Below are 54,458 nucleotides of genomic sequence, written 5' to 3' on the forward strand. Positions count from 1 at the left end.
GCCACAGCTGAACAAGGAGACGGAACGACTGAAAGATCACCTTGACAAAGATTAGCCCATACAAGCGAGCGAGCGGCTTCGCGGTGGTCATCGACAGTTCGCCGGTAAGGTTGGGTTGCCGACACCAACCTGATTCGAAGGAACCATCGATGACCGACGACATGATGAACCTGCGCGCGCTCGTGGAGAAGACTCCCGATTCCGATCTCTTGCGCGAGATGATTGGCTTTGCCGCCGAGCGGCTGATGGAGCTGGAGGTTGGCGCCGCCACCGGCGCCGCCTATGGCGAGAAGAACCCGTTGCGCACGGCCCAGCGCAACGGCTATCGCGAGCGCGACTGGGAGACGCGCGCCGGCACCGTCGAGCTGCGCATCCCCAAGCTCAGGAAGGGCTCCTATTTCCCCGGTTTCCTAGAACCGCGCCGCATGGCCGAGAAGGCGCTGACCGCCGTCATCCAAGAGGCCTACGTCCAGGGGATCTCGACCCGCTCGGTCGACGACCTGGTCAAGGCCATGGGCATGAGCGGCATCTCCAAAAGCCAGGTCAGCCGGCTGTGCGAAGAGATCGACGGCAAGGTCAAAGCGTTCCTTGAAAGACCCATCGAGGGCGACTGGCCATATCTGTGGATCGACGCCACCTACCTGAAGGTGCGCCGCGGCGGCCGCATCGTCTCGGTCGCCGTCATCATCGCTGTCGGCGTCAACGCGGACGGCCGGCGCGAGGTGCTGGGCATGGAGGTCGGCACGTCTGAGGCCGAGCCGATCTGGACGGAGTTCTTGCGCAAGCTGACCCGCCGCGGTCTGCGCGGCGTCAAGCTCGTCGTCTCCGATGCCCATGAAGGCATCAAGGCGGCCGTCACCAAGGTGCTGTGCGCGACATGGCAGAGGTGCCGCGTCCACTTCATGAGGAACGTGCTGGCCCATGCCGGCAAGAGCGGGCGCCGCGTCGTCTCCGCTTTCATCGCCACCGCCTTCGCCCAGGAAACGCCCGAGGCCGCAAGCACGCAATGGCGCGCCGTCGCCGACCAGATCCGGCCGAAGGTGCCGAAGCTGGCGACAATCATGGACGACGCCGAGCCCGACGTGCTTGCCTACATGACTTTCCCCAAGGAGCACCGCGCCAAGCTGCACTCGACCAACCCGATCGAGCGCCTCAACGGCGAGATCAAGCGGCGCACCGAGGTCATCGGCATCTTCCCAAATGATGACGCCATCGTCCGCCTGGTTGGCGCGATCTTGCTCGAACAGAACGACGAATGGGCCGTGCAGCGCGCCAGATACATGACGCTGGAAACCATCAGCCAAATGAGCGATGATCCGCTCATCAGCCTGCCAGCCGTGGCACGCTGATCAGCCCGGCCCTTGCCGGAGAGCGCGGCGACCAAGCCGTCAGCTACACCACTCCCTGGGACACGATCAACGCTAGCCGCATGCGGCCAGAATTCGCTGCGATAACAATTTGTAGCAATGCCCATCTTCATCTCGCCTGGCGCACCGGTAGGGCTTTGGAATCTTTGTGGCAAACAATGCGATCGGTACAGAGGCCGCGAGGATGTCCGCTTTTGGTGGAAGGTTCCGACTGTGCGAATGACTGGGACAAGGCGCAAACCGGACGTTCGCGATGCGTGCCGGACAGCTTGCTGCCCGTATACTGATTGAGTTTACCCGCGCGTTCCGGCGTTCTCAATTTTTTCCAGATAATCCGCCCACCACTGCATCATCTTGACGCGCTCTTCCCAGTGCTCCGCCCGGGCGTAGGCGCGCCGAACGCCGTTATTTTCAATATGAGCCAGCTGTCGCTCTACGGCGTCTGGATGCCACTTGCCGCATTCGTTCAACAGAGTTGATGCCGTTGCTCGGAAGCCATGGGCCGTTGCTTCATTCTTGCTGTAACCCATGCGACGCAGGGCGGCGTTGAGTGTATTGTCGGAAATCGGTCGGGAAGGCGATCGCACACTTGGAAACAGCAGCGTCCCGGCGCCGCACATTTTTTTAAGCTCGGCCAGGCTATTCAAAGCCTGCGTTGAAAGAGGAACGCGGTGCGGTCGTCGCATTTTCATTCGCTCTTCCGGGATAGTCCATACCGAACTTTCGAAGTCGAACTCCCCCCATTCGGCAGCGCGAAGCTCACCGGGGCGGGGAAACAGTAGCGCCATCAACCTCAGAGCCGCTCGGGTTGCGGGCTGTCCGTCGAATGTCTCGATCGCACGCAGCAAACCGCCCAATGCCTTCGGATCGGTAATGGCGGCACGCGGCGTGACCGTTGGCCTGATGAGCGCGCCCCTCAGCGCGGACGTTGGGTCAGTGTCGGTGCGTGCAGTGGCGATGGCGTATCGAAAGACGCTGCCAATGGTCGAGCGCAGCCGCCTGGCCGACTCGTATCGACCGCGCACCTCCACGCTACGAAGGGCAGCAAGGATAGTGGCCGCATCAATGTCCCGAATGCATTTGTGCCCACAGGTGGGATAGGCGAAGTCGAGTAGCCATTTGACCTTGGTGATAGTCCGGTCGGCACGTCCCTCTTTCTTCAGCTTGTCCACATATTCCTCGGCGATTGATCGAAAGCTGTCCTTTGCCGAACCGGCCTTTCGCAACTTGCGTTCCTGTGCGGGATCGATGCCAGTTAGAAGGAGACGTTTGGCGTCATCGCGCGCCTTGCGTGCTTCGGCGAGCGAAATAAGGGGATAGCTGCCCAACGCCAGAAGCTTCTGCTTGCCTTCAAATCGATAGGCGAGGCGCCATAGGCGGGATCCGGTGGGCTGCACCCAGAGCTGGAGCCCGCCACCGTCAGACAATTTCAATAGCTTGGAAGCAGGACGGGCATTTCGGCATTTCACGTCGGAAAGGGCCATTTGTGGGACACCTCCCTTTGGCTGTTTCGATACCATCAGGATGTCCAGTACCAACGGAAATACCAGCCCTCCGCCACGTTAGATCAAATACGCCGAGATTCGATGAAACGCGCTCAATCGCGCCATCCTTCCCAAAAAGATGAAGGATTTCAGTCTCTTGTGGAAACAGAAGCGTAGAAGCTTCGGCGAAAGGGAGTGTCGGGAGAAGAGGGGATGGTGCCCAGAGGCGGATTCGAACCACCGACACGCGGATTTTCAGTCCGCTGCTCTACCAACTGAGCTATCTGGGCCTGTTCCGGCACGCGGGCAGTTCTGCACGCCGGATTTCTTGAAAGCGCCGCAGGCGCCCCTTGAAAGCGGGTGGGTTATAGCACGGGAATCCGGCCTGTCCAGCGCTTAAGCGCTGATTTCAAGCGGGAAACCAGCAGTTGCTCGACGGGCGGATTCACGGGACGCGGTCGAGGCCCGCAGGCTGCTCTGAACAGCCTCATTTGGGAGGATCGTTGTCCGTTTCGTCCTCGTCGTCGCGGGCCGGAATGACATAGGCGCCCTTGAGCCAGCGGTTGAGGTCGATGTCCTTGCAGCGCACGGAGCAGAACGGGTAGGTCTCACGTGCCGACGGCTTGCCGCACTCGGGGCAGGGCCGCTTGGGGCGCAGCGGCGTGACCTTGTCGTCCGAGCTCATGGCCGCCCCGAACTCATGGCCGAGCTGACTGCCATTTGGCATGCACCTTGAAACCCTCGCCGGTCAGCAGCGCCACTGTCTCATAGAGCGGCAGGCCGACGACATTGGTGTAGGAGCCGACAAGCTTGACGACAAAGGCGCCGGCCAGCCCCTGGACGGCATAGCCGCCGGCCTTGCCGCGCCATTCTCCCGAGGCGACATAGGCGTCGATCTCGGCGCGCGGCAGCCGCTTGAAACGCACCCTGGTCTCGACCAGCCGCTGGCGCAGCTTGCCGCCCGGCGTGATCAGGCAGATGCCGGAATAGACCCGGTGCGAACGACCTGACAGCAGGCCGAGGCAATTGGCGACGTCGTCGAACGTTTCGGCCTTGGGCAGGACGCGCCGGCCGACGGCGACCACCGTGTCGGCGGCCAGCACGAAGCTCGGCACATAGTCGTCTTCCGCCTGCAGCGAGGCCAGCGCCTTCTCGGCCTTTTCCTTCGAAAGGCGCTTGGCCAGCGAGCGCGGATGCTCGGCGCGCAGCGGCGTCTCGTCGACACCGGCCGGCAGCACGCGGTCCAGCTCGATGCCGGCCTGCTGCAACAGTTCGATCCGGCGCGGCGAACCCGAGGCAAGCACGAGCTTCTGCAAAATGCTCATCGCGATCCCGGCCGAACTCTGACGATCTTACTTGAAACGGTAGGTGATGCGGCCCTTGGTCAGGTCGTAAGGTGTCATCTCGACCAGGACCTTGTCGCCGGTCAGCACGCGGATGCGGTTCTTGCGCATGCGGCCGGCCGTGTGGGCGATGATTTCGTGTTCGTTTTCGAGCTTCACCCTGAACATCGCGTTGGGCAACAATTCCGTGACGACACCCGGAAACTCGAGGACTTCTTCCTTCGGCATTCGATACCTTTGCTTGGATGGGATTCCCAGCGCGCCGGCCGGAATTTGCGCGGAACCTATATGATAATCGTGCGCTTGTGAACATGCTTAATCAGCGCGGTTTTTTGCCTTCCGGCGCCACAAAACGGCGGCCGATCCGCGCCTTCAGCCGTTCGCGCACCTCGCGATAGGCGGCCATGATCTGCTCGCGCGTGCCGCCGACGTCTGTCGGGTCCGGCATCGGCCAATATTCGACGTCGACGGCAAGCGAGCGGGTAAGCTCGAGCGCGGTGTGATGGGCTTCCGGCGATAGCGTGACGATCAGGTCGAAATAGTCGTCCTCGAGATCGTCCAGTGTCCTTGGGTGCCGTTCGCCCAGCGAAAGCCGGTCCTCGGCCAGCACGGCGTCGACGAACGGGTCGCGTTCGCCGCCGCGCACCCCGGCCGACGCCACGAAAGTTGTCGCCGGAAGCACCTGGCGCGCCAGCAGTTCGGCCATCGGCGAGCGCACCGCGTTCATGCCGCAGAAAAACAGGATCGAGCGGGGCAGAGGGGCTGGCAGCTCAGCCTCGCCAGTGCAGCACGCAGACCAGCGTGAACAGCCGGCGCGCCGTATCGAAATCGATGTCGATCTTGCCGGCCAGCCGGTCCATCAACGTCTGCGAGCCTTCATTGTGCAGCCCGCGCCGGCCCATATCGATCGCCTCGATCTGGCTGGGAGTCGAGGTGCGGATGGCGTCGTAATAGCTTTCGCAGATCATGTAGTAGTCCTTGACGATGCGCCTGAGCGGCGTCAGCGACAGGATATGGGTGACCACGGCAGCGCCGTCCTCACGCGTCACCGCGAAGACCAGGCGGGATTCGGCCAGCGACAGATTTAGCCGGTAGGGTCCGGCGCCGTCGTCATTGACCGGCTGGAAGCTGTTTTCCTCGATCAGGTCGAAGATCGCCACCGCCCGCTCATGCTCGACATCGGGCGTCGAACGGCCGATCGATTCGTCGAGTTCGACATCGATCAGCCTGGCACGGGTTCGATCGTAGTCCGCCATGTCAGTCTACATATTCAGCCGTATGGCGACGGAGCGTCCATGCGCGTCGAGGCCTTCCGCCTTGGCCAGCGCGATGGCCGCCGGCGCCAGCGCCCGCAATTGCTCCGGCCCGAGCTTCAGGATTGAGGTGCGCTTGACGAAATCGAGCACCGAAAGCCCGGACGAGAAGCGCGCCGAGCGCGCCGTCGGCAGCACATGGTTGGAGCCGCCGACATAGTCGCCGATGGCTTCCGGCGTGTGGCGGCCGAGAAAGACGGCACCCGCATTGCGCATCCGCGCCAGGAAGGCTTCTGGCTCGTCGATGGCAAGCTCGACATGTTCGGCCGCGATGCGGTCGACCAGCGGCGGTGCTGCCTCGATTCGCGGAACAAGGATGACGGCGCCGAAATCGCGCCAGCTCGCCGCCGCCGTCTCGGCGCGCGACAGGTTTTTCAACTGGCGTTCGACCGCCTGTTCGACCGCCGCGCCGAAGGCGGGATCGTCGGTGATCAGGATTGACTGCGCCGACACATCATGCTCGGCCTGGGCAAGCAGGTCGGCGGCGATCCAGTCCGGATCGTTGCTGCCGTCGGCAACGATAAGCACTTCCGAAGGCCCGGCGATCATGTCGATGCCGACCGTGCCGAACACCTGGCGCTTGGCCGCGGCAACATAGGCATTGCCGGGGCCGACGATCTTGGCGACCGGCTTTATCGTCTCGGTGCCATAGGCAAGTGCTGCGATCGCCTGCGCGCCGCCGACACGGTAGATTTCGGATATGCCGGTCAGATCCGCCGCCACCAGCACCAGCGGATTGATGATGCCGCCGGGCGCCGGCACCGCCATGACGATGCGCTCGACGCCGGCGACCTTGGCCGGTACGGCGCTCATCAGCACCGAGCTTGGATAGCTCGCCGTGCCGCCCGGCACATAGAGCCCGACCGCCTCGATCGCCGTCCAGCGCGAGCCGAGCTCGACGCCGATTGCGTCCGTATAGCGGTCGTCCTTTGGCCGCTGCCGCTCGTGGTGGGAGCGGATCCGATCACGGGCGAATTTAAGCGCCTCGATCGTCTGCGGGTCGGCCGCATCGTAGGCCTTGGCGATGTCGTCTTGCGACACGGCTATGCCGAGGTCTTTCAGATCGGCCTTTTCGAATTTCTGCGTATACTCGATGAGCGCCGCGTCGCCCTCGGCGCGCACCCGCGCGATGATCGCGCGCACCACGGCGTCGACGTCCGCCGAGACTTCGCGCTTGGTCAAAAGGAACGCGGCAAAACGCTGCTCGAAATCGGCATCGGACAGACGAAGGGTGATGGCCATCTTGTGCTGCTCAGGCTCTGTGGAACGGGCGTGACGTCGCTTCCCAGGCGCCGCCAATGTCAGCCAGCCGTGCCTCGATGCACTCGACATCGAGCATGATCGCGCCGCCGCCTGAAAAGATCAGCTCGACAATGCCGGCCGGCTTGTCGAGCGCGAGGAAGCTGATCGCCAGCAGCGACAGCACCTCATCCGGCGTGTCGCGGGCAATGCCGCTGGTCTTGGCGCCCAGCACCCGGTCGAAATGCAGCACGCTTTGCCGCCGCTCATTGTGCTGGCGGAACAGGCCCGGTTTCGCCTCCCAGACGAAGCGGTTCATCGTCACCACGAAGCGCTTGACCGCCGGCATGTATTCGAGATCGCCGACCTTCAGCACGGCGTCCTGGACATGGGCCGAGACGATGCTCAGATCCTGATCGTCGAGCGCGACAAGCTTGAGAAGGTTCATGCTGATTTCGCACCTGCGAAGGTTTACAATCGACTTTCTGTTAGGCGGTCTTGGCGATCCGTGCAACCGCGCCACGGATTCCGACCAAGGCAATCGCGCCAGGTGTGCGCTGCCCCTCATCGCCCTGCCGGGCACTTCGCCCCGTAAAGTGACGGGGAAAGGAACGCCTTGGCACAGGATTTCGCCACTCTCCAGCGTTGCAGAAAGGGAGCCAAGGTCGCGGCCAGCCCCCTTCTCCCCGTCACTATACGGGGAGAAGATGCCGGCAGGCAGATGAGGGGCGGCGCTGAGATCGATAATTGGTCTGAGGCCCTGGGTTCTGCCGATTCCCCTAACCCGAAATCCGTTCGATCACCGCGCCGCAGCCGGACAGCTTTTCTTCCAGCCGCTCAAAACCGCGGTCGAGATGATAGACCCGGTTGACCGTGGTCTCGCCCTCGGCCGCCAGGCCGGCGATGACCAGCGACACCGAAGCGCGAAGATCGGTCGCCATGACCGGCGCGCCCTTCAGCTTCGGCACGCCGTCGACGATCGCCGTCTGGCCGGACAGCGTTATGTGGGCGCCGAGCCGGGCAAGTTCCTGGACGTGCATGAAGCGGTTTTCGAAGATCGTCTCGGTGATGCGCGACTTGCCGTTGGCCATCGTCATCAGGCCCATGAACTGCGCCTGCAGGTCGGTCGGGAACGCCGGGAACGGCGCTGTCGTCACGTCGACCGGCGCAATGCCGGCGCCATTGCGCCTGACACGGATGCCGGAATTGGTCTGCGTGATCTCGGCGCCGGTCTGGGAAATCACGTCGAGCGCGGTCTGCAACAGGTCCGCCCGCGCACCTTCGAGCACGACATCGCCGCCGGTCATGGCGACGGCCATCGCATAGGTGCCGGTCTCGATGCGGTCGGGTATCACCCGGACGCGCGCGCCCGACAGCGCTTCGACGCCGTCGATGGTGATGGTCGCGGTGCCGGCGCCGGAAATCCTGGCGCCCATGGCGTTGAGGCATTCGGCGAGGTTGACGATCTCGGGCTCGCGGGCGGCGTTTTCAAGCACCGTCTCGCCCTTGGCCAGCGAAGCCGCCATCATTAGCACATGGGTGGCGCCGACCGATACTTTCGGGAAGACGTAGCGGTTGCCGACAAGACGGCCGTTCCTGGTCTTGGCGATGACATAGCCGGTGTCGACGTCGATATCGGCGCCCAGCACCTGAAGGCCTTCCAGGAAAAGGTCGACCGGGCGCGTGCCGATGGCGCAGCCGCCGGGCAGCGAAACCTTGGCCTCGCCCATGCGGGCGAGCAGCGGGCCGATCACCCAGAACGAGGCGCGCATCTTCGACACCAGCTCGTAGGGTGCCGTGGTGTCGACGATGTTGCGGGCGGAGAAAGTGATGGTGCGCGAATAGCCCTCCTGCTGCTTTTCGCGGCGGCCGTTGACCGAATAGTCGACGCCATGGTTGCCGAGGATGCGGATCAGCTGCTCGACATCGGCCAGGTGCGGCACGTTTTCCAGGGTCAGCGTGTCGTCTGTCAAAAGCGAGGCGATCATCAGCGGCAGCGCGGCGTTTTTCGCGCCGGAGATCGGAATGCTTCCGGCAAGCTTGTTGCCGCCGACAATTCTGATGCGATCCATGGAAGAGCGTCCCCTCGGCCGAAAGGCCGGTTTTCAATCGGTTGAGTCTGTTGTGGCCGGTCTAGACCATTGGCCGGCTTGGTTCAAGAAACAGGATTCCCGCGCCCTGGCCAGCCTGTTGATATAGGTCAATCCTTTTGCGTTTCCCCTAAAGCGCCGAGCCCGTCCGGCCGCTTGTCAGCGTCGCCGGTGCGCCGCTTGCCGGCGTCACCGGTGCGCCGCGAGCGCGACTGCGCCTTGCGCTTCTGCAGATTGGCGCGCAATTGCTCAGCAAGCCGGCTCTTGCGGTCGGCCTTTTTCGATGGGCTGTCCTTTTTCGAGGAACCGCCCTTGTCAGGTGGACCGCCCTTGTCCAGTGGAGTTGTCTTGTCGTTCATGGTTCCGTCCCGGCTGACGATTAGGGCGACGTGCGTCCGCTTGGACGCACAAAGTACGCTCTAACACTTTTGAATCTCCGCATCGTGCTTTCCGAAAACCGATTCCGATTTTCGGCCGCTGCGCCAGCCCGCTGTTCAGGGATAGCCAACATTGTGGCGCCGCCATGTCGGCAAAACCCGTCGGAGCGGGCTTTCACAGATGGCTTGCGCTTGGCCTTGCGCTTGCCGGTTCGATATGGCAGAAGCCCCGCCATCAGCGGCTGCGGTAGCTCAGTGGTAGAGCACTCCCTTGGTAAGGGAGAGGTCGAGAGTTCAATCCTCTCTCGCAGCACCAGCCGATCCCATTGAAATCGCTGAAGTGTTCTGCGACGAACCAGCCTGCAGCGACGGGAGCTGCCATTGCGCGCGGAAGGCGTAGACCGCGTGCTCGTGGCCCGACGACGATTTCAGGCTCTTCGTCCAAAAGCCCAATCAGCCAAACGATCGACCGAAACCACGCCGGCGCCCCGTGTCAATACGAGAAGAAGCAATGACGCCCACAGCAGGTGTTCGGCCCAATTCTCGGGGAAAACGAAGATCTGGATCACCGAAACGATGCCGAGCAGCATGAGCGCGCCGAGGCGCGAGAACAGCCCGAGAAAGAGCAGCACCGAGCCAGTGATCTCGGCGGTCGTCGCCAGGGGCGCCGCGATCGATGGATCAACGAACGGCAGATTGTATTCGTTGGCGAACAGCTGCAGCGTTACCGGCCAGGATGCGAGCTTCGTCTGAGCGGACTGCCAGAACACATGTGCGACTGCGATTCGGGAAGCGAGCTGAACCAGTGAAAGCGGAATGCGTTCGGGTAGTTTGATAATACGCCTGTAGAAGCCGACAAGGCCAGCCGGGGTGAACGAAGAATATTCTGGTATCGCAGTCATGACTGTCTCCATCAGTTTGCAAGGGGATGCGTCGGGATCTGGACATCAGTGACGAGCCCGTCGCCGAACAGACGCACGAGCGCGGACACGAGATCGAACGCCGGATCGAGAGCGAGGGCGCGGGTTGTGGCGTGTTCCAGGCCGAGGCCGTGCTTCAGGGAATGCCTAAACGCGAAATTCGCTCGATCAAGGAGAGCCAGGCGGACACTCTCACCGGCCCGCCACAACGCCGCGCGTTCGGGACGCCTTTCCCAGGCGCTGTGCTGGTCGACCGCCGTCTCCTGCTGATGGGCTGTCCATACGGACAGGATCGACCAGTGCGAAACGATCAGCCGCAGGGATGGCTGCAGCACGATATCGGGCGAAGGCCCCAGATCGGTGCCGTCATATTCCGAGAGGGGGCGGGGTGGATGCGAAGCCGCGTCGAGCGCTTCGGCAATGGCCCATTCGAGCCGCGCCGTTTCAGCCACGACCGGCATATCGGAAAGCGTGTCGATGGTTTTCAGGAAGCGTGGGAAGCCGGCGCCATAGCGCGCCAGCCGGGACTCCACCGGCGGATGGCGTCGAATGAACTCGCTCGCCACGAAACGAAAGAAGCGCTCGTCGACCAAGCGAACCGTGACGGGAAAGACCGCCATCAGCACTGCGGTAAGCGAACTGCGCGTGTTGTTCTGGTAGATACGCAGGCGGGCCAATGGATCGGCCTTGCCGGCGGTTAGCATTTTCGCGGTAACCATTGGCTCCATGGCGAGCACCGAGCGCGCCATGGTGGTCTGCAGGTGTTCAAGCGGCAGCATGGTATCCTCCCTCTATTGGCGGCATCGCTGCAGGCATGGCCGGTCCAGCCTTGGCGGCAGCAAATGCCGCAAGCACGGGCATGCCGCTCCTCATGTCACTTTCGAAGGGGAGGAGGTTGGATATCGGCCGGGGCTTGGCTGTCGTAGTTTGTCTCGCGGCCTGCTTGCGGTTAAACATGATCGAAGCGGAGAGCATGTCGGCCCACATGGCTTCGCCAAGCAGCACATCGAGAACCGGGACGTCGGTATCCCATTCGATAAGCGTCGGGCGCGGTCCGAGCCGGTCTATGGCATGATGGTAGAGCGTCCAGACGACCGGCGGCACGCGTGAGCCATGATCGTCGATAAGCACGGTGTCGGCTCCGACCTGATTGGTCGCATGGCCGGCAAGGTGGATCTCGCCGATGGAATCGGCCGGCAGCGCGTCGATGAAGGCTTTTGCATCATATTGCAGGTTGTGCGCCGAAACCTGCACATTATTCACATCCAGGAGCAGGCCGCAGCCGGTCCGTGTCACGAGTTCGGCCAGGAACTCTGCCTCGTTCATCGAGGAATCTGCAAAGGCTAGATAGGCGGATAAGTTCTCGATGAGCACCTGTCGCTTTAACGCGTCCTGGACGGTCTCGACGTTGCGTGCCACCACCGCCAATGCCCCCTCGTCATAGCGCAGCGGCAGCAGGTCGTTGAGATAAGCCCCGTCGGCTACGCTCCAGGCGAGATGCTCCGAGACGAGATCTGGCTGGAAGCGCTCGCAGACCTTGCGCAGCCGCTCCAGGTGATCGCGGTCCAATCCCTGTGCGCTGCCCAGTGACAGCCCAACGCCATGCACCGACAGCGGATAGATCTGGCGCAGCCTCTCCAGCGCCTCGACGCCGGCGCCGTCTCCCATATAGTTCTCGGCATGCACTTCGAGCCAGCCAGCGGAGGGCCTGCGGGTCAGCATCTCGCTGATGTGGGGAGAGCGAAGACCGATGCCCGCGGTTGCGGGGATCGCGAGGGGTTGAAACGCACGGCACATCGGTCTGCTCCCTTCCAAAGGGGTTGGCTCGAAGTCTGGATCGCTCAGGCTTTCGGCTTGTCGCTGCCGCCGGTGATCTTGGCGCAGCTGCCGGCAGGCAGGTAAAGCCAGGAATCCGGCTGGTTGTCGGCGGTCGCGGTGCCGGCACAGGAATGCGTTGCGGTCTGGCAGTCGTTCTGGCCGGCCTTGACGACGCCGTAGCATTTCTCGAAGGCGAAGTCGGGCTGGGCGGCGGGGCCGCTGTAGGCGGCCGTGGCGGCCAGCGAAGTGGCAGCCGCGAGGGCCGATCCAATGAGGGTTTTGGCGTTAATCACAGTCGTGTCTCCTGGTTGCGTTTCGAGGGAAAGACTGACCCTGCGGCCTGTCTGCAAGCAGTGTCCCTGATCAGACGGCCGAGCTGAAATGCTGTCTCGGCATGGATTTGATACGCGGTCACTATGTTGAAAGGGCCCCAAGCAAAAAAGCCCTCCGGCGGGGAACCGGAGGGCTTGGCGCCTGCATTCGTGAACAGGGCGAAGCAGGCGCGGCTAGGCGGGAGGGAGGCGCCTAGACGTATCGGTTTTTGTTATCGACGGCAGAGCGTTCGCCCACAAAGAGGTGATCGCCCAGAAGCCAATCATCGGCTCTTTCCCGCCCTCTGTCACGCATGTCGGTCAACTCACCCCAGTCGGTCCAGGGTCTCAAGAATAGCGCTGCGCCAGCCCGGTGCCGACCGTCGAAGATGGTGTGAATCTGTGTGGGCTTCATTGCACCATGACCGGCGGCGAGGCGACAAGCCCCGCACGGCGTCATGGACGTGGAGGGCTTGCTGGCGATGATTAGCCGATGACCGCCTTCAGCCGGCTGGACCGGTGGTAAACCCGAAAGGTCGCCGTCGCCCCAATAGGTGTCGCCGTCGATCTCCACGGCCGGGAAGAGGAATGGGATTGTGGCCGCCGCCACGATCGCGTCGATCGACAATTGATCGCTGGTGAAGGTCTTCACAGCATCGGTGCGGGCATTTGAAGCCAGGATGCTGAGTTTCACCGGGCAGCTATTCTTACGAATCTCCGCAATGTCGATTGACTGTTCCAGAATCGATCTCAGCGGACTGGCTGTATCGGCTGCGAACATCGATGCGTGACTGACGCGTCGCCAGAAGTTGGTAAGCGCCGTCCGTGCGCCACGCCGATCGCCCAGAGCCAGGCCATAGGCCAGAACCGCCGCCTCCATCGCACCGAAACCGGACGCAGTGATGTTGCCGAAGCAAAGGCCGTGCTCATCCAACAGGCGGTCGAGCACGCCCCAGACAAATGCACCGTGTACGTCGCTTGTCAGGACAATGTCGATGAGTTGCCCATCGTCCACCGCAGGTCTTGCGCTGGCAATGACGGCGTTGGTGTTTTCAGTTCCGGTCTGGACATGCATCTTTTTGGTCTCCATCCCAAAAACGCCGGCCAGGGCGTCATATGGAGAGACTGCCGCATCATCCCCTCAGGGCGAAATGCCAAGGTAGCATGAACTCCATAGGCAGATTGCATTGGCTGCAATTCCGCGCGGCAAGGTTCGTCCAAGCAGGCAAGACAACGCGATCTTGTCCGATCTGACACCGGCCGCCCCGACGGCGGCTTGAACAAACTTCCAGCGTATGGAGAGTGCGTCATGAGAATTCGAACTATCTGGCTGGCGGCGATTGCCATCGGTCTTCTTGCCGGGGTGGCTTCTGCAGACCCTTTCCGCGACCTGGCGGGGTTGCCCACCTTCTATACGGAAGCGGGGTGAAGACTATGAAACCGATGGCCGGTTCAAGAAGGGCTTGGTCCGCCATGCCAAAGCACAATCGAGTCACGATGACCAAGGCCTGCAACGCCCCGGCAATGAGCAAGCCCCATGGCGCATTCTGCGCCAACATCCTGGCGTTCGGCGGCGCCAATTAGCGGTTGTGCCGCCAAGCATCCATGGGATGCGGAAGCGGCATAAACTCCATACGCAGATGGCATTGGCGGGTTGGCGGTCGATTGCAGCAACGTTTCGTCTCGGCAAGCAGGAACCGCAGGTTTTTCGATTGCTGTCGATCATTACCGCGGCCGTCGATGGGACGATCGCCCAACCTCAGAGAAGGATCATGCCATGAATATCAAAGCTATCTGCCTCAGCGCCTTTGCCCTTTCCATTCTCGGCAGCGTCGCGTTTGCCGGGGCGCTCGACGAACCATCCAACATGCAGCCGTTTTACGCCGATGCGGGCATGAAGACGATGAAGTCGGACAGAGAGTTCAAAGCAGCCTGGAATGCGATGTCGAAGGATAAGCGGAACGCGATGAAGAAGGAATGCAACGACGCGGCGATGAGCAAGCCGTATGCCGAGTTTTGCGTCAAGGTCCATCAGCTTGGCGGCAACAGCTAATCGCTGCTTGACCTATTTCGCTGCAATAAGGGCATAATGGCGAGCAAATGCTCGCCATCATTGTTTTTAGGTCAGCCTGAGCGACGCTTTAGCCGTAGCGAAGTGATCCGCACCTTGACCTCAGAAGGCATCATGACGGGCCGTTATCGACTTTATAGCGGCAGCGCATTGGCACGACGGGACGCTTTGCGGCAGGCTCCGAAGCCAGCATATGAACCGTATGCAGTTCGGGGACAATCGGCATGGACATTCATCACATCCGCTATTTTCTTGCTGTCTGTGAGACACGGAATTTCACGCGCGCTGGCGAAAAATGCAATGTCACTCAACCGGCGCTGTCGCGCGCCATCCAGCAGCTTGAGGAAGAGGTCGGCGGCTTGCTTTTTCGCCGCGAGCGAAACCTCACCCATCTCACGGATCTAGGTGCTCTGCTGCGACCCCGTTTCCAGCAGATCCTCGACGAACTGACCGGCGTTCGGCAAGAGGCATCAAGGTTTCTCTGTCTGGAAAACGCGAACCTCAAGGTTGGTGTCATGTGCACCATCGGCCCGCGCCGGTTCACCGGGCTGCTGGCCGACTTCAACAGACGTCAGCGGGGGATCCAGCTCCAACTGGTAGAGGGCGTGCCGGCATCGCTTTCCCAACTGCTCGAATCAGGCGAGATCGACGTCGCCATCATGGCATCGAGCGACAGTTTTCCGGAGCGCTTCGACGTGACGCCGCTTTATCGCGAGCGCTTCGTCCTGGCATTTCCCAACGGCCATAGATTGGCCCGCAACGACAATGTTTCCATTTCCGAACTCGACGGTGAAAACTATCTCAGGCGTCTCAACTGCGAGTATCGCGACCATCTTGCCGGCCTGTGCAACGATCGGGGGGTGAAGCTTAGGATCTCCTATGCCAGCGAGCGCGAGGACTGGATCCAGAACCTGGTTTCCGGAGGGCTCGGAATCTGCTTCATCCCTGAGTTCAGCGCGGTGATCCCGGGCTTGCAGGTCCGGCCCGTCATCGACCCCGAAGTCTGGCGGGAGGTATCCCTCGTCGTTGTGGCGGGACGTCGGTTCTCGCCCGCGGCATTGGCCTTCGTAAACAGCGTGAAGGCGCATGGCTGGCCGGAAAGTGCGATACCTTTGGCACCCCGCAAGACAGCGGCCTAAAGCATAGTCGAAGAGTTTCCATTCTCGCGGCATGCTTTTCCCGCGCCTCCTATGTGTCGGCACGAGTGGATTACCATAGTTTTCAGGTATCGAATTGAGAGCCAGGCAGCATTTCTCTTTCTTTGCGGATCTCGTCACTCTCCTCCTCATGCCCCGCCTCCCGCGTTTGGGCACCGACAAAGGAGAAACAAGATATGGCTTCCAAAGCAATCGCATTCAGCGCGCCACTCAACGTGGCGCTAGCGCTCGGCCTTCTTTCCGCAACCGCGGCGTTTTCCGTCGCACCGGCTTTTGCAGGAGACTGCCCAGCCGGACAGGCCGCGACCGTTGACATCCAGGAGCATCCCAGCAAGCCGGTTGGCGTTACCGATGATGTCCTTTCAGCCATCGATCTGAGCCCGAAGGGCGAGGCCTGGAAAGGTAACATGCTGCGCCTGCGCAAGCTCGTCGTGCAGCCGGGGGGTGTCGTGCCCTGGCATGAGCACACCGTTCGTCCGGCCAACATCCTCGTCGTCGAGGGTTCGATCACCGAATATAGCAGCACCTGCAAGGTGGGGATCGAGCATTCGGCTGGCGACGTGAGCGTCGAATTCGGCCAGCTCGCTCATTGGTGGAAGAACAACGGCAAGGTCCCGGCGGTGCTCTATTCGGCCGACATCCTGCCGCCGGAAATGCGCGAAGATCACACGATGTGAGCCACGCGTTGCGGTGACCGTTTCCCAGCATCAGCAACTGAAAGCGCGTCCTCAGGCAGTCACCTGGGGACGTGTCGCCAAGGAGCCTCGTTATGGTGACAACGACGGAACAGACTTCCTCGACGCGGCTCCACATGGTTGCCGCGGACAGCTGGCGCTTCGGCATGATCGCTGTGATCGCCTTCCTGACACTTGTCGATCTCTTCGCCACCCAGGCAATCCTGCCTTCCCTGGTGGTAAAGTTCGGTGTCAGCCGCGCCACGATGGGCTTTGCTGTAAATGCCAGCACTTTCGGCATGGCTGTGGCCGGCATTGCGGTGGCGCTTTTTGGCAGGAACCTCGATCGCCGCAACGGCATCTGGATCAGCCTTGCGGTGCTGGCGATACCGACTACGCTTTTGTCACAGACAGACAGCATCGTCGTCTTTGCCCTGTTGCGTGTCGTCCAGGGCTTGTGCATGTCGACCGCGTTCACGCTGACGATGGCCTACCTGGCCGAGCATTTTTCTGCGCGGCAGACGACAGGTGCGCTTGCGGCCTATGTAACCGGCAATGTTGCCAGTAACTTCTTCGGACGGCTCATGTCGGCCGCCGTCGCCGATACGTTTGGCATCTCCACCAATTTCCTGACGTTCGCCGCCCTCAATCTGATTGGCGCGGCACTTGTCTGGTTCACGCTGCAGAAGACATCCGCAATGATGCGCGCCGACGCGATAGGCGAGCCTGCCCGCGCGGCCTGGAAGAGCCCGCTGAAGAACGCCGAGCTGCGCGCCTGTTTCGCGATCGGCTTCCTGATCCTCTTCGTCTTCATAGGCACTTTCACCTATGTCAACTTCCAGCTCGTCGCTGCCCCGCTATCGCTGTCGCCGATGGCGTTGGGACTGGTGTATTTCGTCTTCCTGCCTTCCATGCTGACCACGCCGCTCGCCGGGCGGGTCGCTGCCGGCCTCGGCCCAAGGATCGGCATCGATGCGACGCTTGCGCTGGCGATCCTGGGTTTGCTTCTGCTGCTCACGAGCCGCCTTCCCATTGTTCTCGGCGGGATGGCGCTGGTCGCCATTGGCACCTTCCTGGCGCAGGCAATAGCGACAGGACACGTCAGCCGGACCGCCTCGCGCGACCGCGCCGCCGCAAGCGGCATCTACCTTGCTTCCTACTATGCAGGCGGGCTCGCCGGCAGCTTCGTCATTGGACAAATCTACGACCGGATCGGCTGGACCGCATGCGTGGCCGTGCTCGCCGCAGTCCTCGCCGGCGCGATCGCGGTCGCGCGGTCGTTGAAGTCGCCGACCGCCTGACGATCGGGAATTCGTCGACTGCAAGGCGACTAATCTAAGGCGGGAATGAATAAGGATATCAATGTAATAGCCAAAATCCATGCAACCCACAAAACCAAAGGAGACTGATATGACCACCTACCTGAAAACCTTGATTGGCTGCGCCGCCATGCTGATGGCGATCGTCGTCCCGGCTGCCGCTTCGGATGGCGTCGTCACGGTGAAGAGCGACTATTCCATCGCGGAGACAGTTGCCCGCATCAAAAAGGACGTCCTCAAGAAGGGCATCAAGTTTTTTGGCGTCATCGACCAGGCAAGCCTTGGCCAGAACGCCGGCAATGATGTCAGGCCGTCGCGGCTGGTGATGTTTGGCAATCCGGCGCTCGGCACGACCTTCATCACGTCCAATCCGCAAGCCGGTCTCGACTGGCCGGTGCGCGTGCTGGTCTACCAGGCCGCAGATGGTTCAGTTTATGCCGCCTACAGCGATTTCGACTGGATCGCCAAGCGGCATGGAATTACCGACCGCGCGCCGCAGTTCAAGATGGCGACCGAGGTCATTCAGTCCGTGACCTCGACGATCAGAAAGAACTGAGGGTGGACATGTGCCAGAGAGCCGCCGCCCGGGCATGCGAGGCCGGCGCCGAGCTGATGATCTGACCGTCGGCTATCGAATCCATGTCTCAACGGCATTTCCGCTGCTTCGAGCGGTTCGCCATACTTGCTCCAGAACTCAAGACTGGGCGCGGAAGCCCGTTGCTCGCAGCCGTTTGCCGGCACTTCCGGTCGCAGCTCCAACCGAAGGAAACAACGATGCTCAGAGGAAAGACAGCACTCATCACAGGCTCGACGAGCGGCATCGGCCAAGGCATCGCCGAGGCCTTTGCGGCCAAGGGCTGCAATATTGTGCTCAACGGTTTCGGCGATGCCAAAGAGATCGAGAAATTACGCGCCAGGATTGCTGCCGACCATAGGGTCACCGTTCGCTACGACAATGCTGACATGAGCAAGGGCGGGGCGATCACCGCGATGATGGACAAGGCAATCGCCGAGTTCGGCGCCGTCGACATCCTCGTCAACAATGCCGGCATTCAGCATGTCGCGCCGATCGACGACTTTCCGATCGAGAAATGGGAGGCGGTCGTGGCGATCGATCTGATGTCGTCGTTCTACACGATCCGGCGCGCCCTGCAGGCGATGAAGGAGCGCAAATGGGGCCGCATCATCAACGTTGCGTCCGCTCACGCCCTTGTCGCCTCGCCATTCAAGTCCGCCTATGTCGCCGCCAAGCATGGGGTCGCCGGCTTGACCAAAACGGTCGCGCTGGAAGTCGCCGAGCAGGGCATCACCGTCAATGCGGTTTGCCCCGGATACGTCCTCACCCCGCTGGTCGAGAAGCAGATACCGGACACAGCCAAGGCCCGCGGCATCACCGAGCAGCAGGTCATCAAGGACGTGCTTCTGGCGGCCCAGCCGACCAAGCAGTTTGTGACCGTTTCCCAGGTTGCGGCGCTCTGCCTGTTCCTGGCTTCGGATGACGCCGCCTCAATCACCGGTGCGATCATGCCGATCGAAGGCGGCTGGACCGCCCATTGAATGCGGCAACGAGGAGCGAAAAGACAATGAACAAGATCACGCAAAATCCTTCGACGTCGGAACCTGCGCCGGAGGCCGGCCGTGTGGCCGATGGTTCCATCCAGCGCCAGACCGTGTTGGTCCTCCAGGGCGGCGGCGCCCTCGGAGCCTATCAGGCCGGCGTCTATCAGGCGCTCGTTGAAGGCGGGATTGAACCGGATTGGGTCATCGGCACCTCGATCGGCGCCATCAACGCGGCATTGATTGCCGGAAACGAGCCGCAAGACCGCCTGCCGAGGCTGCGCGAGTTCTGGGACGGCGTCAGCCGAAGCAGCCCGTTCGATGAGTTCTTCCGGATGATGGTTCCAAGCAACATCTTTGCCAACATGGGCACGGTAATGCGCGGCATACCGGGGTTCTTCGAACCGAACCCAAGCGCCATGTTCGGGGTGAATCGCGAAGTTGGTGTGGAGAATGCATCCTATTACACCACCGATCCGCTCAAAAGGACTCTGAGCAACCTGATCGACTTCGATTATCTCAATCGTCGCCACACGCGGCTGACGGTCGGCGCGGTGAACGTCAACACCAGCGAACTCAAATATTTCGACAGCCGCGAGATGACGCTGTCGCCGGCGCACATCATGGCATCGGGCGCCTTGCCCCCGGCGTTTCCGGCGGTTTGCATCGACGGCGAGCCCTATTGGGACGGCGGCATCTATTCCAACACGCCCATTGAAGTTGTGCTCGATGCCCGGCCGCGGCGCGATGCGCTGATCTTTGCCGTCAACATGTGGCAGCCCCGCGCCACCGAGCCGAAATCGATCTGGCAGGTGATGGGGCGGCAAAAGGACCTTCAATACGCCAGCCGAGGCCGGAGCCACGTGGCCCGGCAGGAGCAACTGCATCGTCTTCGGCACGTCGTTCGCGAAATCGGAAAGCTGGTCCCCGAGGAGCGGCGCGAGGATCCGATGTTCAAGGAACTCGCGTCCTACGGCTGCCCTTCGGTCATGCACCTGGTTCGGCTGCTTTCACCGCGCCTCGATGGCGAGGACCACACCAAGGACATCGACTTCACCCGGGCAGGCATCCGCACGCGCTGGCAGGCAGGATACGACCATGGCGAGCGCGTGCTCTCGGAGAGGCCGTGGGAATGCGACGTCGACATGCTGCAAGGCATCGTCATCCACGAATCGCAAGAGTGATTTTTCAAGCGCGGCGAGACCGAGGAAAGTGACGGAGAATACCAATGCAGATCATCACTCCGGGAATACGACTGGTTCCGGAAGCCGTGCTCGCCAACAACGCCGCGCTGTTCCGCACGATACCGGAGACACCATCCCATGCGGATAGCTCGCTGCATCGCGTGGTCATCGTTGGTGGCGGTGCGGGTGGACTGGAACTGGCGACCCGCCTCGGCTGCAAGTTCGGCAAGCGGCGGCTTTCCGTCACGCTCGTCGACCGCAATCGCACCCATGTCTGGAAGCCGCTTCTGCACGAGGTCGCCTCAGGCGCACTGAGCGCATCCAACGATGCGGTGGAATACATCGCCCATGCCAGTCGCCACCACTATCGATACCGTATCGGCGAGGTCGTCGGCATCGAACGCGCCAGGCGCCAGGTCTTTGTCGCTCCAAGCTTCGATGACGATGGCAGGCAGATCATACCGCCACGTGTGCTGGGCGACGACACGCTGGTGCTGGCCGTCGGCAGCGTCAGCAACGATTTCGGCACGCCAGGGGCGGCCCGTCACGCAATCGCGCTCGACACGGCCGGTCAGGCCGCCCGGTTCAACAACCGCATGATAGACGCCTGCCTGCGCGCCAATGCGCAATACGAGCAGCTGTCGCCGGGCCAGCTCCATTGCGTCATCGTCGGTGCCGGAGCGACCGGCGTGGAGTTGGCCGCGGAGTTGCACAAGTCGATGCGGGAAATTGCGTCGCACAACCTCGACAACATCGATTTCGAAAGACTGATCCGCATCACCATCGTCGAGGCGGGGCCGCGCATCTTGCCGGCTTTGCCTGAGCACCTGGCACGCGCTTCAGCACGCTTGCTTGTCGATTTGGGGGTCCAGATACGGTGTGGGACCAAGGTCACCGAAGTGACTGAGGACGGCGTCAGGCTTGGCGAGAAGCTGTTTGTGCCGGCCGAACTCGTCGTCTGGTCCGCCGGGATCAAGGCGCCGGATTTCCTGAAAAAACTCGATGGCCTCGAGACTGACCGCATCAACCGCCTGGTTGTGGATGAGACATTGCAAACCAAGGGCGACGAAAACGTATTTGCGATCGGCGACTGCGCGAGCTGTGTCCTGCCCAATGAGGACAATCCCTTGCCGCCGCGCGCCCAGACAGCCCATCAGCAGGCTGATCATCTGGTCAAGGTGATTGCCGCGCGTCTCAAGGGACGGGCCGCACCGACATTCCGTTACCGCGACTACGGATCCCTTGTTTCGCTTGCCGACTACGGCTCGTTCGGCAACCTGATTGGCGGACTTAGGATTGAAGGTCTGCTCGCCCGGCTGATGTATCGCTCGCTCTACAAGCTGCATCGCAAGGCTGTGCACGGGACCTTGAAGACCGCGCTGGACACGATCGCCGGGATGCTGGCGCGCCGCACCAAACCCCGAGTCAAACTGCATTGAATCCCGGGAGAGCAAGACGGTGGAAAAATATGATGTGGTGATCCTCGGCGGCGGCAATGCCGGGATGGGTGTGACGGTGCCCACGCGCGCTGCCGGGATGTCGGTGGCCATGATAGAGGCACGCGACCTCGGCGGCACTTGCCCCAATCGTGGCTGCACGCCGAAGAAGGTCCTCGTCGCGGCGGCCCACGCGCTCCATGAGATCGAACAGGCCGATCGGCACGGGATCACGGTCGATACGCCGAGGATCGACTGGCGAGCCCTGATCGACCGTGAAAAGGATATGATCAGGGACATTCCCTCCCGCCTGTCCGGATTGATGGCCGAGCGCGGCGTCGATGTCATTGTCGGCGAGGCCGCGTTCATCGGCAGCAATACCATCAGCGTCGCCGGTCGCGAGCTTGAAGCCAGGAACATCGTCATCGCAACCGGTTCGAAGCCGCGTTCACTGCCAATTCCAGGCGCCGAGCACCTGACCATTTCGGACGATGTCCTGAACGACCCGGTGCTGCCCCGCGCGGTGGTGTTCGTCGGCGGCGGCGTCATTGCCTTCGAACTGGGCCACGTTTATGCGCGCGCCGGCGTCGACGTGACGATCCTCGAAGCACTGCCGCACCTGCTCGGAGGTTTCGACGCCGATGCCGTTGCCCGGATCCGTGGCGCGAGCGAACGCATAGGCATTCGTATCCGCACACTGGCCTGGGTCAAGAGGATCGACAAGGTCGACGGACGGTTGCGCGTCACCTTTGTGGCGGATGGCGTCGAGTGCGCCGCGGATGCGGACAGGGTTGTGAATTGCGCCGGACGTGTCGCCAACGTCGAGGGGCTCGATCTCGGCGCCGGCGTCATCGCGCATCGCGAAGGCCGCATCGAGATCGATGATCATCTGCGCTCGCGTTCCAATCCTGACGTCTACGTCTGCGGCGATGCGGTGTGGAATTCTCCGCAGCTTTCGCCAGTAGCGACCTATGAGGGCGGCATCGTCGGCCGAAACATCGTCGATGGGCCGAGACACCGGCCGGACTATAGCCAGATACCGGCGTGTCTCTACACGGTCCCCGCCCTGGCCAGCGTCGGGCTGACCGAGGCCAAAGCGAAAGAGCAAGGCGTTGGCGTCAGGGTCCATGTGAACGACATGCAGGGCTGGCTATCCGCGAGGACCTATGCCGAGACCGTCGCGTGGTCGAAGGTAATTGTCGAGGAGACCGCCGACAGGATCGTCGGCGCCCACATGGTGGGCCATGCGGGCGAAGAGCTGATCCATCTTTTCGCGCTTGCCATGAAACACGGCATCACGGCATCGCAGCTATCGGACATGGTCTACGGCTTCCCTACTTTCGCCTCGGATGTCAGGAACATGATGTAACGAATTGAGCGGAGGCAGCGAACAGAATATGAACCTCGCTTGTGCTCGATGCACGCAGGACATCGAATCCAAGCAAGAAAAGCATGGCCGTGGCCGAGAGGTTTCGATGATAGGCTGCATGCAAGCTATGAAAGTGCAGAAATGGCCGCCGACGACCAGACAATGACACTTGAACAGTCCGTGCAGGCTGCCGTCGAACTCGATGCGCCGCTGAATGAGCGGCTGGAGGTGGTCGCAAGGGCTGTTCGCCGCCTCAACGGCGATTTTGCCGATGCGGTCGACCGCCTGGTGTCACGCTTGCAGGAGCAGGGAGCAGGGGCGATGGCGCCGGCGCCTGGCGATCTCATGCCAGCCTTCCTCCTGCCTGACGACAGCGGCAAACTGATCGGATTGGCGGACCTACTGAAGCAGGGGCCGGCAGTAATAATCTTCCAGCGGGGTCACTGGTGCCCTTATTGCCGCTTGAATGCGATCGGGATCGTAGAGGTCCAGGGGGAGATTGCCGCACTGGGTGGCCAAGTGGCGGTGATCATGCCCGAACGACGCAAATTTGCGAAGGCGATGAAGACTACGGTAGGTGCCCAGTTTCCATTCCTGACCGACATGGACAATGGCTATGCGCTCTCACTCAACCTCGCTATCTGGGTCGGGGCTGAAATGGAACGGTTGATGGGAGTTGGTTATGATCTCCCTAGCTATCAGGGCAACAGCAGCTGGTTCCTGCCGATCCCGGCGACTTTCATCGTGGGCACGGACGGGCGGATTACAGAGCGCTTCGTCGATCCGGACTACCGCCGGCGAATGGACATCGACGACCTGATTATGGCGCTCAGGCGGGCTCGCTAACGCCAAATGGCGACCAGTCGGTCGATCGCAACAGGTTGAGCAGCGTCGTGGCGACCGGCGAACGATGCCGGCCAGCGACCGCGTAAACGGCGACCTCGCGCGAAATGTCGACATCCCGCAGCTTGAGTCTGCGGACACTCGACGAGCGTGGCGCTGTCGTTGAGACGAAGCCCACACCGGCGTTGGCCTCCAGCAGCGCCAGTAGGTCGTGGTCAGTCTCGACCTCATGGGCGGCCTGAGCCGTGAACCCTTTCGCAGCGAGGCGACGCGACAGCTCCTCGCTTGTTTCCCAATCGATCCGGCTGAGCACCGGTTCTCCGGCAAGCTGATCGAGCGCAACGTCGGATTCGTTGCGACGGGCGAGCGGATGATCGGAATTCACCACCAGCTCGATCTCCTCCTGGAAGAGCGGCCAAGTGTCGAGCCGATCCCAAGCCGCCCCCAGCGGGCCGGCCACCGCCAGCTCGACGTCACCATTCTTGAGCGCATCGACGACAGCGGTCGGCGAACCGCGACTGATCTTGAGATGCACACCGGGATAAGCCCGAAAAAGCTCCGTAAACGGCGAAACCAGCAGCGCTATGTTCACGCTGTTGGAAATGGTGACATTAAGCGGTGCCACGTCGCTGCTTTGCACTGCTTTGGCGAGTGATTTGGCGGACGTGGCGGCATCATAACATTGCTGCAGCAAAGGCAGCATGCGCCGGCCCAGTTCGGTCAGGTGAGAATGCTGGCGCTCGCGCCGAAGGAGCTCTCCACCCAGCTCGTCCTCAAGTGTCTTGATGGCGCGCGTCAATGCCGGTTGCGTAACGTTGCACTCTTCCGCCGCCCTGGTGAAGTTCAACGTGCTGGACAGGGCCAGAAAATAGCGGACCTGCTGCATTTCCATGAACCTTCGCCCCCCTCAGCGAAATCCGATTCGTCAGCAATAGCTAATTTGCGCCTATGCTAACGCAACAAGGGGCCGAGGCAAAGGCAGGAGCACGTTTCCTCAGATGTTGGCCGATTTCGACTTACTGATTGAGATCATTTAGATGTTTGTCACAATGTTACAAAGTTCATTGCAAGTTATTGATTTCATTGACGCGAATTAGAGTTCAATCCTCTCCCTTTGGATTAGCTGGGAGAAAGTTACATCGGCACCGACATGGCTCCGCCACTTGCTATCTGTAAGCCAGCTTTTCTGGAAAGCTGATTGATCGGACAAGGGATACACAAATCCAGAAACGGTCCCTACATTGCCCCGTTGTTAACGAGTTGTCCGTTAGAAAAATCTAAAGTGTATCCGCACAAATCAATTAAAACTGAATATATCCATATCATAAATCAGAAGTTTTCTTGTTTGAACAGTCGTTGAGATTGGCGACCAGCTTTAAGCTACCTGCTTCTGCCGACTTGTGAGCCATCATCACGAAGACGAATATCCTTATTGGCGTTTATCGCTTTGGTCCTTTTTCCCCTGAGGGCCGATCGCTCAAGAGGAGATCTCGAGATGGACGGGTATGACGAATCGATGTTCGACGACCTTGCCTTTGATGAAGCGGAAGGCCCCGCCGACAGCTATGACGAATTCGATGAAATGGACGAAGGCGATGGCTTCGAAGCCGCCGACGAAGGCGACGAGTTCGACGAAGGCGACGAATTCGAGGCCTCGGGCTTCGACGAGATGGACGCCGGCGATGAATTCGATGCTGGCGACGAGTTCGACGAAGGCGACAGCTTCGACGAAGGCGATGAATCTGACGACGACGCTTGGGACCAGGCCATGAGCTATGCGCTTGCGGCAGAGGACAGCGACGAATTCTTCCGCCGCATTGCCCGCGGCATTCGCGGCGTCGTTCGCACCGTCCGGCGTGCCGCTCCCACCATCGGTCGCATCGCACGCGCAGTCGCGCCCGTCGCCAGTCTCATTCCCGGTGTCGGCACCGCTATCGGCGGTGTCGCCAATGTCGTTGGCCAGTTGATGGCGGACGAGGCTTCCGAAGACGAGGCGCTCGACGCTTTCGCGGAGCTCGCGGTCCGCAACCGCGCCGCCATTCCCCTGGTCGCAGGACTTGCCACGAGACGGGTGCTTGGCCCGGCAGCCGCGCGTATGCCGGCAGCCGCGCGCGTTCAGGCGGTTCGCACCGTGCGGCGCGCCGCCACCCAGCTTGTGAACCGTGGCGGGCCGACCGCGATCCGCGCGCTCCCTCGCATAGCCAACAGCGTTCGCCGCACCGCCGTCACCCGCCGCACACCGGCCTCCGTCCGGCCGCTGGTGCTGGCGCGCACCGCGCGTCGTGTCGCGGCCCGTGGACATGGCCTTCGCCGGCAACTCACTCTGCCCTTACAGAGAGGGCGCCAGATCGTGCGCCGCACTGCGGCGGCTGTTCGCGCCGGCATGGCCCCCGCACGCAACCTGGCGCGTGTTGCCGGGCGTGCCTTAGGCGCTGGCCGAGCCTTGGGCGGTTGGCCGGGCGGTCCAGGTGGATATGGCCAAGGGCGCGGACGACGTATTGTGATCCGTGGTCCGGTCAGCATCACCATCCGGCCCAACTAACAGCCGTTGTTGCAAGAACAGTCGTTGCAAGAAGAAGGATCGCGGCGATGCGCACGGGTTCTTCGACCAGGCGATTCCTGGATACCAAGCTGCGGGCCCTGAAGGCCCGCGCCCAGCGCCTGAACCGTTTGACGCCCCGGCGCATCGGCCTTCGTCCCGAAGACCTGCCTTACGCGCCGTCCCGGGCTCACTTCCACGCCGCCAACAAGCGGCTGGCCGCCATCGGCAACGCCATAAACAGGCGGATCGTCGAGATCGAGCGCGGCTGGCCGCCGGCGACGGCGCAACATGCCCTTACCCAGATGGCTATGCTCGACCATAGCGTCGACCGGCTGCGCAGGACTTTCGGCATGTTCTTCGAAGTCATGTCGCAGCGCGGATCGGCATTCGCGCCGGCGCTTGCCGCGCACGACGAGATCGCGCTCGATTGCTATGCGGTCGTCCGCGCGGCCTTGCCTGGCGTGTTCAGCGGCCCACTACTTAAGCCGCTGACCTATTTGGAACATGGTTATTCTCCAGCCACGCAGCGCCGCGGCGTGGCACTTGCCCGCCTGCTCGGCGACAGCAATCCGTTCCCGGTTATCCGGGTGCCGTGGGATCGCGACAATCCCTGGCAGTCGGTCTTCCTTCATGAAGTTGCTCACAATCTGCAGGCGGATATGGGGCTCTGGCAGGAGAACGCGCAAGCGGTCGCCAACCGGCTGGCTTCGATGCGCTTCGATCCGCTGGTTGTGACCATCCTGCGCCGCTGGCACAAGGAGATCTTCGCCGACCTCGCCGCCCTGCTTCTCGGCGGGACGGCGTCGGTCTGGGGGATGATGGAGTTTCTCGCCCATCCCGGCGCGCGCGCTCTGACCTATCGTCCCGGCGGGGCGCACCCGACCGGCTGGATCCGCGTCCTCATCCTGACGCAGATGCTGCGCCGCATGGGTTTCTCCGACGAGGCAAGGCGCGCCGAACGGGTCTGGCGCAGCCTCTACAATCCGGCCCGAGGCCACCGGCTGCCGCCGGTGCTGCTGGCATCGGTGCCGCGCGTCATACCGGCCGTGGTTGACGAGATCGCCTACCAGCCGCGACGGGGGCTGGGCCAGCATGCGCTGGCCGACGCCATCCCTTTCAGCCGGGCCGACGAGGCGCGCATCCGCCAAGGCGGAATCCTGATTGCGGCGGGACGGATGCCCGATCTGCCGCCCCGCTTTCTCGTGTCGGCCAGCCGTTTCGCGCTGGAGGCCGGCGCAGAGCCGGACGCCATTGCCGCGCTCGTCTTTAGAAACCTGGCCCAGCGTCAGGCAAACCGACGGCCCACTGCGCAACCGTCCCCAGCCGCACTCGTTGCATGAGGAACTGAATCATGGTCGACGCAATCCCAACCGCCGCCAACTCGGTCTCGAAATTCCGCTCTCCGGCTACTGTCGCTGTGGACAATCTGCTGCGCAAGACGCTGCGCGTGAGCGATCCCCGCGATCCCAACCAGATCGCCAATGCCCTGTTGAACTTCTACCCGGAGGAGGCGGACCGGGACCGTCGCGAGCGCGCCGGCCTGCCCTATTCGAGCGTGCCCGACTATGTGCCCGTGGCCCAGAACACCGGCCCGTCCTCGGTCGAGCTGGCGCAGGCGCAGGACGACCTCGAGCGCGACCTGCAGACGCTTTCGACCTCTTCGCCACTGAAGGATATCCGCGTCGAGATGATCGGCTGGGGCCGCGCCATCAGGCAGATCGCCAATGACGGGCTGGCCGCCGCCCGGCTCGCCCTTGATTCGGTCAATCACGACCGTGCCATGTCGGCGCGCCGTCAGCTCGGCGAATATTCGCGGCTTGCGCGCTATGTCGGCACGTTGACCGACGGCAGCGCCATCCTGTTCCGACGCTTTGCTCAGAGCTGCGATGTCCTGGCTGCCCTCATTCTCGTCGCCATCGGTGAAGGCTTGGCTTCGAACGGCATCACGCGCAGCACCTCGATCGTGCGCTCGGCGGCCGGCGAGCTGCAGGCGCGCCGCAACGCCGTCATCATGGCGCTGCGCACCTTGACCGGCTCGGTCGAGACCTCTCTCGGCCAGGAGGACTGGCCGCGCGGAATCGAATCCTACCGTAACCTCGTGCAGCAGTTGGAGGCCGGCGGCCAGGCGGATCTGCGCGCCCTGCTGGAGGAAAGCGCGCTGTCGCAGGCGATGGACGACTTGGTCGACCTCTCGACCGGGGCGAGCGTCGAAGGGCTGCGTGAACTATCCACCGCGTCCGCATTATTAGTTCACCGCTTCCAGCGCCTGATCCAGTTCGGGCAGAGCTCAGAGGTTCCGATCCATTTGCCGATCACCTTGAGGTCGCCGGAATCGCCGCCGCTAGTGACGTTCGTGTCGAGCCTGCAGCTGTTTGTCGATGCCTTCGTCTCGCGAGGCAGCTCGCGGCTGCTTTATGTCGCGCGACCGCCGATCATCGTCTACGGCCTCTATGGCGCAGGCGGCCCTGACACGGGCGCCGTCCGGCTGATGAACCTGACTATCGCGCGCGGCGTGCTATTAGAGCAGGTCGACTGCTTCGCCGGCTGCGGCTGCGACGACGACAATGTCAAGTGTCAGGTCCTGCTGGACTACATACTGTTCCTGGTGGATAGGGCGATCGATCTCTATGCAGTTGGCACCGATCCGGACGGTCGCGGCGACCAGGAAAGGCGGGCCACGGCCGTCGGCCTTGCCATCGACGCGGTGCTGAATCTGATCTACCCGGCCAAGGGAGTTCCCGTGCTTTCGTGCGATTTCAGCCCTAAGCTGAAGGACAAGCTCCACGAACTCGCCCATGACTTGCTCAGGCCGTTTGGCGGCCTGAATCCAGGGGCCTGGCACGCAGATCTGAAAGTGCTCATGGTCCGCGAGCTGCGCATCGCCTACCAGGCGGAAGACCAGACCGAGCGCCTCGTGCGTTCCCTGACGCCGCAAAGCGATCTGGATGTCTTCAGCTTCCAAGACAACCGATCACTAATCCGCTGGATGATCCGCTCAGTCCTCCACAACTCGCTGGGTTCCAGTGCCAGCCTGCCGAACCCGGTCCAGATGCCATCACCGATCGCAAGCTCGATGGCGAGTATGGGACAGAACCGTCCCGATTATTGGTCGGCCTGAGCCCGGTCGGAAAGGAGCAGAACAATGGCTGCGAAAATCGCTTTCCCTTATGATCCAGTCAACAAATTCCATGCCGGGATAAAGGCACGCTTCGAGGCGGCAGCCGAAACGCCGCAATCGATCGACCGGCTGACAGACGTGGTCGACACCGGCAGCATGGGAAACCAGGCGGCTGTCGGCAAGGTCGCCGACGCGATCGACCGCCTTCATGACGACGGGCCGGGAAAGCCGGGCTTCGACCGGCTGGCCATGGGGGTCGAAGCCGTGGCGGCCGGTCTAGCCAATCAGCCGAGCGCCGATATGCTCGACAAAAAGCTGACCGCGATCGGCGATGCCCTCAACGAGCTGCACGGGACCGTGCAGTCGCTCGGCCTACGCGACAAGGACAATGTCACTGCCCTCTACGCTGCCGCGGTCGACACTAGCGGTGACATCGTTGGCCGCACCAGTGCGGGGCAATGGCTCAATCTGGCGAAATTCAACTCTCTGCAAGACATTGTGAAGTTCAACAGTCGCAAGCCGCTGGAAGTCCGGCGCCAGGATTTCATCGATCAGGTGCGTGCTGTCGATCCTGTGCCGTCAGGCCTCCCGGCTGTCGTCACGGACGGCGAGCTGGCGCGCTTCTTCGAGCTGGCACCGGCTGTCCTCAAAGCGATCAACGACAGCCAAGTTGCCTCGTCCACACCGTCAAGCGCCCAACCACCGCCAACCCCAACAGCCTGAGCGCATGAGCCGCCAATTCGAGCAAGATGAGGTCTGATTATGGCTAGTGAATCCAACCAGGTCATCCAGCGGCTGTTCCAGCGCTTCTTCAGGGACGAGCTGTCCGGATTGTCGCCCGCCGACCGCGCCGCTTTCGAGAGCGAATTCGAGGATCGCTACGGCGATTTGCTCGCACGCTCGTCGAGCACCACGACTACCAGCTTCGCCGATCTGGTCGGTTTCGGTGACGGGCCCATCAAGCCGTTCGATTCGCTACAGATGCCGTTGCTGCGCAACGACTTCGACGAATCGATCATCCCGCCGCAGCTGCAGGCGTCGGCCGAACTCTATTACATCTATCAGATGGACCGCATGAAGCTGTTCCAGGTGGTTGATGTGCTGCGGCGGCTGTTCCAGAACGGCCAGATCCGCATTCAGCGCGGCCCCGGCGCGCGCGGGCTCTACATCCTCGAGAAGTGGCGGCCGATCCGCTACAAGCGCCGCGACCGGCTGATCGCTTATCGCCGCGTTTTCAACTACGGCCGCGCCCCCGTGCCGGCAGGAGCCATCGTCAACCGCAGCTTCCACTTCATGCTGGTCGCCTTCATGAACGCGATGTCGCAGTATTTCCAGGACTTGACCATCGGCCAGGTCATTCGCGGCTCGGCCTCGATCAACGATCGACCGTTCGCCGCGCTAGCCACGGTGCAGCGCGTCGGCACCGACCTACGCTACCATCTCGACCGCTCGAGCTACGGCAACATCTTGGCCCTGACCCGGGAAACCGGACAGTATGTGCAGCAGATCTTCGAACTGTTCGACGCGCCAGACATCAAAAAGTCCTTCGACGCCAATACCAAATGGGACGTTATCGAGGCCGTCGCTAACCGGCACCTCGGCGGCGCCGCCGAAATGTCGCAGCGCGCCAAGATGGCGGACGCGGGACGCCGGGTCCTGCAGTATATCGCCGAGAACGATTTCCGCACGACGATCACGCCAGCCGAATTCGATGCCGACGCCAAGAAGATGGGCTCCCAGGCCGATGCCTGGCTGGCAGCTTACCGCTTGACGCGCGAAGGGCGGCGTTTCCCGGGTCTCGATGGCGACCGGGTGCATTGGTCGTATGGACTCAACCGAAACACCGCCTCGCGCATCGCAGCCTGAACCGTTCGCCGGGATGAAGAGTGTCAGCGATGGACCACCATCTTTCTCTTCCCGGGCGCTTCGCGCCCAAGCCGCCGAACATCGTCATCGACGCGCCGCTGGCGCTGTCGCCGATGGGGTTGCTGATGACCGTGGTGCTTTCCCAGTCCGCGCGGGTGTGGCTGCCGCGCGGCTTCTACACCTTGCTCGATAATGACGAATATTATCGCCACCGGCCGGACCAGATGGGCGGCTCTTGGCTCAGTCCGGAAACGAGAGATGCCTGCCTCAATGAGCTGGCGCTGGAGCTCGAACCATGGCGGCGTGCTTGGCAGAACGGCCGGCTGTCGTCGCGGGTGCATTGGATCGGCGACGCGCAATATGAAAGCGCGCTGCCCGAACGCGAGGAAACGGCGCTGTTGCCGCGCTTCGAAGGCTGCTGCGCGGCACTCGAATCCAGGCTCGGCGACCAGCTCGGCACCGCTGCTCCGCTAGATGAGTGCGCCCGCGACGTGATTGCGCTCTCGGCAGCCCTGCAACCGGACAGCGCCTACATACTGACCATGGCCGGCACGGCGGGCAGTGGCAGGCCGCCGCTCTGCGACTATCTCGAGAGGCTGGAATTTCCCGCAAAGCACCACCCCGGCGCCTTTCCAGGCTGGTCCAGCCCGGCATTCTGGCCGGCGCTGGCTCCGCTTGCCGCCAGTGGCCGCAGCGCCGCAATCGTGCAGATCGTGGCGCCGGTCATACTGGCGCTGCCCGACGGCTGGACCGAAACCGACTGGGCGCTGGAAGACCCGGCCGGCCAAGACGACGAGACGCGTGATGATCCGTGGCGTAATGCCTGCGCGCTTTGGCATGAGCTGGCGGCAGCGGAGGCCGCAGCGTGAGCCCGCCCCGCCTCAATCCAACGCACGGCCTGCGCACCAATGCGCGCGACCTGGTGATGATCAGCGTCGCCGGCCAGGTCGCCTCACCGACCGAGAGGGGAACACCCTGGCGCATCGGATATGATGGCAGGCCGCGCTCGCTGCCGGGCACCGGTGGCATCGTGCTTAACCACCGCGTCGGTGACCCTTGCGTTGGCCTCGCCGGAGACCATGTCGAGCCGGCGGTGTCGATACGCAACGAGGCGCGCGCCGCCGGCGGTAGCCCGGACGACGCCAATCAGGCGCTGCAGAGCTATTCTTGTGTCGGCAACCATGCCATCGTAACCACCGGTCGCGCCGCCGGGGCACGTGGCGTGGTGACCGGCAAGCATGGCGGCGTCGACACGGTGCTGATCGATTTTCCTGTTCCGGCAATGCGGCAGATGGCGATCGGCGACCGCGTCCAAGTCTGGGCCTACGGGCTTGGCCTGCGCCTGACCGACTATCCCGACGTGGCAATTTGGAACTGCTCGCCGCGCCTCCTGGCGCGCTGGCGGCCGGTTGAGCGCAACGGCCGCATCCACGTCAAGGTGACGCACCGTATTCCGGCCCGTGTCATGGGCTCAGGCCTTGGCCGCAACAATGTGCTTCGCGGCGATTACGACATCCAGATGTCGGATCCGGGCATGGTGCGGCGCTACAAGCTCGGCTCGCTGCGTTTCGGCGACATTGTCGGCATCATGGACGCTGACAACCGCTACGGCCGGTCGCGGCTGGAGGGGCATGTGTCGGTGGGGGTCATTGTCCACAGCGACAGCACCGTCGCCGGCCATGGTCCGGGCGTCGTTTCGCTGCTTTCGGCGCCGGCCTCGCGGCTGCAACTCGAAGTGTCGCCGGACGCCAATATCGCCCGCTATCTCGACATCCGCCCGCTGCAGCCGGCGCGGCCGTCGTTTCCGCTGCCGACAGTCCAGCAGAGGGAACGGACGGTGGCGCGGCTGCGCGAACGGGCGATGGCATCGAGCGCCAGGGCTGAAACCGGCTTTGGCTGACCGCGCCCGGAACAGGCGAAGAAGCATAGGAAGAAGCACAGGGAAGGGAGCCGGCATGTCCTATCTTGACGAACAACTCGATGCGCTGGTCGAGGAGGCCACCCAGGCGGTCGGTCATCCCAGGCCTTGCGGCTGTGCGCGCTGCCGGCAGCGGCAGCCGTTCCGCGCCGTCGAAGTCAGGCGCCGGCATTTCCCCAGCTGCGGCTGTGGGGGCTGCAGCGGCGGTGCATCTTTCGACGAGGCAGCGGTGCGGCGGGCCCGGCCGGCACGCCGCCAGACATCAGCCAGGGCGGCTGGACGGCAACTGCCCGGCTGGCGCGGCTGGACGCGGCCGGTCTCGCTGGCTGCCATCGACGCGGCGCGGGCTGCCGTAGGCCGCGGTGACCCCGTCGATTCGCTGCTGCGGCCCTTCCTGGCGACCGGGCCACAGGTCTACCGCATCACCCGCGCCGGAATCGACCGAAACCGCCCGCTGAGCATCGGCATGACCAAGGCCAACAGCTCGATCGCGCAGCGGATCATCGAGCATTACCGGCAGCCGAGCCGCGCCGATCCCAAGGTCAACGCCGCGATTCGCAACTTGCCGCCGGGTCAGGTTCTGGTCCAGGCCGCACGCCTGACCCGCCAAGGCATGCATCCGCGGCGGGCGAGAAACTATGAGGGCTGGCTGCAGGACCGGGAGCGGCCGCTGCTCTATGACCCCAACAGCACCACATTCGATGAAACTGGCCTGATCCGCTGAACCAAGGGAGGTCCCGATGCACGGGCAGATCGCATCTCGTTCAAGGTCCGTATGGGCCAATCTCGACGCAATCGTCCTGGAGGAGGTCAGGGCCCTTCGCCCGCCGGCACCGCGCGCCGCTGCGGCACCGGCGGCCGAGGCAGAGGCACCGTTTCGCTCTGATGAGGAGTTCATGCACCGGGCGACAGCCTATCTTGGCGGCCGCGGCGAGGAAGCGTTTCGGCTGATGGAGCGCCTGCGCGACATGCTCGGCCTTGATGAAGCTTGGGAAGCGCCTGCTGACCCAACCGATGAAGGCCAAGCCAGTGCGGCCGAGTTCGAGAAGGACAAGCCCTCGGGAATCGATCCCCCTGAGGTCGAACCAGGGCCAGAAAAATGACACTATTCGGTGAGCTCCCTTTCGCGCTCGACCGTCTGGCCGACGAGGCGGACTATGCGGTGGTCGGGCCGACCGACGGCCGCGCCAGGGTTGCGCATACAAACCGCTTCCCGCACAGCGCCGTCTGCCACATCGAACGTGATTTCGGCGACGGCAGGCTGACAGGCTGCACTGCCTTCCTGATTTCGCCAACGCGTCTGCTCACCGCGGCACATTGCATAACCAGTCCTATCCGGCAGCGCCTCGGCCTTCCCAATCTTGCGGTGCGCATCCGTGTCACGCCCGGCCGCGCGTCCAGCGACGCCCGGCCCTTTGGCTGGCAATGGGCGAAGCAATGGCGCGTCAACCCGCCCTACCGCCGCCGCCCGTCGGCCCTGCACGATGTCGGGTTGATCGAGTTGGAGCGGCCGTTTTCGCCGTCGCCCGGCTTCTTCCGGCTGTGGTCGCCGTCCCGCCAGGATATTGAAAGGCTTCGCGCTTCCCGCTTGCTCCACATTTCCGGCTATCCGGCCGACAAGCCGGAGGGCACGCAATGGGAACATTCCGAGCGCCTCGACCGGATCACCACGCGGCAGCTCTTCTACAGCGTCGACACCTGCCCGGGCCATAGCGGCGCGCCTGTCTGGATTCATCGCCAGCTGGGCGGCGCGCCCTTCGTCCTCGCGGTTCACACGGCCGGCCCGCGGCCCCATTCGGGAGGGGCCTGGGGTTGCCGACCTGGTGTGCCGCTTGCTCCCGCCGGATTGTTCAACCGTGGCGTCAGGATCACACCGGACCTTCTACGCTCGATCCTTGCCGGTTTCGGGCTAGGAAAGTGACGAGCTCGATTTGACTTTTTGGAGTGCTAATATTCCGGGAGGTGATATAGTTCATGATAAGGGCATCAGTGCAGCATTAAATAGTGGTCGCGCCGGGGGTTTCGGCGGTGCGATGATATTATTGGGGCACCCGGGCGGTGCGTTGAGTGATTTTCCTGCCAACCAAGGCGTTCGGCCATGTCTATGCGTGCCGAGAATTTGCGGAAGCTCGCCGATGTCGCTGACGAAAATCCTTCGTCTCAGTCTAGTGAGGCGAGAGACACGTCCAGCTTCATTGTGAACGGCCATTCATTGATCGCAATCCGCGATTTGGACAATGACGGGCGCGGCGGCGCGCGTGCTAATGCGCATTTCCGCGTGCCTGTAGGCCACATGATGTGTGCCGGGACGCGCTATCTGATCTACGATGCGGACGGTGGGCCCGCCGCTTCCTCCGGCCTGCCGGGTTCGCCAGCTGAGATCTTGACGCGACGCGAACTCCAGATTGCCTTCTTGATCTCGGACGGCAAGTTGGACAAGGAGATAGCCAGACAACTCGGCATCAGCGGCTACACCGTGCGCGAGCACATAAGGCGGATTTTCGCAAAACTGAATATCGGGCGGCGTTCGGCAATTGCTTCTTGCGTCCTAGCTGGTCGGCCCGATTATCGCCAAGACCATGGCCTTTAGGGCTTCAACGACGTAGTCCAATGCGTGATTGGCGGGCTGGGGTTTTCCACTGACGGACGCTAGATTTTGGTCCATGGCGATGCTCGTAACAATGTTACAAAATAGTGCATAAGCCATTGAAATCATTGAATTCGATTAGAGTTCAATCCTCTCTCGCAGCACCAGTTACCAAGGCTTTCTAGAAGGGCTTCGATGCCGCGCTGTGCCCAGCTGCGCAGGGTTGCGCGCCCCGGTTGTGGCACAAATCCGGCTCAGTATGTCCGCTAGGTTTCTGCCGCTGAAGAAGCGAGCGCGCAGGGATGCGCAAAGGGGGCCGGATCGACTGCTGTCGGGGCCGTGTCTCTGTTTTAAGCTCGGCCGCGGGTGGCGAAGGTTTTGCCAATCGCACGTTTGAAGCCTATGCTTCGATATCGGCCGCCAGTGCTTCGGATGCAGCCGACAGTGAGAGGGTACGTGCTCTTGCCCGTCCGGGAGAGAGCCGTGCCCCAGTCCCTTCCTCGCAATCATGTATTGAAAGCCCTCTCCCCGGGGGATTTCGCGCTGTTACGGCCGTCAATGCATCGTGTCGAACTTGGTATCAAAGCCCAACTGGAGGTTGCATATCAGCCGATCAAGCATGTTTATTTTCCAGAGATTGGTATCGCTTCCGTGGTCGCCACCATGACTGGAGGGCGGCAAAGTGAAGTCGGGATCGTTGGCTATGATGGGATGACAGGCGTTGCCGTCATTCTCGGCCAAGACAGCTCTCCCAATGAGACCTATATCCAAGTCGCAGGCAATGGCTGGTGCCTGCCGGTTGAAAATCTTCGTCCTGTGATTGCAGAGAGCCAGTCCCTTCGCGCGTCACTGCTTCGCTATGCCCACGCCTTCCTTGTCCAGTCGTCCCGGACGGCACTGGTCAACGGCCATTCCAAAATCGAGGAACGGCTGGCCCGCTGGTTGCTGATGGTCCACGACCGGACCGAAGGAAATAAAATCAACCTGACGCATGAATTTCTGGCGACCATGCTCGGCGCTCGGCGCCCCGGGGTCACCATCGCCCTCCAAATGCTTGAATATCGGGGGCTGGTTCACGCCAGGCGCGGCGAGATCACAATCGTCGACCGTGCCGGAATGATAAAGCTCACACATGGTGCCTACGGCGACGAGGAGCAACGTCACTTCGGCTAATGCATGTCGCGCAAAAGTGTGCAGCGGTTTTGCGATAACGACATGCATAAAAACAACAACCTAAAGCGCGTCGCATGAGGCCGGTCAAACGCGACGCGCTTTAGCCTCCGCCTGATTGTCCGATATCAGACATAAGCTTGAAGGCCGCCGCATGTTAGACGAAAGTCGTATTGGTTGGCAGGGAGGAACTGTTGATGAGCAACACTTTTCACACAGTCACGGTTGAAGGGGCGGCGGAGGCCTATGTCCTTTCCAGAGGCAAGGCTCGGTATCTCTCGATCGCACAGGCGATCCGCGCCATTCGAACACTCATGCCGGCTTGCAAGGCCACTAACCACGAGTTGGAGGAGATGCTGGCGGCAGCATGCGTGGTTCACGGCGTGCCCGTCACCTTCGACGCCAAAACAGCCGACGGCCTAGAATCACGGCTCCATTCGTAGGCCGGAAATGTCCGCGCCGATGCAGAAGCCAAATTCATTGGATGTTCGGCAAGCGATTGTCCGCTACCTGATCGATAATGTCGACAAGCCGAGCGTTTCGATATTCGAAGTGACCAGCCCCGTGAGGAAGATGTTTCCGCTTTGCGAACTCACGGATTGGCAAATTGGCGATCTCATTGCGCGAAGCGCCATCGACGCGGGATTTGCGATCGATTTCGATGCGGCCCCCTAGACGCCTGTAGCAGCAGTGTGGCGTTAAGGTTTCGGGCAGTCGCCTCGGTCTCTCACGGCGGAACTAGGCTGGTAGCGCACATCGTTCGGGACGATGGGTCGCAGGTTCACAGTCTGCCATTTCCGCAGCGAAATTAGAGGCTTACTTAATCCCGCATTCATTTAACCTGACGCAACCGGTGGGGCGGCTGCGGGCGCATGGCATGAGGCCGCCCGCGAACGCGCCTGCTCACGGCTTGGTTTCTTCCTGAGGAGGCGCGTTTGGGACCGGACAATCAGGGTGTGGCCATTTTTCACACGGAGAGGGCTTGTCGCTAGCGTCGCCATAACGTTCCACGAGTTTTGCGAATCCGTAGGCGAAGGCGGCAAGAAGCGCCAGGATAACCACTATTCGAGCGGCCATACGGAATTGTAGCAGGATCCCGCATAGAATTGACCCCAGCACCAGTTCGCGCTCTGCAGCCTGCCCGTCACTTTTCGTGAAACTTGTTTGTCCCAAGCGTAATAGTAGCCGGCCATGATGCAGGGCAGCCCGATACCGATCAACAAAACAAACCGTCCCCACCAATCAGTGGAACCAAGAATTGCTCCGCACCGTTCAGGTAGTAAGCAACCCGTGGCGGCAGCAATCAAGCACCGCAGCTGAAGGTTGCTCGGAGGCTAATATGGGAAAGCAACTTACATCGGCTGCGGCAGGCATCCTTCTGCTCGTTGGTGTCAGCGCCGCCGCCGCTCAGGACGTCATTATTCAACCCGAGCAGGACATTGTGATCCGCGAATACGTGAAAAAGAAACCGGTGGCATCACTCAGCCTTCCCGGCGTGGAGCTCAACATCGGCACAGCTTTGCCCGAAACAGTCGAACTCTACGAGGTGCCGGACGTTCAGTACCGCTACGTCGTCATCGACGGCCGAACCGTCCTGGTCGAGCCAGGTACCCGCAAGATTGTGAAGGTCTACGACTGACTTGACCCCTCACGCTGAAGCCCGTCATACCGAAAGGTGCGGCGGGCCGGCGCCTTCTCAAGCGCGGCTTGGATCTCTTCTGTGATGGGGCTTTTCCGGCCTCACGCTCGACCCCAAGCAGATCATACAGCGTGGCGATCAGGCTCTTGTATTCCTCAATGATATCGACAGAGAAACGCGCGAGTTGAACGGCATCGCCCCAATCGTGTGACGCTTCCCAGGCGATCATGTCGCGGCAAACCTCAATCTGTTGGTCGCGGATTGCTATCGGCATTGGTTGGACGCAAGCGCCATGCTCCCGATCAAGGGCCGTCGTCTACACGCTCGGCTATGGCGAATGCCTGTAAGTTTTTGACCTTTCCATGGTCCTGGTCGGCGTTGGCGATAATCGAAAAGAACGCGGCTCGGGCGATGTCCTTCTTTGACGCGTGCGGGTGCTCTTTCCGTGTCGCCTTGATCAATTGCTTGGGCGTCATATCCGGCGTCACGATCCGCATCAGAGTGTCGCTGATCGCCTGCAATTCGGTTGCATCCATTGGGAACGCTCCGTCCTTGGCTCCCCACTAGCAAGTTTAGCAGAGCGCCTTTATTAGCTGACAATAAATTCACGTTACAAGGGAGCCTCGACAGCGCGCGTTCCGGCTGGCCGGCTGTCTCATACGGGCGAAAGCAGCCCTTCGCCAGAAGGGCGTTAACCAGCCAGGCCGGGCCGTGCCGCTCCGCAATGGGGCGGAGAGACAGAGAGAAGAAGCCGCGCCGAGAGTTTCAGTCTTCCTTCAAATCTTCGGCTTCGTCTTTGAGCTTGGTCCAGTCGGCACCATGTTTACGCAACAAAGCGCGCGCCTGTTTCGGCGAGACGTCGGTAATTTCAGTCAGGTGCTCTACCTCCAGCTCTTGCCCCTGCACCACGCGGCTCGCCTCCTTCTTTTCTTTCTTTTCTTTGGTAGCCATCTCTGTGTCCTTCTCCTGCATCATCGGATGAACGAGGACTGAGAAGTGTGGTTCCGGCTCGCGCATTGTCGTTCGCCGGCTTGAGGTCCGGCCGCAGTTGGTCGAGGCGGGCGGTTGTTTGTGACAGTTTTATGACCCATCATGCGGTGGGGTCCCTCCGATTACCGTGAAGCGACGCTGCGCGAGGCCATCATGCAGGAAACGGAACTGAAGCTCGAGCTTTCGCGGTCGGGTGCAGGGTCGCTCCTGAAGAAAAATCCGTTCGGATCCTCGCCCACCATTCTTCAGCAGAGATCCATCTATTTCGACACCCCCGGATGGGATCTGTCCAAGCGCGGCCTGTCGCTTCGCATTCGGCAATCGGGAAATGAACGGATACAAACCGTCAAAGCCGGCGATGGCGCCGCGGCCGGATCGTTCACACGCGAGGAATGGGAGCGACCGGTCGCCGGCGATGCACCGATACTTGACGATCCGCAGATCCGAGACCTGCTTGCAGGGGCTGGCTCAAAGCTCGCGCCCTTGTTCGAGGTTCATGTCAAACGGCATTCCTGGAATGTGATTGATGACGACGCCACGGTCGAGGTCGCTTTGGATATCGGCAAGGTCGTTGCAGCCGATCGCGAGTCGCCGCTCTGTGAGATCGAGTTGGAAAAGAAGGCGGGCCCACCGAGAGCGCTGTTCGCGCTCGCCCGGAAAGTCGACCTGATCACGCCGGCGCATCTCGGGGTGATGAGCAAAGCGGAACGGGGCTATCGTCTGCTTGGCCCGGCGCCCGGTGCTGCGAAAGCGGCTCCGACCCCGCTCACGTCCGACATGAGCGCAGCAACGGCTTTCGCGTGCATCGCCGCGGCTTGTCTCAGACAGTTTCGTCTCAATGAGGCGGCGCTGGGCTGGTCCGGCGATGCCGAGGCCCTGCACCAAGCTCGGGTGTCGCTGCGACGGTTGCGCTCCCTATTCTCGATCTGCAAGTCGCTGTTCGATGACAGCCGTTTCGACCACCTGCGAGAAGAATTCAAATGGCTTACCTCGGAACTTGGCGATGCGCGCAATATCGACGTGATGATCGACCGTGCTTCGAGCGAGGCTCTTTCAAGCTGCCTTCGTGAAGCACGCGACGAGGCCTATGCGGCGGTCGAAGCATCGCTCTCCTCAACGCGCGCCCGCTCCTTGATGATCGATGCCACCGAGTGGATCTCCATCGAGGGCTGGCGAACCCAATCGGACGAAACGTTGCACGTGCAGTCGTCAACGGATTTCGCCTCGATGGTATTTGATAAATTTCGGAAAAAGGTGGCGAAGGACGGCGACAACCTCATCGATGCCGATGACGAGAGCCGTCATAAAGTGCGCATCGCCGCAAAGAAACTGCGCTATGCGGCGGAGTTCTTCGAGCCGCTTTACAACAACAAGACGGAAGCCAAACGCCATCGACGGTTCATCAAGGCCCTGAAGGACCTGCAGGATCAGCTCGGAAGCCTCAACGATATCGCCACCGCCCCCGATATGCTGGCAGCGCTGGAGCTTTCGGAGGTGGCTGGGGCGAAGGATCTCTACAGCGCCGAAGACAAATCCAAGCTTCTTGAGGACGCCGCGAAAGCGCACGACGCCTTTGTCAACACGAGGCGCTTCTGGCGTTGAGGCAGCATGCAGAACCATAGGGACCGACGAAGCTCTAGCGCCGCTTGCCAGCAGGCTCGGCTTGGATTTCTTCCGTGATGACTTCGAAGCGGGTGAGCCGGGAAAGACCGAAGCTCGTCGAGATGGCGACGTCATTCGCATCACATCCCGTCGCCATCAAGATTCTGCCTATGCGAGGCTGGTTAAGCCGTGCATCAAAGGTGAACCAATGACCGCTGAGATAGGCTTGCAACCGTGCGTTGAAATCCATGGGATATGGCATCGGTATGCCGATGTCGCCGAGATAGCCGGTGCAGTATCGCGCCGGAATGTGCATGCAACGGCAGCGTGATTGCTAGATGTGCAAAATCACGACCGACACCGGCGAGCAACCTCCGGATTGCCGCGAACCGAAACACATTAGAAGATACTAATTATGTTAGTCCCGGCTTCCTTCACCACCTTGACCTCCACCGTCATGCCGAGAAAGCTCGACGCGCTGCCGCAGTAGCTTCCGGAAAGAGGGATGGCTTGCCCAGGATGCCTGGCCACAGCCACCCTGATCAGATCCCGGTTGCCGACAATGCCATTGGTGGGGTCGAACTCCACCCAACCCGCGCCAGGCAAATAGACTTGGCACCAGGCATGCGTCGAACCGCCGCCGAGGACAGAAGCACTGTCGCGGTTCGGCACATAGACATAGCCAGTCACAAAACGCGCGGCAAAACCGAGCGAACGAACCGCTTCCATCATGAACAGGGCAAAATCGCGGCATGTGCCTCGACGCAGGTGCAAGGTCATGAGAGGCGGTTGCGTCCCTGATTCAGTTCGGCGGGAATACACAAAGCTCTCGTGGATGGCGTAGCAAAGCGTCATCAACAATTTGCCCGTCTCGGTGTGCCCTTTGGCACTCACGAACTGTCGTGCCCATTTGCCGATCTCGTCGCCGTCATCGAGATGATGGCGCTCGATGGTTTGGGTGAGGTCGGTTGCCTCATCGGGATCATAGGAAAAGGGATAGCTGAGCGCTGCTTCATCGATGCGGAAATCAGGCGCATGCTGCGGCGTGTGATCGAGCCGAATATCTGTCACGAAACGCATTTCGTCACCCGAGCCCTTGAAGTCGATTACCGCAACGCAGTTTCCGAAAACGTCATGGATCCAGCGAACCTCTTTCGGCTCGGGGTCCACGAACAGGGCGTGATCCAGAAGTCGCTGATCGAAACTATCACGCGGCCTAAACATCAGCCGATGCTCGCCGAACGTCACCGGTTGCGTGTAGCGATAGACGGTCGTGTGCTTGACTGAAAAGATCGGCATTGGCTTGCCTCGACCACCTGCGATATCAGCGCAATCATATAATCTTTTTCGATGTGCAGCAGACAAAATGGGGGCTTCCGCCTCGACACGGGTTCTATCAGGCGGATTGAGCAAGCCGGCATGCTATCGCCGAAGTGACCATGCACACTGGCCCGCCGCTCTTGGGTCCCGTTGGGGCGTGCCCGCCAAAAAAAGCAGCGATCGTGCACCGTAAGCCTTTTGCAATCTCCAATTGGTAGACTCTCTCAATGCCAGGGAAGTTAATCTTTGCGCCAAGGAGGGGCCAAGGCGAGGAACGTCGCAAACGGGAGGAAGCAAGATGAACGAAGACTACGGTCTGGCCATAGACCACGACAAGCCTTACGAAATAGCTGCTTTCGCTGAAAAACATGGCCTTACGATAAGGGCTGCCGAGCTGATCCTTTTCGCCTATAGCCCGTCCCGAGCGGCGTGCGATACTGCCGCAACGGCTTTCCTCACGGCCGTCGCCGCCCAGGCCAAGAGACAATCGGCGCGCTAGCTCTCGTTCCGAAAATCCTGGAGCGGCGGGTGGCGTAGATCACCTCGCCACCGCCGCCTACACGTCGCCCGCCGCCCATTTCGGAGCGGCAGGCTTTGGACGGTGTCAAGGCTGCACCAATCGACGGCGCAGCCTTGATTCTGAACGCTCAGGTGAGGCTTCTGGACCAATCATCTATCTGGCGCTCTGCCTCTTCCTTGGCGATGCCATACCGCTCCTGAATGCGGCCTGCGAGTTGGTCACGATTGCCCTCGATGCGATCAAGGTCATCGTCGGTAAGGTCACCCCATTGCTCCTTGACCTTGCCTTTGAACTGCATCCATTTTCCCTTGATTTGATCCCAGTTCATGGATTCCTCCTTTGTTGTCTAGAGGAAATGCAACTGGACACCACATGTTCCCGAGCAGCGGATTGCCCGCGACGATTATTGCCCATGACGATTATCATTGGCGACGCAGTAAAAGGCCGCCGGTCGGAGCCAGCGGGCGAATTGGAGCAGGATGGGAACGATCCGCGTCTTTGAAATCACACTCGGCAGAAACGTCCCTCAGCCGGATCAGCTGGCGCGCGCCAAGGCGATCGATATGACGTTGTCTGCATCCGCCCCCGGTAGATCGAACAGCATCGGAAGTTGGCGGGTCATGGCCATTTCAACGATCAACTCTTCAATGGAAGCTGTCGGCAGATCGGTCTCGACACTATTCGAGATCATCGAGGCAAGCTTGTGGACCGGCACTGGTGCCGACTTCGCACGGTCGTCGAGCAACCTGCTGATTTCGATTACAACATCTGCGTCAATGCTCTTTGGCAATTCGCGCATGGCTTTTCCTCCCTGCCCATATCATGCGCGTGCCAGAGGGCTGTGTCTCGAAAAATCGACGTATGAATTTAACCAAAGGCGTGCGTCGGTCCGATTGCTTGGCCGTGCGTTCGGGCCTGCGGCATAAAGCGCTTTGATGTCGCATGCGGCAACGAAATTGCCCCTTTTGCGTTGGCCAACCATACATCGTGAGCAAACGCGACAAAGGAGAGTAAGCATGACAGCCGACGCGGCGAAGCTCTATCCCCGCCACCGGGATCGGATCTCCGGCAGCGAGGATTATGTTGTAAGGCATTTTGCCCGGCAAAACGGCATCACCCCAGCGCAGGTCCATCAGTTGATCAAGAGATATGGAAGCAGCCGCGCCAAGCTGGCGGCTGCGGCGAAGGAACTTCGCACGTCACTTCGGCCGGACGTCCCCAAGACCATGCTCGCCTCGGGGCGCCGCGCCGGACGTCTCAGCGCCGGTGTTGATGCCAGAAATGGCTTAAAACCGCGGTAAGGAGACTGCTGAAAACAATCCAGCCGACGACTTCGTTTTCGGACTTTTCAATCCTGGCCGCGGTCGCCAGCTGCTGTTCGCGATCACTTGCTTTGATGGTCGCCTCCAGATCGGACCGGCTGCCGTATCGAACCGAGTAGGCTCGTGTAAATTCGGCACCCAACAGAAAGATCTCGGACGAATAAAAGACCCACAGCAGCACGACGAGCAGCGCACCGGCTGCCCCGTATGACGATGCGACGGCGCTGGTTCCGATATACCAGCCGATCAGCGATTTGCCGATCGTGAAGAGAAACGCCGTTACTATGGCGCCGACGCCAACGTCGCGCCATTGCAGCGTGCGGTCGGGCAGCACCTTGTAGATTGCCGCAAACAAGACCGCGATCAGGGCAAACGAGACGATCTCGTTGATTGCACTCAGGATTATGGTGCCGAAGGGCAGGTATGCGTTGATGATTTCGCCAAGCGCCGAAATTGCAGCGCTCGCGACCAGCGACACAAGGAGCAGGAAGCCAAGCGCCGCGACGAGCCCAAGGCTTGCGGCGCGCGCCCGCACAAGGCTGGAAAGCGATGTCTTACCCGGTTTGACTTTCCAGATTTCGTTCAGCGCAAGCTGCATTTCGCCGAACACGCCGGATGCGGTAACGAACAGTGTGACGAGCCCGAGGATGGCAGCAAGCGTGCCCGCCGTTTGACGTGACGCGTTTTCGATTGTCGCTTGCAAAAGCTCCGCGCTCTGCGGACCCATCAGGCCCGCGAGCTGGGCCGAAAGGGCAAGTTGCGCCGCATCGTTTCCGAAGGCCAGGCCAGCGATAGCGACAACGATGAGCAGGACCGGCGCAAGCGAGGTCGTGGCATAAAACGCCATCGCTGCCCCGTGGCTCAAGGCATTGTCATTGATGAAGCCGACAATGCTCTCCGCAAGCAGCGCCCAGCCCTCTTTCGCCAGATTCCACATATTTTGCCTCACCTGCTTCTCAAGCAAGTAGAGGCAACACCGCAGCGGACCAGAGCATCACGTTCGAGAAGTCCTGGTCTGTTTGAATCCGCAGTTCAGGTGACGGATCTTGGGTTGTTTGGCGTGACCTGTCCCGAGGCCCTCTTTGTGAGACCAACCTGCGTTGGAAAGGCCGAGAATGCCGCGATGGCCAGAAAGATCGGAATCCCCAGTTCGAGGATCTCCTCGAACACTGTGGAGGTATCGATCCGGGTGAGGTTGATGCCGAGAAATGTGAGATTTGATGGCGCCCCGTCGATGACCTTGGAAAGGACAGCGCAACCGACAGCGGCGGCAATGGCAACGGCAGTCGCCTCGCCGTGGCGAAGCCCGTGCACAAAGCTACGGAGGCCGCCCTTCAGGAGCAAATAGAAGGCAGCGCCGAGCGCAATAACGACCGTCGCGCCGATTAGCTTCTCCAACAGCGGAACGTCAGGCGAGATATAGAGGGTGGTCTTGGTGATGTTGTGGGTGGTGAAATGCGCATGGAAGTCCAGCTCGCGCAGGCACATCGCAATCGGGATGGCGACTAGGTACCACCGCTTGAGCAGCTCCCGATAGGACATTTCCCGGACAAGCGTTGCCACGACGATCAGGTAGCCGGCGGTCGAGAAGACTTCAATTGGACCACCCTCGCTGAGGTAAAACTTCCGTATATCTTCGGGAAGGAAAGCGAGCGGCAGGGCGATGAGAAAGACGATCACCAGCAGGGCAAGGCCCATTTGATTGAAATAATGGCCTTTGCGATAACCGGTCCTTCTTTCGCTCCACACCATATCTGTCTCGCCCATCTGTCTGTGCCGACTCTCTATTGATCGTAATTTCACTCAATTTGAAAGACTGGGCCGTTGTCAAGTTGCCGTTCCGTAATGCCCGGCCACTTGCCGGCGCTCTGGCGGCATGACTGCGTAAGCGTGGCGAGCCTGCTCGCTCTAGCGCGGTGATGGCTGTCCTGTCCAGAAACGTGTCTTTGTAGCGACGACGACCCGTTCGCTCACGCCACCGATCGCCGCCCTGCGGCGGTGTTAAATCAATCGGCGCCCCACCGCCTGTTGCGTGAAGGCGCTATTGGACGCGCTCACGATCCAACCAGCGGAACTGTGACAGTTGTCGCATAATTGATCGGATATTGGTCGAAGTACGGGAACTCGATCACGAAAGCATATCTGGCCGTGAGATGCGCCATGCGGAAGCCGCCGCTGGGAGGGTCGATTGCTATTGTTACGTCGACATCTCTTAAGCCCAAACTCAGCAATTTTTCTGTGGCTATGGCCTCTATTTCGGCCTCGGTCAGCGAGTTCTTCAGCTGCAGCGCACGTGAGGACGTTTCCAGCGTATAGCGAACGCTGGACATGGCATTCAGAGCCCAGCCGAATGCGAAGATACCGAACAAAAGCATGATCAGAAAAGGTGCGATCAGCGCGAATTCCATCCCAGTCCCGCCTGATGCATCACGGCTGAACGCTCTCGCGATCCGTTTAGCGGACACGGATCACCTCTTGGTGGCCGATCTCGCGAGAAAGAGAAAACGCGCCAAAAATAAAGGGCGGGGTCCAGGTCGCCGTCGCTTTTATTTCCACGAAGACCGAGGGAGCTTTCGTCCCCCCGTTGCACAGGCTCGATGCATCGACCACGGTGCTTCCGCACATGTATTTCCGGCCCAGGGTAACCTGTGCGCCTTCGGGATGGTTTTCCCAACTCGAAAGCGCGACGGCTTGGGTGGCCGCGTCGTCGGTTGCTCCCTCCATCACAAGATTTGCCGCCGTCTTGACGCCTGCGCGCATCGACAGCGAGCTTGATACGAAAGACCAGCCGTCAATGATGCCAAAAACCACCAGGCAAAGGATCGGCACAATCAGGGCAAACTCCACCGCAGCAACACCCGAATCGTTCCGGAAAATCCGACCTGACCGCCGTTCCATGACGGTTACTCGACAAGCTGAACGGATTGCGCGGCCGGAATCTCTCGCATTCCGAGGCTCGTGCAATCCTGCTTGATGCTTGTAGCGCCGGACCACTCTATCGTATTGGCGACGACCTGTGTGCAACCACCTTGGCCCGAGAAATTGCCGAGATATTTAACCTCCTGCGTTGGAAAATACAGAGCACCGGTCAAAAGCGAATCCGCCGTGCCATTAAACGAGTTCGATCCCGCCAGGTTTGCTCTGTCGCCGTAAAACAGCACACCCGAATAGGTGCCTGACGTCGGTGCGCTAAGCTTGACGGTGGCCGTGCCGTTCATGCTGACGCCGGAGCTGCCGGCCAGATAGATGATGACTCCGTCGCCGGAAATATTTGCGTTCGCGCTTGCTTTGAAATCGCCCCCCTCAACGACATATACCCCAGGCGAGAGCGTTACACTGCCGCTCAAGCTGAGCCCCTTGCAGTATGTTCCAGGTTCCAAGGTCGACCGATTGTCGTTTTGACAGGGGTTCGTGGCTGGCGGCGCCGGCAAGTCGGCAAAAGGATCCGCAGCGGGCAGCGCCTGGGTAAGCGGGTTCGCGCAAACGGTTTTTACAACGTTGCTCAATGAAACACCGCCTGCCGATATCAGGCAATCAGCCTCCAGAGATGCCGACCCTTGAAGCTTGAGGGCGTCCGCGGCGATTGAATCCGACATGACGGAGCAGCCAGTCAGCTTGAGGTTCGAACTGCCGGAAAAGAGCGCCGCTCTCGAAGCGGAAGGATTGAGCGCCAGAACGCAGGCTTTTGACGCGTCCGTGATAAGAGCCACGGCCCTTGCCTGTGCGCCGACCGCGCTTTGACTGAATATCGATGTGAAAAATCGATCGAGCGTCTGATGGACGACTACTTCAACGGCTTTTTTTGCGACATTCGGTCCGGACGATGGAGGCGTGAAGACCTTGATTGTGCCTGTCGATGGTCCCCAGCCGTTCGTGATCGCTGACAGTGTCGCGGCCGAGACAATCGTTGGCTTGTCGGATCCCGAAACTTTTTCCAAAGCGCCAGCATAGGCTGCCGCATCCGCCACCGCCTGTAACTTCAGGCTGCTGTAATACCAATAGGAAGTCTCGACACCGAGGCCCGCTCCGCCGACAACAATCGGCAAAGACAGGGCAAAAATAACAGCAATGTTGCCGCTCTCGCTGATTCGTCGCGGACAGCTGAAAAAACGCCTGAAGGTACCGACACCCCATCCCATTTGCCTATTCAAGCAGCGATGGATAAAGGAATGACTAAGAATTTCACTCGATTTGTTAGCTGCGCTCCTCGCTATCCGCCGACGCTGAACCCAAACCAGGCGCGCAGCGGCGTCACAAGTTCTGTTGGCGCTGGATAGAACGCGGACGTTGGCCCCAAAAAGATCTTCGTTAAGCGTGCGTTGAGTCAGGACGGCAGTGGCTCATAAACTGAAACCCCGACGTATCGATCGTATGAGCCACGATCTTTCTCAGGAAGCTTGTCTCGGGTTACGCGCAATGTGAATCCCCCATGCAAGTGCCCCTTGGCGAGAACCATCCAATCGAAAATATCGTCGCCTTCAAATGCAAGTCTCTGGGCGGCCTGATGCCATTTCTGAAGCGCGGGTGGCACCTCGAAAAACGTACCCGAAAATAGCCGCTCAAGCATGATAATGCACGGCGGTAAGCCAAAGGAAAAGAAAGCTGTCCTCGCCAAGACGTTCGGACTCGTCAGGATCGCGAAACCGAAGCTTCGCAGAACACAGGGCGTCTGCATTCCTCTCTATGTGTTCGATAAATATCGGCACACTCGCAAGCGCTCGGTCGTAAGCAGCTAGGGTGGCGGGGTCTGTTTTCGAGATAGCCAGGAAGAGTGGCTCATCCCGCGGCTCGTCGAATTTACCGTTCGATTGAGATTTTTCGCTCATAAAAGACCTCTTGGACTAACCTTGAACGCTCAACGAAACCTGAGCACTCGCGAGGCGGTGTTGCAGCACCAGCCAAAGAGCCCCTCACGCCACCGACCAGCCGCCATCAACCAGGATGTTCGCGCCGGTGATCAGCGACGCTGCCGGCGAGGCCAGGAACACCACGGTGCCCGCGACATCGATCGGATCACCGATGCGGCCGAGCGGGATGTGGCCGAGCACATGCCTATGAAACTCCGGATCGGCGAGCGAGGGCCGCGTTCCGTCGGTCCAGATGAAGGTCGGTGCGACGCTGTTGACGGTGATCTTGTGCTGCGCCCATTCGGCCGCGAGGCAGCGGGTGAGGTGGTTTATCGCCGCCTTGGTCATGCAGTAGATCGCTTCGCCCTTCAGCGCCACCGTGCCGGCCTGCGAACTGATGTTGATGATGCGCCCGGATTTCTGCTCGATCATCAGCCGGCCGACCTCCTGGGTGGTGAAGAACGTCCCCTTGAGGTTGACGTTCACGGTGAGGTCGAAATCCGCTTCGGTCACGTTCTCCGCCAGGTTTTCAGGTCCAAGCCCGACATTGTTGACGAGTACGTCGATGCGGCCGAAGGCGGCGTGGGCGTCGGCGACAGCTTTTCGCACCGTCGCCAGATCGGTGAGGTCCATCTGTACCGCCAGCGCGCGCATGCCCATGCGCTCGATCTCGGCGGTGAGATCCGCGCCGTCGGCAGCACTGCGCACGCCGACGATCACGTCGGCGCCGGAGCCGGCGCAGGCGAGCGCGCAAGCGCGTCCGATGCCGCGCGAGGCGCCAGTGACCAGCACGACCTTGTCAGCCAGATCGAATTTCGGCGTGAACTCGTTCGTCATCTCAACCTCCCCTGAAAACCCTGCGCGAGGCGCGCCGCCCGACAGGGACGGTCTCCTCAGCCCTGAACATCATCGGGGCGGATACACTACCCGCTCGCGATATGAACGCCAGTCACAAGAAATTGCCGACGAGGGCCGGTTTCGTTGGCAAAAGGTTACCTTTCCCTGCTATTCCCCCTCCAAATCAAAAGCAGTGGACTTGCGCATGACCAATGTCGCCCTGACCGGGCTTGCCCGCGATCTCGCCAAGCGCGCGGCGGAGGGGCGTCCGGTGCGCATTGGCGTCATCGGCTCCGGCGAGATGGGCACCGACCTGGTGACGCAAGGCATGCTGATGCCGGGCATTTCGGTGTGCGCCGTTTCGACCCGGCGCCCGCACACGGCGCGTGATGCCGTCCGCATCGCCTATGGCGACGAGGCGATGGCACGGGAGGCCGATACGCCGTCGAAGGTCAGTGAGGCGATCGAGAGCGGAAAAATCGCCATCACCTCGAACGAGATGCTGGTCACCAATCCGCTGATCGACGTCGTCATCGACGCCACCGGCAAGCCCGGCGTCGCCGCCGATTTCGACCTGATGGCGATGGAGCACGGCAAGCATCTGGTGATGATGAATGTCGAGGCCGACGTCACCATCGGCTGCTATCTGAAGCAGCAGGCCGACCGGCTCGGCGTCGTCTATTCGGTCGGCGCCGGCGACGAGCCGTCGAGCTGCATGGAGCTGATCGAGTTCGCCTCTGCGCTCGGCTACACCATCGTCTCGGCCGGCAAGGGCAAGAACAACCCGCTCAACCATGACGCGGTTCCCGATGATTATCGCGCGGAAGCGCTGCGCCGCAACATGAACCCACGCATGCTGGTCGAGTTCGTCGACGGCTCGAAGACCATGGTCGAGATGTGCGCCATCGCCAACGCCACCGGGCTGGTGCCTGACATAGCCGGCATGCACGGGCCTAAGGCCAACCGCGATGAATTGGCCAAGGTGCTCATCCCGCGCGCCGATGGCGGCATCCTGTCGAGGAAAGGCGTCGTCGACTACACCATCGGCAAGGGCGTGGCGCCCGGCGTCTTCGTCGTCGTTGAGGCGACCCATCCGCGCATCATCGAGCGCATGGACGACCTGCATATCGGCCACGGGCCCTATTACAGCTTCTTCCGGCCATATCATCTGACCTCGCTGGAAGTGCCGCTCACCGCCGCGCGTATCGCGCTCTATGGCAAGCCGGACATGGTGCCGCTGCCGAGGCCGGTCGCCGAGGTCTGCGCCGTGGCCAAGCGCGATCTCGCCGCCGGAGAGATTTTCGATGCCATCGGCGAGACCTGCTACCGCTCCTGGACCATGACTGTCGAAGAGGCCCGCGCCAACCGCGCCGTGCCGGTCGGCCTGCTCGAAGGCGGCAGGGTGCTGAGACCGGTCAGCAAGGGCGAGCTGCTGACATCAGACAATGCCGCACCCGACCCGACCACCAGGCTGTTCGCCTTGCGCCGGCTGCAGGACGAGATGCTGTACGGGGCGGGGTAGCGCGGTGCAGAAATTTGATGCCGGCGGGACAGCGCCCCCCTCTGTCCTGCCGGACATCTCCCCCCACTTGGGGGGAGATCGGACGTCACGCCGGCTTTCGCCAATCTCCAACATCGCAGTGGTGAGTGGACCGCCGAAGCAGCCAATCTCCCCACTTGTGGGGGAGATGCCAAGTTTTGGCAAAGAGGGCAGGGACAGAGGGGGCGCGAAGGATCGCTACGAAACGTTTGCTATTGCAACTGATCGTCCGACCTTCGCCGCCGACCGGCTTGCAACGCCTCAAGCAGCTACTTCCCCAACTCGATCGACCGCAGCCGCGCTGCTTCCACCGCTTCGGTGAGCAGATGGGTCAGCCGGTCCTCGCCCATCAGCACGGCAAGTGCGGCGGCCGTTGTGCCGTTGGGGCTGGTCACCTGCTGGCGCAGCACGCCCGGATCTTCGCCGCTTTCGGCGGCGAGCGAGGCGGCGCCATAGACCGTCTGCATGGCCAGCAGCCTGGCGGTTTTGGCCGGCAATCCGGCCTTCTCGGCAGCCACGGTCAGCGCTTCGATGAAATGGAAGATATAGGCAGGTCCAGACCCGGACACCGCCGTCACCGCGTCCATCAGGCTTTCGTCGTCGATATCAGTCACTTCGCCGCTCGCCGAAAGCAGATCGGCAACGAAACGCTTCGTATCGATGGAGACCAGCCGGTTGGAAAACACCACCATCATGCCCTTGCCGATCGCCGCCGGCGTGTTGGGCATGCAGCGCACGATCGGCGCGCGATCGCCCAGAATAGCCTCGAAAGTGGCGACCGGCGTTCCGGCGGCGATGCTGACGAAGGTGGTGCGGCCATCATTGAAGCGCTTGTAGGCGGCAGTCGCGTCGCGGATCACTTGCGGCTTCACCGCAATGACGACGAGGGCCGGAACGGCATCCGCTGGAATGCCGCCGGCGTCCGCCGCAGCACTGCAGCCCAGCGCTTCGGCGCGCTTGCGCAAATCGGGATTGGGCTCGACGACGAAAACCGCCGCCGGGGGCAGCTTGCCGGATTTCAGCCAGCCAGAGAGCATGGCGTAGCCCATATTGCCGCAACCGGCGAGAACAAGCTTGATCGTCATTGGAGCCTCCGCAGAGCATCGGACCCAAAAGTGGGTACCGGTTTTGGGAAAATCCGATGCTCAAACAAAAAGATGGCTTCCCATAGACGTTCGTGGCGGGGCGGGGAAGCCCTGTTGGGACCGAGGATCAGGACGGACCACGAACCGCCATCGGCCGCAGCGACACCTGCCTGAGGCCGAACATGCCGAACACGAAGAAACCGTGACGGCGATGTGCGCGCGGATCGAGAAGATCCATGGCCGCAACTGGGTCGAAATCGTCGGTGCGTCTCGCAAAATTCTCCGAATGCATGATCTACGGCCGCTATGTCGACGACGTGCTCGACGGCGCCGGCCATTTCCACGGCTCGGAGGAGTTCTGCCGCGTCCACTGGACGGGCGAAGCGCTGTCGGACGACGAGTTCCACCGCTTCGTCGCCGCCATGGCGCCGGAACAGGTGGCCATCGGCCGCATCCGCCGCCTGATGGGCTCGACTAGTTCTTGGGCAAAACCCAATCACTCTAGAGGCGTTGAAGCTTCACCCCAGGTTTCAATCAGCATCCGCATGAACCTCTCGGCGGGCGGCGAGAGCGATGCCCCGCGTCGACGCACGACCCCGATCGTGCGCGAGATTTCGGGATCGCGGATGGGCCTTGTGACCAGGAACGGATGGTCGCCCTGCGGGGTCGCCATGCGCGGCAGGACCGATATCCCGAGACCGGCTTCGACCAGACCGAGTGACGTCGAGAGATGCGTCACTTCATAGGACCAGCGCAGCGCGAGGTTCGACTTCGTCAGCGCGGCATCCAAGAGGATCCGGTTCGCGCTCGACCGATGGACGGTGATGAGATGGTAGGGGACGAGATCCTGCCAGGTCAGGACATCCCTTGATGCCAGCGGATGCTCCTTTCGTGCGGCGAGAACGAAGGGGTCCTCGATCAGACGTTCGAAGGTCAGGTCGGGATCGGACGAACCCATGATGTTGACCCCGAATTCGACCTCCCCGCGCGCGACCGCCTGAAGCCCGTCGGTCGCCGGAAGGTCGAGAATCCGGAAGCGGATGTTGGGGTACTGCGCATCGAACTGCCGGATCACTGAGGGCAGGAAGTAATAAGCCGCCGTCGGCAAGCAGGCGATGGTGACAAGACCGCCTCGCCGCTCCCCCAGCTCGCGGAAGGCGAAGAGCGAACCGTCAAACTCCTCCAGCATCCGGCGCACCAGCGGGACCAGCTCCCCGCCGACGGCGGTGGGCGCCACATGGCGCGTCGTCCGCTCCAAGAGGGGTGCGCCGATGGAGCCTTCGAGTTTCTGAATGCGACGACTCAGCGCCGGCTGCGAGAGGTTGAGCGACTCCGCTGCCCGATGGAAGCTCGCAAGCTCCACGACGAGCAGAAAGGCGCGCAGGTCCAGGATTTCACAGTTGATGTTCATAACGCATCAAAATCTCCGATTTTAGCATTTCTCATATTAATCGAATTCGCGTAACAAACAAGACGATTGAACCACCAAGCGCATGAAAGGGAGGATGTCGCACGATGAATGATCTGATTCGCATTCCGTGCGCTCTAATGCGCGGCGGCACGTCCAAGGGGCCCTTCTTCCTCGCCTCCGATCTACCGTCCGATCCGGCCTTTCGTGACCAGATTCTGCTCTCGGTCATGGGGTCAGGGCATCCGCTGCAGATCGACGGCATTGGCGGCGGC

At 61.5% G+C, this 54,458-nt stretch carries 62 protein-coding genes, 2 tRNA genes and 2 pseudogenes (1 of these 66 running past the window's edge); 33 read left to right on the forward strand and 33 right to left on the reverse strand.

Going from position 1 to position 54,458, the window contains the following annotated elements; translation table 11 throughout:
• Positions 1-149 precede the first annotated feature (149 nt).
• Positions 150-1,349, forward strand: coding sequence for an IS256 family transposase (locus AC0L14_RS29655; RefSeq protein WP_292525114.1), 1,200 nt, complete (start codon positions 150-152; stop codon positions 1,347-1,349).
• Positions 1,350-1,660: 311 nt separating this feature from the next.
• Here the strand turns inward: AC0L14_RS29655 and AC0L14_RS29660 are convergent, their stop codons facing one another.
• The 11 genes from AC0L14_RS29660 to AC0L14_RS29710 all read right to left on the reverse strand — a co-directional run bounded on the left by AC0L14_RS29660 (position 1,661) and on the right by AC0L14_RS29710 (position 9,195).
• The gene (locus tag AC0L14_RS29660; RefSeq protein WP_473751618.1) at positions 1,661-2,851 is read right to left on the reverse strand and encodes a tyrosine-type recombinase/integrase; all 1,191 of its coding nucleotides are present in this window, start codon (positions 2,849-2,851) and stop codon (positions 1,661-1,663) included.
• A gap of 214 nt (positions 2,852-3,065) precedes the next feature.
• Positions 3,066-3,141, reverse strand: a tRNA-Phe gene (locus AC0L14_RS29665).
• 197 nt (positions 3,142-3,338) lie between these two features.
• Entirely contained in the window at positions 3,339-3,536 is a 198-nt protein-coding gene (gene yacG / locus AC0L14_RS29670) for a DNA gyrase inhibitor YacG (protein ID WP_095491465.1), read from the reverse strand.
• A 13-nt stretch (positions 3,537-3,549) separates the two neighbouring features.
• Positions 3,550-4,176 (reverse strand): Maf-like protein, encoded by a 627-nt coding sequence (locus AC0L14_RS29675; RefSeq protein WP_473528188.1) that lies wholly within the window; start codon positions 4,174-4,176, stop codon positions 3,550-3,552.
• Positions 4,177-4,203: 27 nt separating this feature from the next.
• The gene (gene infA / locus AC0L14_RS29680; protein WP_006200926.1) at positions 4,204-4,422 is read right to left on the reverse strand and encodes a translation initiation factor IF-1; all 219 of its coding nucleotides are present in this window, start codon (positions 4,420-4,422) and stop codon (positions 4,204-4,206) included.
• A gap of 91 nt (positions 4,423-4,513) precedes the next feature.
• Complete coding sequence (locus tag AC0L14_RS29685; protein ID WP_123146618.1) at positions 4,514-4,921, reverse strand: arsenate-mycothiol transferase ArsC; 408 nt, start codon at positions 4,919-4,921, stop codon at positions 4,514-4,516.
• 43 nt (positions 4,922-4,964) lie between these two features.
• Entirely contained in the window at positions 4,965-5,450 is a 486-nt protein-coding gene (locus AC0L14_RS29690; protein WP_473528187.1) for a UPF0262 family protein, read from the reverse strand.
• A gap of 6 nt (positions 5,451-5,456) precedes the next feature.
• Entirely contained in the window at positions 5,457-6,749 is a 1,293-nt protein-coding gene (gene hisD / locus AC0L14_RS29695) for a histidinol dehydrogenase (RefSeq protein ID WP_123146620.1), read from the reverse strand.
• 10 nt (positions 6,750-6,759) lie between these two features.
• A complete protein-coding gene (locus tag AC0L14_RS29700; protein ID WP_473528186.1) occupies positions 6,760-7,194 on the reverse strand; it encodes a DUF2948 family protein in 435 nt (144 codons plus the stop codon).
• Between the two features lie 331 nt (positions 7,195-7,525).
• Positions 7,526-8,818 carry a UDP-N-acetylglucosamine 1-carboxyvinyltransferase gene (gene murA / locus AC0L14_RS29705; protein WP_123146622.1) on the reverse strand — a complete coding sequence of 431 codons (1,293 nt, stop codon included), beginning with the start codon at positions 8,816-8,818 and terminating at the stop codon, positions 7,526-7,528.
• Between the two features lie 128 nt (positions 8,819-8,946).
• Positions 8,947-9,195 (reverse strand): hypothetical protein, encoded by a 249-nt coding sequence (locus tag AC0L14_RS29710; protein ID WP_473751619.1) that lies wholly within the window; start codon positions 9,193-9,195, stop codon positions 8,947-8,949.
• Positions 9,196-9,454: 259 nt separating this feature from the next.
• On the opposite strand from AC0L14_RS29710, the gene AC0L14_RS29715 reads away from it, so the two are divergent.
• Positions 9,455-9,529, forward strand: a tRNA-Thr gene (locus AC0L14_RS29715).
• 112 nt (positions 9,530-9,641) lie between these two features.
• Here the strand turns inward: AC0L14_RS29715 and AC0L14_RS29720 are convergent.
• The 5 genes from AC0L14_RS29720 to AC0L14_RS29740 all read right to left on the reverse strand — a co-directional run bounded on the left by AC0L14_RS29720 (position 9,642) and on the right by AC0L14_RS29740 (position 13,352).
• Positions 9,642-10,115 carry a DoxX family protein gene (locus AC0L14_RS29720; protein ID WP_473751620.1) on the reverse strand — a complete coding sequence of 158 codons (474 nt, stop codon included), beginning with the start codon at positions 10,113-10,115 and terminating at the stop codon, positions 9,642-9,644.
• Positions 10,116-10,126: 11 nt separating this feature from the next.
• Complete coding sequence (locus tag AC0L14_RS29725; RefSeq protein WP_473751621.1) at positions 10,127-10,912, reverse strand: HvfC/BufC family peptide modification chaperone; 786 nt, start codon at positions 10,910-10,912, stop codon at positions 10,127-10,129.
• Positions 10,899-11,930 (reverse strand): MNIO family bufferin maturase, encoded by a 1,032-nt coding sequence (gene bufB / locus AC0L14_RS29730; protein ID WP_473751623.1) that lies wholly within the window; start codon positions 11,928-11,930, stop codon positions 10,899-10,901. Before bufB ends, AC0L14_RS29725 begins: the two co-directional genes overlap by 14 nt.
• Before the next feature lie 44 nt (positions 11,931-11,974).
• Complete coding sequence (locus AC0L14_RS29735; RefSeq protein WP_473638214.1) at positions 11,975-12,244, reverse strand: BufA1 family periplasmic bufferin-type metallophore; 270 nt, start codon at positions 12,242-12,244, stop codon at positions 11,975-11,977.
• Between the two features lie 232 nt (positions 12,245-12,476).
• Positions 12,477-13,352 (reverse strand): patatin-like phospholipase family protein, encoded by an 876-nt coding sequence (locus tag AC0L14_RS29740; protein WP_473751624.1) that lies wholly within the window; start codon positions 13,350-13,352, stop codon positions 12,477-12,479.
• Positions 13,353-13,916: 564 nt separating this feature from the next.
• On the opposite strand from AC0L14_RS29740, the gene AC0L14_RS29745 reads away from it, so the two are divergent.
• The 10 genes from AC0L14_RS29745 to AC0L14_RS29790 all read left to right on the forward strand — a co-directional run bounded on the left by AC0L14_RS29745 (position 13,917) and on the right by AC0L14_RS29790 (position 23,875).
• Positions 13,917-14,315, forward strand: a complete 399-nt coding sequence (locus tag AC0L14_RS29745; RefSeq protein WP_473638211.1) for a hypothetical protein — start codon at positions 13,917-13,919, stop codon at positions 14,313-14,315.
• Positions 14,316-14,557: 242 nt separating this feature from the next.
• Entirely contained in the window at positions 14,558-15,472 is a 915-nt protein-coding gene (locus tag AC0L14_RS29750) for a LysR family transcriptional regulator (protein WP_473751625.1), read from the forward strand.
• A gap of 194 nt (positions 15,473-15,666) precedes the next feature.
• Complete coding sequence (locus AC0L14_RS29755; RefSeq protein WP_128169139.1) at positions 15,667-16,167, forward strand: cupin domain-containing protein; 501 nt, start codon at positions 15,667-15,669, stop codon at positions 16,165-16,167.
• 92 nt (positions 16,168-16,259) lie between these two features.
• The gene (locus AC0L14_RS29760) at positions 16,260-17,465 is read left to right on the forward strand and encodes an MFS transporter (RefSeq protein ID WP_473638208.1); all 1,206 of its coding nucleotides are present in this window, start codon (positions 16,260-16,262) and stop codon (positions 17,463-17,465) included.
• Positions 17,466-17,574: 109 nt separating this feature from the next.
• Positions 17,575-18,039, forward strand: a complete 465-nt coding sequence (locus AC0L14_RS29765; protein ID WP_123146630.1) for a DUF302 domain-containing protein — start codon at positions 17,575-17,577, stop codon at positions 18,037-18,039.
• A 218-nt stretch (positions 18,040-18,257) separates the two neighbouring features.
• A complete protein-coding gene (locus AC0L14_RS29770) occupies positions 18,258-19,040 on the forward strand; it encodes a 3-hydroxybutyrate dehydrogenase (RefSeq protein ID WP_095491451.1) in 783 nt (260 codons plus the stop codon).
• Between the two features lie 26 nt (positions 19,041-19,066).
• Positions 19,067-20,224, forward strand: a complete 1,158-nt coding sequence (locus tag AC0L14_RS29775) for a patatin-like phospholipase family protein (protein WP_473488552.1) — start codon at positions 19,067-19,069, stop codon at positions 20,222-20,224.
• Between the two features lie 44 nt (positions 20,225-20,268).
• Positions 20,269-21,663 carry an NAD(P)/FAD-dependent oxidoreductase gene (locus AC0L14_RS29780; RefSeq protein WP_473751627.1) on the forward strand — a complete coding sequence of 465 codons (1,395 nt, stop codon included), beginning with the start codon at positions 20,269-20,271 and terminating at the stop codon, positions 21,661-21,663.
• A 19-nt stretch (positions 21,664-21,682) separates the two neighbouring features.
• Positions 21,683-23,029 (forward strand): dihydrolipoyl dehydrogenase family protein, encoded by a 1,347-nt coding sequence (locus tag AC0L14_RS29785; protein WP_473751628.1) that lies wholly within the window; start codon positions 21,683-21,685, stop codon positions 23,027-23,029.
• 141 nt (positions 23,030-23,170) lie between these two features.
• Positions 23,171-23,875, forward strand: coding sequence for a peroxiredoxin-like family protein (locus AC0L14_RS29790; protein ID WP_473751629.1), 705 nt, complete (start codon positions 23,171-23,173; stop codon positions 23,873-23,875).
• Here the strand turns inward: AC0L14_RS29790 and AC0L14_RS29795 are convergent.
• Positions 23,859-24,764 carry a LysR family transcriptional regulator gene (locus AC0L14_RS29795; protein WP_473488558.1) on the reverse strand — a complete coding sequence of 302 codons (906 nt, stop codon included), beginning with the start codon at positions 24,762-24,764 and terminating at the stop codon, positions 23,859-23,861. The genes AC0L14_RS29790 and AC0L14_RS29795 overlap by 17 nt on opposite strands.
• Before the next feature lie 603 nt (positions 24,765-25,367).
• Here AC0L14_RS29795 and AC0L14_RS29800 point away from each other — a divergent pair.
• From AC0L14_RS29800 to AC0L14_RS29870, 15 genes are all read left to right on the forward strand, one after another.
• The gene (locus AC0L14_RS29800) at positions 25,368-26,414 is read left to right on the forward strand and encodes a hypothetical protein (protein WP_473751630.1); all 1,047 of its coding nucleotides are present in this window, start codon (positions 25,368-25,370) and stop codon (positions 26,412-26,414) included.
• A gap of 47 nt (positions 26,415-26,461) precedes the next feature.
• Complete coding sequence (locus AC0L14_RS29805; protein ID WP_473528169.1) at positions 26,462-27,754, forward strand: hypothetical protein; 1,293 nt, start codon at positions 26,462-26,464, stop codon at positions 27,752-27,754.
• A gap of 11 nt (positions 27,755-27,765) precedes the next feature.
• Positions 27,766-29,532: a hypothetical protein gene (locus AC0L14_RS29810; protein WP_473751631.1), complete on the forward strand. Its 1,767-nt coding sequence runs from the start codon at positions 27,766-27,768 to the stop codon at positions 29,530-29,532.
• A gap of 24 nt (positions 29,533-29,556) precedes the next feature.
• Positions 29,557-30,255 carry a hypothetical protein gene (locus tag AC0L14_RS29815; RefSeq protein WP_473528167.1) on the forward strand — a complete coding sequence of 233 codons (699 nt, stop codon included), beginning with the start codon at positions 29,557-29,559 and terminating at the stop codon, positions 30,253-30,255.
• Between the two features lie 39 nt (positions 30,256-30,294).
• Positions 30,295-31,398, forward strand: a complete 1,104-nt coding sequence (locus AC0L14_RS29820) for a hypothetical protein (protein ID WP_473528166.1) — start codon at positions 30,295-30,297, stop codon at positions 31,396-31,398.
• Between the two features lie 29 nt (positions 31,399-31,427).
• A complete protein-coding gene (locus AC0L14_RS29825; RefSeq protein ID WP_473528165.1) occupies positions 31,428-32,267 on the forward strand; it encodes a hypothetical protein in 840 nt (279 codons plus the stop codon).
• Complete coding sequence (locus AC0L14_RS29830) at positions 32,264-33,298, forward strand: DUF4438 domain-containing protein (protein ID WP_473751633.1); 1,035 nt, start codon at positions 32,264-32,266, stop codon at positions 33,296-33,298. The genes AC0L14_RS29825 and AC0L14_RS29830 overlap by 4 nt, the downstream gene beginning before the upstream one ends.
• A gap of 55 nt (positions 33,299-33,353) precedes the next feature.
• Positions 33,354-34,040 (forward strand): hypothetical protein, encoded by a 687-nt coding sequence (locus AC0L14_RS29835; protein ID WP_473488566.1) that lies wholly within the window; start codon positions 33,354-33,356, stop codon positions 34,038-34,040.
• 16 nt (positions 34,041-34,056) lie between these two features.
• Complete coding sequence (locus AC0L14_RS29840) at positions 34,057-34,419, forward strand: hypothetical protein (RefSeq protein ID WP_473488567.1); 363 nt, start codon at positions 34,057-34,059, stop codon at positions 34,417-34,419.
• The gene (locus AC0L14_RS29845) at positions 34,416-35,237 is read left to right on the forward strand and encodes a trypsin-like serine peptidase (protein WP_473751634.1); all 822 of its coding nucleotides are present in this window, start codon (positions 34,416-34,418) and stop codon (positions 35,235-35,237) included. Before AC0L14_RS29840 ends, AC0L14_RS29845 begins: the two co-directional genes overlap by 4 nt.
• Before the next feature lie 177 nt (positions 35,238-35,414).
• Entirely contained in the window at positions 35,415-35,906 is a 492-nt protein-coding gene (locus tag AC0L14_RS29850; protein WP_473751635.1) for a response regulator transcription factor, read from the forward strand.
• A 480-nt stretch (positions 35,907-36,386) separates the two neighbouring features.
• Positions 36,387-37,076, forward strand: coding sequence for a Crp/Fnr family transcriptional regulator (locus tag AC0L14_RS29855; RefSeq protein WP_473751636.1), 690 nt, complete (start codon positions 36,387-36,389; stop codon positions 37,074-37,076).
• A 194-nt stretch (positions 37,077-37,270) separates the two neighbouring features.
• Positions 37,271-37,516 carry a hypothetical protein gene (locus AC0L14_RS29860; protein WP_473751637.1) on the forward strand — a complete coding sequence of 82 codons (246 nt, stop codon included), beginning with the start codon at positions 37,271-37,273 and terminating at the stop codon, positions 37,514-37,516.
• A 7-nt stretch (positions 37,517-37,523) separates the two neighbouring features.
• The gene (locus AC0L14_RS29865; RefSeq protein WP_473751638.1) at positions 37,524-37,748 is read left to right on the forward strand and encodes a hypothetical protein; all 225 of its coding nucleotides are present in this window, start codon (positions 37,524-37,526) and stop codon (positions 37,746-37,748) included.
• 664 nt (positions 37,749-38,412) lie between these two features.
• Positions 38,413-38,712 carry a DUF1236 domain-containing protein gene (locus AC0L14_RS29870; RefSeq protein ID WP_123146637.1) on the forward strand — a complete coding sequence of 100 codons (300 nt, stop codon included), beginning with the start codon at positions 38,413-38,415 and terminating at the stop codon, positions 38,710-38,712.
• A gap of 302 nt (positions 38,713-39,014) precedes the next feature.
• Here the strand turns inward: AC0L14_RS29870 and AC0L14_RS29875 are convergent, their stop codons facing one another.
• Both AC0L14_RS29875 and AC0L14_RS29880 read right to left on the reverse strand, forming a co-directional pair.
• The gene (locus AC0L14_RS29875) at positions 39,015-39,248 is read right to left on the reverse strand and encodes a hypothetical protein (protein WP_473751639.1); all 234 of its coding nucleotides are present in this window, start codon (positions 39,246-39,248) and stop codon (positions 39,015-39,017) included.
• Positions 39,249-39,477: 229 nt separating this feature from the next.
• Positions 39,478-39,729, reverse strand: a complete 252-nt coding sequence (locus tag AC0L14_RS29880; protein WP_473751640.1) for a hypothetical protein — start codon at positions 39,727-39,729, stop codon at positions 39,478-39,480.
• 126 nt (positions 39,730-39,855) lie between these two features.
• Here AC0L14_RS29880 and AC0L14_RS29885 point away from each other — a divergent pair, with 126 nt between their 5' ends.
• Positions 39,856-41,304, forward strand: coding sequence for a CYTH and CHAD domain-containing protein (locus AC0L14_RS29885; RefSeq protein WP_123150783.1), 1,449 nt, complete (start codon positions 39,856-39,858; stop codon positions 41,302-41,304).
• A gap of 34 nt (positions 41,305-41,338) precedes the next feature.
• Here the strand turns inward: AC0L14_RS29885 and AC0L14_RS29890 are convergent.
• Positions 41,339-41,669: pseudogene (locus AC0L14_RS29890) on the reverse strand (transglutaminase-like domain-containing protein); the annotation flags it as partial.
• Positions 41,670-41,703: 34 nt separating this feature from the next.
• Positions 41,704-42,603, reverse strand: coding sequence for a transglutaminase family protein (locus AC0L14_RS29895; RefSeq protein ID WP_473751641.1), 900 nt, complete (start codon positions 42,601-42,603; stop codon positions 41,704-41,706).
• A gap of 319 nt (positions 42,604-42,922) precedes the next feature.
• Here AC0L14_RS29895 and AC0L14_RS29900 point away from each other — a divergent pair, with 319 nt between their 5' ends.
• Positions 42,923-43,123: a hypothetical protein gene (locus AC0L14_RS29900; RefSeq protein ID WP_473751642.1), complete on the forward strand. Its 201-nt coding sequence runs from the start codon at positions 42,923-42,925 to the stop codon at positions 43,121-43,123.
• Between the two features lie 148 nt (positions 43,124-43,271).
• On the opposite strand, the gene AC0L14_RS29905 is transcribed toward AC0L14_RS29900, so the two are convergent.
• Both AC0L14_RS29905 and AC0L14_RS29910 read right to left on the reverse strand, forming a co-directional pair.
• Positions 43,272-43,472 (reverse strand): CsbD family protein, encoded by a 201-nt coding sequence (locus AC0L14_RS29905; protein WP_473751643.1) that lies wholly within the window; start codon positions 43,470-43,472, stop codon positions 43,272-43,274.
• A gap of 207 nt (positions 43,473-43,679) precedes the next feature.
• Positions 43,680-43,943, reverse strand: a complete 264-nt coding sequence (locus AC0L14_RS29910; RefSeq protein WP_029348484.1) for a hypothetical protein — start codon at positions 43,941-43,943, stop codon at positions 43,680-43,682.
• Positions 43,944-44,160: 217 nt separating this feature from the next.
• On the opposite strand from AC0L14_RS29910, the gene AC0L14_RS29915 reads away from it, so the two are divergent.
• Positions 44,161-44,445 carry a DUF3606 domain-containing protein gene (locus AC0L14_RS29915; RefSeq protein WP_258121982.1) on the forward strand — a complete coding sequence of 95 codons (285 nt, stop codon included), beginning with the start codon at positions 44,161-44,163 and terminating at the stop codon, positions 44,443-44,445.
• Here the strand turns inward: AC0L14_RS29915 and AC0L14_RS29920 are convergent.
• The 8 genes from AC0L14_RS29920 to AC0L14_RS29955 all read right to left on the reverse strand — a co-directional run bounded on the left by AC0L14_RS29920 (position 44,402) and on the right by AC0L14_RS29955 (position 50,150).
• Positions 44,402-45,403, reverse strand: a complete 1,002-nt coding sequence (locus tag AC0L14_RS29920; protein WP_473751658.1) for a YihY/virulence factor BrkB family protein — start codon at positions 45,401-45,403, stop codon at positions 44,402-44,404. The genes AC0L14_RS29915 and AC0L14_RS29920 overlap by 44 nt on opposite strands.
• 95 nt (positions 45,404-45,498) lie before the next feature.
• The gene (locus tag AC0L14_RS29925; protein WP_473751644.1) at positions 45,499-46,233 is read right to left on the reverse strand and encodes a hypothetical protein; all 735 of its coding nucleotides are present in this window, start codon (positions 46,231-46,233) and stop codon (positions 45,499-45,501) included.
• 287 nt (positions 46,234-46,520) lie between these two features.
• Positions 46,521-46,874 (reverse strand): TadE/TadG family type IV pilus assembly protein, encoded by a 354-nt coding sequence (locus AC0L14_RS29930; RefSeq protein ID WP_473751646.1) that lies wholly within the window; start codon positions 46,872-46,874, stop codon positions 46,521-46,523.
• Positions 46,875-46,920: 46 nt separating this feature from the next.
• Entirely contained in the window at positions 46,921-47,364 is a 444-nt protein-coding gene (locus tag AC0L14_RS29935; RefSeq protein ID WP_473751647.1) for a TadE/TadG family type IV pilus assembly protein, read from the reverse strand.
• A 5-nt stretch (positions 47,365-47,369) separates the two neighbouring features.
• On the reverse strand, positions 47,370-48,605 hold the full coding sequence (locus AC0L14_RS29940) for a TadE/TadG family type IV pilus assembly protein (protein ID WP_473751648.1): 1,236 nt from the start codon (positions 48,603-48,605) through the stop codon (positions 47,370-47,372).
• A gap of 185 nt (positions 48,606-48,790) precedes the next feature.
• Positions 48,791-49,141, reverse strand: coding sequence for a DUF2314 domain-containing protein (locus AC0L14_RS29945; RefSeq protein ID WP_473751650.1), 351 nt, complete (start codon positions 49,139-49,141; stop codon positions 48,791-48,793).
• On the reverse strand, positions 49,026-49,292 hold the full coding sequence (locus AC0L14_RS29950) for a hypothetical protein (RefSeq protein WP_473751659.1): 267 nt from the start codon (positions 49,290-49,292) through the stop codon (positions 49,026-49,028). Before AC0L14_RS29950 ends, AC0L14_RS29945 begins: the two co-directional genes overlap by 116 nt.
• 84 nt (positions 49,293-49,376) lie before the next feature.
• A complete protein-coding gene (locus AC0L14_RS29955) occupies positions 49,377-50,150 on the reverse strand; it encodes an SDR family NAD(P)-dependent oxidoreductase (protein WP_473549036.1) in 774 nt (257 codons plus the stop codon).
• Between the two features lie 205 nt (positions 50,151-50,355).
• Here AC0L14_RS29955 and AC0L14_RS29960 point away from each other — a divergent pair, with 205 nt between their 5' ends.
• Positions 50,356-51,672, forward strand: coding sequence for an NAD(P)H-dependent oxidoreductase (locus tag AC0L14_RS29960; protein WP_473751652.1), 1,317 nt, complete (start codon positions 50,356-50,358; stop codon positions 51,670-51,672).
• Between the two features lie 287 nt (positions 51,673-51,959).
• Here the strand turns inward: AC0L14_RS29960 and proC are convergent, their stop codons facing one another.
• Positions 51,960-52,775, reverse strand: a complete 816-nt coding sequence (proC, locus tag AC0L14_RS29965) for a pyrroline-5-carboxylate reductase (RefSeq protein ID WP_473751654.1) — start codon at positions 52,773-52,775, stop codon at positions 51,960-51,962.
• Positions 52,776-52,959: 184 nt separating this feature from the next.
• On the opposite strand from proC, the pseudogene AC0L14_RS29970 reads away from it, so the two are divergent.
• Positions 52,960-53,245, forward strand: a pseudogene (locus tag AC0L14_RS29970) (DUF6492 family protein); the annotation flags it as partial.
• 26 nt (positions 53,246-53,271) lie between these two features.
• Here AC0L14_RS29970 and AC0L14_RS29975 read toward each other — a convergent pair.
• A complete protein-coding gene (locus AC0L14_RS29975; RefSeq protein ID WP_123146648.1) occupies positions 53,272-54,186 on the reverse strand; it encodes a LysR family transcriptional regulator in 915 nt (304 codons plus the stop codon).
• Between the two features lie 104 nt (positions 54,187-54,290).
• Between AC0L14_RS29975 and AC0L14_RS29980 the strand changes: the two genes are divergently transcribed.
• A protein-coding gene (locus AC0L14_RS29980) for a 4-oxalomesaconate tautomerase (protein ID WP_473751655.1) crosses the window boundary here: on the forward strand, positions 54,291-54,458 show its 5' end (the start). It continues 915 nt past the right edge of the window; 168 of the gene's 1,083 nt are visible here — the first part of the coding sequence; its start codon is at positions 54,291-54,293; its stop codon lies off the right edge, out of view.

The organism is Mesorhizobium sp. WSM4841, from assembly GCF_055811515.1.

Bases quoted from the DNA above. Each gene is read 5' to 3' on its own strand.
- AC0L14_RS29655 (WP_292525114.1), top strand. From the start codon at position 150: ATGACCGACGACATGATGAACCTGCGCGCGCTCGTGGAGAAGACTCCC.
- AC0L14_RS29660 (WP_473751618.1), bottom strand. From the start codon at position 2,851: ATGGCCCTTTCCGACGTGAAATGCCGAAATGCCCGTCCTGCTTCCAAG.
- yacG (WP_095491465.1), bottom strand. From the start codon at position 3,536: ATGAGCTCGGACGACAAGGTCACGCCGCTGCGCCCCAAGCGGCCCTGC.
- AC0L14_RS29675 (WP_473528188.1), bottom strand. From the start codon at position 4,176: ATGAGCATTTTGCAGAAGCTCGTGCTTGCCTCGGGTTCGCCGCGCCGG.
- infA (WP_006200926.1), bottom strand. From the start codon at position 4,422: ATGCCGAAGGAAGAAGTCCTCGAGTTTCCGGGTGTCGTCACGGAATTG.
- AC0L14_RS29685 (WP_123146618.1), bottom strand. From the start codon at position 4,921: ATGAACGCGGTGCGCTCGCCGATGGCCGAACTGCTGGCGCGCCAGGTG.
- AC0L14_RS29690 (WP_473528187.1), bottom strand. From the start codon at position 5,450: ATGGCGGACTACGATCGAACCCGTGCCAGGCTGATCGATGTCGAACTC.
- hisD (WP_123146620.1), bottom strand. From the start codon at position 6,749: ATGGCCATCACCCTTCGTCTGTCCGATGCCGATTTCGAGCAGCGTTTT.
- AC0L14_RS29700 (WP_473528186.1), bottom strand. From the start codon at position 7,194: ATGAACCTTCTCAAGCTTGTCGCGCTCGACGATCAGGATCTGAGCATC.
- murA (WP_123146622.1), bottom strand. From the start codon at position 8,818: ATGGATCGCATCAGAATTGTCGGCGGCAACAAGCTTGCCGGAAGCATT.
- AC0L14_RS29710 (WP_473751619.1), bottom strand. From the start codon at position 9,195: ATGAACGACAAGACAACTCCACTGGACAAGGGCGGTCCACCTGACAAG.
- AC0L14_RS29720 (WP_473751620.1), bottom strand. From the start codon at position 10,115: ATGACTGCGATACCAGAATATTCTTCGTTCACCCCGGCTGGCCTTGTC.
- AC0L14_RS29725 (WP_473751621.1), bottom strand. From the start codon at position 10,912: ATGCTGCCGCTTGAACACCTGCAGACCACCATGGCGCGCTCGGTGCTC.
- bufB (WP_473751623.1), bottom strand. From the start codon at position 11,930: ATGTGCCGTGCGTTTCAACCCCTCGCGATCCCCGCAACCGCGGGCATC.
- AC0L14_RS29740 (WP_473751624.1), bottom strand. From the start codon at position 13,352: ATGGAGACCAAAAAGATGCATGTCCAGACCGGAACTGAAAACACCAAC.
- AC0L14_RS29750 (WP_473751625.1), top strand. From the start codon at position 14,558: ATGGACATTCATCACATCCGCTATTTTCTTGCTGTCTGTGAGACACGG.
- AC0L14_RS29755 (WP_128169139.1), top strand. From the start codon at position 15,667: ATGGCTTCCAAAGCAATCGCATTCAGCGCGCCACTCAACGTGGCGCTA.
- AC0L14_RS29760 (WP_473638208.1), top strand. From the start codon at position 16,260: ATGGTGACAACGACGGAACAGACTTCCTCGACGCGGCTCCACATGGTT.
- AC0L14_RS29765 (WP_123146630.1), top strand. From the start codon at position 17,575: ATGACCACCTACCTGAAAACCTTGATTGGCTGCGCCGCCATGCTGATG.
- AC0L14_RS29770 (WP_095491451.1), top strand. From the start codon at position 18,258: ATGCTCAGAGGAAAGACAGCACTCATCACAGGCTCGACGAGCGGCATC.
- AC0L14_RS29775 (WP_473488552.1), top strand. From the start codon at position 19,067: ATGAACAAGATCACGCAAAATCCTTCGACGTCGGAACCTGCGCCGGAG.
- AC0L14_RS29780 (WP_473751627.1), top strand. From the start codon at position 20,269: ATGCAGATCATCACTCCGGGAATACGACTGGTTCCGGAAGCCGTGCTC.
- AC0L14_RS29790 (WP_473751629.1), top strand. From the start codon at position 23,171: ATGGCCGCCGACGACCAGACAATGACACTTGAACAGTCCGTGCAGGCT.
- AC0L14_RS29795 (WP_473488558.1), bottom strand. From the start codon at position 24,764: ATGGAAATGCAGCAGGTCCGCTATTTTCTGGCCCTGTCCAGCACGTTG.
- AC0L14_RS29800 (WP_473751630.1), top strand. From the start codon at position 25,368: ATGGACGGGTATGACGAATCGATGTTCGACGACCTTGCCTTTGATGAA.
- AC0L14_RS29805 (WP_473528169.1), top strand. From the start codon at position 26,462: ATGCGCACGGGTTCTTCGACCAGGCGATTCCTGGATACCAAGCTGCGG.
- AC0L14_RS29810 (WP_473751631.1), top strand. From the start codon at position 27,766: ATGGTCGACGCAATCCCAACCGCCGCCAACTCGGTCTCGAAATTCCGC.
- AC0L14_RS29815 (WP_473528167.1), top strand. From the start codon at position 29,557: ATGGCTGCGAAAATCGCTTTCCCTTATGATCCAGTCAACAAATTCCAT.
- AC0L14_RS29820 (WP_473528166.1), top strand. From the start codon at position 30,295: ATGGCTAGTGAATCCAACCAGGTCATCCAGCGGCTGTTCCAGCGCTTC.
- AC0L14_RS29825 (WP_473528165.1), top strand. From the start codon at position 31,428: ATGGACCACCATCTTTCTCTTCCCGGGCGCTTCGCGCCCAAGCCGCCG.
- AC0L14_RS29835 (WP_473488566.1), top strand. From the start codon at position 33,354: ATGTCCTATCTTGACGAACAACTCGATGCGCTGGTCGAGGAGGCCACC.
- AC0L14_RS29840 (WP_473488567.1), top strand. From the start codon at position 34,057: ATGCACGGGCAGATCGCATCTCGTTCAAGGTCCGTATGGGCCAATCTC.
- AC0L14_RS29845 (WP_473751634.1), top strand. From the start codon at position 34,416: ATGACACTATTCGGTGAGCTCCCTTTCGCGCTCGACCGTCTGGCCGAC.
- AC0L14_RS29850 (WP_473751635.1), top strand. From the start codon at position 35,415: ATGTCTATGCGTGCCGAGAATTTGCGGAAGCTCGCCGATGTCGCTGAC.
- AC0L14_RS29860 (WP_473751637.1), top strand. From the start codon at position 37,271: ATGAGCAACACTTTTCACACAGTCACGGTTGAAGGGGCGGCGGAGGCC.
- AC0L14_RS29865 (WP_473751638.1), top strand. From the start codon at position 37,524: ATGTCCGCGCCGATGCAGAAGCCAAATTCATTGGATGTTCGGCAAGCG.
- AC0L14_RS29870 (WP_123146637.1), top strand. From the start codon at position 38,413: ATGGGAAAGCAACTTACATCGGCTGCGGCAGGCATCCTTCTGCTCGTT.
- AC0L14_RS29875 (WP_473751639.1), bottom strand. From the start codon at position 39,248: ATGGATGCAACCGAATTGCAGGCGATCAGCGACACTCTGATGCGGATC.
- AC0L14_RS29880 (WP_473751640.1), bottom strand. From the start codon at position 39,729: ATGCGCGAGCCGGAACCACACTTCTCAGTCCTCGTTCATCCGATGATG.
- AC0L14_RS29885 (WP_123150783.1), top strand. From the start codon at position 39,856: ATGCAGGAAACGGAACTGAAGCTCGAGCTTTCGCGGTCGGGTGCAGGG.
- AC0L14_RS29895 (WP_473751641.1), bottom strand. From the start codon at position 42,603: ATGCCGATCTTTTCAGTCAAGCACACGACCGTCTATCGCTACACGCAA.
- AC0L14_RS29900 (WP_473751642.1), top strand. From the start codon at position 42,923: ATGAACGAAGACTACGGTCTGGCCATAGACCACGACAAGCCTTACGAA.
- AC0L14_RS29905 (WP_473751643.1), bottom strand. From the start codon at position 43,472: ATGAACTGGGATCAAATCAAGGGAAAATGGATGCAGTTCAAAGGCAAG.
- AC0L14_RS29910 (WP_029348484.1), bottom strand. From the start codon at position 43,943: ATGCGCGAATTGCCAAAGAGCATTGACGCAGATGTTGTAATCGAAATC.
- AC0L14_RS29915 (WP_258121982.1), top strand. From the start codon at position 44,161: ATGACAGCCGACGCGGCGAAGCTCTATCCCCGCCACCGGGATCGGATC.
- AC0L14_RS29920 (WP_473751658.1), bottom strand. From the start codon at position 45,403: ATGTGGAATCTGGCGAAAGAGGGCTGGGCGCTGCTTGCGGAGAGCATT.
- AC0L14_RS29925 (WP_473751644.1), bottom strand. From the start codon at position 46,233: ATGGGCGAGACAGATATGGTGTGGAGCGAAAGAAGGACCGGTTATCGC.
- AC0L14_RS29930 (WP_473751646.1), bottom strand. From the start codon at position 46,874: ATGGAATTCGCGCTGATCGCACCTTTTCTGATCATGCTTTTGTTCGGT.
- AC0L14_RS29935 (WP_473751647.1), bottom strand. From the start codon at position 47,364: ATGGAACGGCGGTCAGGTCGGATTTTCCGGAACGATTCGGGTGTTGCT.
- AC0L14_RS29940 (WP_473751648.1), bottom strand. From the start codon at position 48,605: ATGGGATGGGGTGTCGGTACCTTCAGGCGTTTTTTCAGCTGTCCGCGA.
- AC0L14_RS29945 (WP_473751650.1), bottom strand. From the start codon at position 49,141: ATGCAGACGCCCTGTGTTCTGCGAAGCTTCGGTTTCGCGATCCTGACG.
- AC0L14_RS29950 (WP_473751659.1), bottom strand. From the start codon at position 49,292: ATGAGCGAAAAATCTCAATCGAACGGTAAATTCGACGAGCCGCGGGAT.
- AC0L14_RS29955 (WP_473549036.1), bottom strand. From the start codon at position 50,150: ATGACGAACGAGTTCACGCCGAAATTCGATCTGGCTGACAAGGTCGTG.
- AC0L14_RS29960 (WP_473751652.1), top strand. From the start codon at position 50,356: ATGACCAATGTCGCCCTGACCGGGCTTGCCCGCGATCTCGCCAAGCGC.
- proC (WP_473751654.1), bottom strand. From the start codon at position 52,775: ATGACGATCAAGCTTGTTCTCGCCGGTTGCGGCAATATGGGCTACGCC.
- AC0L14_RS29975 (WP_123146648.1), bottom strand. From the start codon at position 54,186: ATGAACATCAACTGTGAAATCCTGGACCTGCGCGCCTTTCTGCTCGTC.